Source organism: Aeromonas sp. 25-248, assembly GCF_053005425.1.
In genome coordinates this window covers 58067-111788 of the sequence record NZ_JBRKTB010000009.1, presented here as the reverse complement: position 1 = coordinate 111788, position 53722 = coordinate 58067, and the positions used below count along the sequence as shown (strand labels likewise).

The window sequence follows — 53722 nt, the reverse complement described above, 5'->3', positions numbered from 1 at the left end:
GCATGCCGACCCCATCCTGATGGTGCACGGGGCCATCGAGAACGGCCGCATCTTCTACACCGAATCGGGCAAGGGGCTGGCCTGCTTTCTGGCTCGCCACGGGTATCAGGTCTATGTGGCGGATCTGCGTGGTCGGGGTCTGAGCACTCCGACCATCGCCGAGCGGGCCGGCCACGGTCAGCATGAGCTGATCACCGAGGATCTGCCCGCTCTGCAGCGCTGGGTATCGGCCCGCCATGCCGGTGCCCGGGTGCACTGGATGGCCCACTCCTGGGGCGGCGTCATCATGGCCTCGACCCTGGTGCGCTTCCCCGAGCTGGCGGAGCAGGTTGCCAGCCTAGTGTTCTTCGGCACCAAGCGGGGGGTCTCGGTGCAGAACCCGGAGCGCTGGTTGAAGGTGGATCTGATCTGGAACCGGCTCGCCCCCTGGCTGGCGCGCCGCCGGGGGTTTCTGGCTGCCCGCCGGTTGAAGATAGGGGCCGATGATGAGCCCCTGCGCTACTTGCAGGAGACCATCCCCTGGGTCAAGTGCGGGCCCTGGTTGGACCCCTTTGACGGCTTCGCCTATGACGAGGCGGCGAGCCGGGTCAACTGGCCCCCGCTCTGGATGATCTCCGCCAAGGCGGACAAGGTACTTGGCCACCCCGTCGACGTGCGCCGCTTCAGCGACGAGATGGGCTCGGCCGCCCGCCACACCCGCCTTGGGCGGGACAACGGCAACCGACTCGATTACGACCACATCAACATGTTGACGGCCCCCCAGGCACAGGAGGATCACTTCCCCGACATCCTTGCCTGGCTGCGCAACCCCCAGGCTTCCTGATAGACAAAAAACGGGCACTTGCGTGCCCGTTTTTTGTTGTCTTCCTGCCCTGCTGGCTAGCGGGACCCGGATGGTATGCCAAGGCGGAACAGGGTCGCCTCGGTGGTATCGGTCAGTTCACCCACGCCCACGACACTCCAGAGCTCCTCTTCCAGCTTCTTGGCCTTGTGAATGGCGAACTTGGCGATGTAGTCCAGTTCACCCGCGATGAAGCTGGTGTCCGGGCGGCCGGTGCGCGAAATACCCACCAGTACCGAATAGAACTCGCCCTGTTGCCGGGCCAGCTCGATGAAGCGGCGCTTTTGATCCGGTGAGCTGAAGCTGCTGGCCAGGTGGCTGCGAAACAGGGGGGTTCCCCCCTGGGAGTGGAGGGCGGCGATGTAGACCTCCTCCTCTTCCGGCTTGTCTTCCCGCTCGATGGCGCGCAGGGGATTGAGCAGCAGGGCCTTGAGCAGTGCCCCCTGGAACAGGGGATACAGGTTCAACTGCTGATCCTGCTCGGCACAGATGCGCAGCAGACGGGAAAGGCTGCGTGGCTGTGGCGAGAGGCCGGCCGCGGCCAGTTTCGGGGCGGCCTTGAGCTTGTTCACATAGACGGGGGTGTTGAACAGGTGGTGGGTGTAGAGGTTGCGCAGCGCCCTGGCCATGCCGCGATAGCGATTGAACTCCCGGGTGGTCTTGAGCTTGTTCTGGTTGCTTTCGATAAGCAGGCTGAAGAACTGGTGGCCGGTATGGCGCTCAGCCGTCCCCTCGATGCACAGATGCAGCACGGTTCTGCTCAGGTTGAGGCTGACCAGCCGATAGGGCAGGCGTTGCAGGTCCATGTTCCTGGCGAGCTCCTGCAAACGGGGCAGAGCCACAGTGATGATGTCTCCCTTCTCCCCGTCGAACGGCTCCTCCAGCTCGATTTGCATGCCGTGGGCCGAGATGTCTCGGGTCCAGCCGACCCAGGTTCGCTCCTTGTGATGCAAGACGATGGCCGTCTTGTGCATGTAGCGCGCCTCCTTGCGCAGTTGCACATAGTGCAGCGTCTCTATCTCGAAGGGGGCGGCATGGATGTCATGGCCAAAGCGCTGCAAGGCGTTGGCGTTGAGCGGATCCTGACCCGTCTCTCGCTGGAACTCGTCGCGCTGGTTGTCCAGGTTTATCTCCTGCAGCATGCCTACGTATCCGAGCTGGGCCAGGCGCTCGCGCAGCAGCCTGTCCTGCAACGGGCTCGCCCCGCCCTGGGGGTTGTCGAGGTCGGCCTCCCGCAGGGTGCAGGCTTCCATGCTGAACTTGTATACCCGCCAGCTGGGGCGGCGGGCGCCGATCTGGAAGAAGAGCGCGGTCAGTCCGCTCTGTTCCAGCTCCTCCCGGGTCGCGGAGAAGAAGTAGAGGTGGCTGCGTACCGCATGGGTAAAGCTGTAGATCAGCGTCTCGCGCAGCCCCTCTTTGCCTGGAAGCAACGAGGGCATGCGGGCCGCAGTGAAGAGGCTGGCGAGCATGTCGCGGTTCTTGGCGTCGCGCCAGTATTCGAGAATGTGCTGGTTGTTCTCGGTGCGCAGGGCGATCTCGAGGGCGGGGATGCTGCCCTTGCCGAAATAGAGGGGCATGCCGGTCATGCGCGGCAGATAGAACTGCTCATACCCCTTGATGACGGCGGCGGAGAGCAGGTAGTCGACGCTGACGCGATAGCGGCTGCGGTTGCGCTCGATGAAGTCGCGCAGGAACTCGTCAAACACCGGATGCTCGCCGTTCTTGAGCAGCCTGAGCCAGAATTTGTCCTCTTTTCTCTCCTCCCCCAGGATCTGGTAGCTGACCGGGTCACGCAGCAGGGGATGGGGATGATCGCGTTCCAGTCCGGTGAAGAAGACGGCTATCAGGTCGCCTGTCTGGTAGTCGGGCAGATAGGGCACGGATACCCGGATGCCGCCGAGGGAGATGTCGGAGCTCTTGGCGAGGATCTTCTCGCCGTTGGCGAGCTGGAGCACCATGGGGGAGCTGAAGTGCATGCGCTCTTCCTGCCGCCCGTAATGGCTGGCGAAGGGGATGGCGCTGACATCGAACGGACGAAACGGGCTGATGGGCAGCGCCAGATTGTCGCTGCGCCCCTGGTTGAGTTTGTACCAGGCTTGCAGCGCCTCGTAGACCCCCAGGGTGTAGCTGTCCCGGTAGAGGTAGCACTGGGATTGAAACAGCTCGATGGCCTCGGCGGGCATGAAGTGGGTCACCCCGTCGAACTCATGCACCTGACAGAGGGCGCCCAGCTCGTTGCGCATGTCGATGACGCGCCGGCAGGGGGTGCACTTGCGCTTGAGTTCCATCTTCAGCAGGAACCGGCTGTTGGTATTTTCGTTCTGGGTCAGACGGTTGAAGATTTCGTCGAAGTCCTTTTCCCGGAGCAGGGGGACAAGTTGTTCTATCAGATGTAGTGGTTGTTCTGAATCCATGTATTCCTGCCGCGGAAAGTCACTTTTCCGATTCTGGGTTTGATCTGCCGGTCGCAAACAAGTATATCAAGCAGGAATTCATCCTGTCCCCGAGTTATCCATGGCCAAAAACAAAACCGCCTATGTTTGTTCCGAATGTGGAGCCGACTTCACCCGCTGGCAAGGCCAGTGCAGCGAGTGCAAGGAGTGGAACACCATCACCGAGGTGCGACTGGGGGTGACGACACCCGGCAAGAGCGCTCGCTATACCGGTTATGCGGGCGCCGTCGGCAGCCAGGTGCAGACCCTCGCGGAGATCGCTACCACGGAGATCCCCCGTTTCAGCTCGGGCTTCAAGGAGCTGGACCGCGTACTCGGTGGCGGTGTGGTCCCCGGTTCGGCCATTCTCATCGGCGGCAACCCCGGGGCCGGCAAGTCGACCCTGTTGCTGCAGACCATGTGCGGCCTGGCGCAGCGCATGAAGACCCTCTATGTGACCGGTGAGGAGTCACTGCAACAGGTGGCGATGCGGGCCGGTCGGCTGGGTCTGCCCACGGACAAGCTGCGCATGTTGTCCGAGACCAGTGTCGAGCAGATCTGCCTCATCGCCCAGCAGGAGCAACCTCAGATCATGGTCATCGACTCCATCCAGGTGATGCACGTGGCGGATGTGCAGTCTGCGCCGGGGTCCGTCTCCCAGGTGCGGGAGTCGGCGGCGCTGCTGACACGCTATGCCAAGCAGAATCATGTGGCCATCTTCATGGTGGGCCACGTCACCAAGGACGGCACTTTGGCGGGTCCCAAGGTGCTGGAGCACTGCATCGACTGCTCCGTGCTGCTGGATGGCGGGCACGACTCGCGTTTTCGCACCCTGCGCTCCCACAAGAACCGGTTCGGTGCAGTCAACGAACTGGGGGTCTTCGCCATGACCGGGCAGGGAATGAAGGAAGTGAGCAACCCTTCCGCGATTTTCCTCAGCCGCGGGGAGGAGCAGGCTCCGGGCTCCATCGTCATGGTGATCTGGGAAGGCACGCGCCCCCTGCTGGTGGAGTTGCAGGCGCTGGTGGATTACTCCCAGCTCTCCAATCCGCGCCGGGTGGCGGTGGGGATGGATCACAACCGTCTCGCCATGCTGCTGGCGGTGCTGCATCGTCACGGCGGGTTGCAGATGGCGGATCAGGATGTGTTCATCAACGTGGTGGGTGGCGTCAAAGTCGAGGAGACCAGCGCGGATCTGGCGCTGCTGCTGGCCATGGTGTCGAGCTTCCGGGATCAGGCCCTGCCCAAGGATCTGGTAGTCTTTGGTGAGGTGGGGCTCTCCGGCGAGATACGGCCCGTGCCCTCGGGTCAGGAGCGACTGCAGGAGGCGGCCAAGCACGGTTTCCGCCGAGCCATCGTCCCGCATGCCAATGCGCCCAAACATCCCATCGAGGGGATGGAGGTGGTGCCGGTGAAGAAACTCTCCGATGCCCTCGAGGCCCTGTAACCAACCATGAAAAAGGAGCGTATGAACGCTCCTTTGTTTTTCTGACCGCCCGCTCAGGATTCGGGGGGGACGTGGTCTCGGTGCTCTTGCAGCAACTGCTCCAGCTCGCGATGGAGCAGTTGCTCCTCTCCGATGTTCAGCTCGATCATCCGCTTGAGGTGAGTGGCGCTGTCGATGTCGATGTGGTGGCAGTAAAACCCCAGCTTCTTGCTGGCTTCGTGGGTCAGCTCGACTTGCATCTTGATCTCGATGTCGCTGCCCCCGAGCACGAAGCAGATTTCGTACTCCTTGTCCTCGCTGGCGACCCAAGCCTCGGGTCTGAGCAGCAGGGCTCCCTGCAGGGAGACATCGACCAGCTGGGTGCGCCACTGGTGTTCACCCTGGGTGAGCTTGGCGGCGGTCAAATAGAAAATCCGAGTAAAGTGGCGGCGCTCGGCCATGGTCGTCTCCGGTCTGCGTGCGAGCAAGATGCTCATTCTTCATGTTGCAGAGTGTAATCCAGCTGGCACGCCAGGATATTGAACTGGCTCCGATATTGAATATCAGACCTGCTGATGGCTGAGGGATTCCACCACCTGCAGCGCCTTGACCAGCCGATCCTCCTGTTTGAACCTGTCCTCCAGCACGGGGCCGAGTTGGTTCAGATCCTCGTCCAGTTGCAGCAACTGGGCTTCGTCGGCGTTGCTGTACTTGTCGTTGAACTCCAGCGCGAATTCGGTACAGGCACGGATATGGGGGTAGATGCGCTTGGCCAGCTCCAGTTTGTCGCCGCTGGCTTGCTCAAAGGCGGTGACGACGTGGTTGTAGATCTCGAAATGGCCTGCGCTGACGTAGTCGACCAGTTGTTCGCAAAAACGTTGCAGTTCTACATGGCCTGGGAGGGTGCGTTGCTTGCACTTGGCGGGCATGAGGCCTGCCAGTCGCATGTACTCGACCAGCAACGCCTGTCTGGCATCCAGCCAGTCATCTATTGCTCTATGCTTGCCTGCCAGTGCGCGCTTGGTTTTTTCCAGTTCAGTTAACATAGTCCCTCCATGGGCATGGCATGCGGCACTCGCGTCGCACGCCTCCGGTCATTCTCATCGACTGACGACACTCCTATAACTAGGGAAAATCCAGTTGACCGTCAATAGGAGTGTAGGGATATTGTTACATCAGGCGGGGATTTGCATGCCTCTCCCCACCGGTACTTCGCATCCTGTCGCCCATCCAGGGGACAAGGGGGCGATATATGTGACTATTTCCGCAGATCTTGATGAAAACCCCAGCATTCAAGCCAATCCGGCTGATAAAGCCTTTGCCTGAGTGTTTTTTTTTGAATAGAGTGGCCCGGTGCTAAATGCCCGATCATAAAGGAAATGTTATGAACAAAGCTCAACTTGTCGATGCAATTGCCGCCAAAGCAGACCTGAGCAAAGCTCAGGCCAAAGTCGCTCTGGAAGAGATCATCAATGGTATTACCCAGAGCCTGAAAGAGGGCGATGCCGTTCAGTTGGTGGGTTTTGGTACCTTCAAGGTCAACCATCGCGCGGGCCGTACCGGTCGCAACCCGCAAACCGGTAAAGAGATCCAGATTGCAGCTGCCAATGTGCCGTCCTTCGTGGCTGGCAAGGCGCTGAAAGACGCCGTCAAATAAGGTCGTCTTGTAATCAAATGAAACCCGGCTTGTGCCGGGTTTTTTCTTGCCATCTTCGTCAAAATTTGTTTCAGATACACTCAGGATATGGCATGCGCTGTAGCGAGGTGGATATGGAACAGAAAAATGCCATTCGGCAGGTAGCCGTCCCCTGGGCTCCCTCTCGTCAACTCCCTCCCGGCCTGGTCGTGGCCGAACTGCATCAGGATATCTGGAGCGACACCCTGACCGTCATGCTGGGGCGTGCTCGCAGCATCGATCTGCCTCCGTTGCCCCTGTGCCGGGTGAGTTTTCGCCACATCTTCGCGGTGCGGGTGATGGAGGACTGCGATCTGGCGGAGGGGCGTGACAGCCACGTCATCGAGGAGCAGATCCAGCTCATCACCCCGTCCCGTTTCGCCAGCTGGTTCCATCAGGAATCTGATGGACTGCACCTGGATGAAGATTTGCAGCACTACCGCATCTCGACCTGGGATTACTGCGCCGATGTGCTGACCTCTTCTCCCCCTGAACTCCAGTTCATGGTTCAGGAGGAGTAAGCTAGACTGTCGGGTCACCTCCGTGGTGACAAAAAAGCCGGCGCAGGGGCGCCGGCTTTTTCTTGTTCGGGAGAGGTGGCGTTCAGCCCAGGAGTTGGTCCCGGTGCAGCCCCAGCACGATCAGCAGCCCGATGAAATAGAAGGCGCTGAGCTTGATGCCGAGAATGGTGAGCAGGCCGGCGCACAGACGCACCAGGGCCTTGTGCAGCCAGGATCCGGTGAAGCGGTACATGATCACTCCACCGCGTCGGCCGGCGCGAACTCCGGCACCTTGGCCATGGCGTCCAGCACCACTTGAATGTCGGCCCCCGGCTTGCAGGCATTCTCGCTCAGATGGCGACGCCAGGCGCGCGCACCCTGCATGTTCTGGAACAACCCCAGCATGTGGCGGGTCATGTGGGAGAGGTAGTTGCCCTTGGCCAGCTCTTGTTCGATGTAGGGCAGCATCATCCGCACCACCTCGTGGCGGCTTGGCACGGCATGGTTCTCACCGAACACCAGATTGTCCACCTGGGCCAGAATGTAGGGATTCTGGTAGGCTTCGCGGCCCATCATGACCCCGTCGAGGTGCTGCAGATGTTCAAGAGTCTGCTCCAGACTGGTCACCCCGCCGTTGATGGCAATGGTCAGATCCGGGTAATCCTGCTTGACCCGGTAGACGCGAGGATAATCGAGGGGCGGGATCTCGCGGTTCTCTTTCGGGCTCAAGCCGCTCAGCCAGGCCTTGCGGGCATGGACGATGAAGGTATTGCAACCGGCGTCCCTTACCTGCTCGATGAAGGCCTGCAAGAACTCGTAGGAGTCTTGATCGTCGATGCCGATACGGGTCTTCACGGTGACCGGAATGTCGACCACGTCGCGCATCGCCTTGACGCAATCGGCCACCAGTGCGGGTTCACCCATGAGGCAGGCACCGAAGCGGCCGTTTTGCACCCGATCGGAGGGGCAGCCGACGTTGAGGTTGATCTCGTCATAGCCGCGCTCCTCGGCGAGCCTGGCGCAGCGGGCCAGGTCTGCCGGGTTGCTGCCACCCAGTTGCAGGGCGAGAGGGTGCTCCTGCTCGCTGTAGCCCAGATAGTCGCCCTTGCCATGGATGATGGCGCCCGTGGTCACCATCTCGGTATAGAGCAGGGTCTGGCGGGTCATCAGACGGTGGAAATAACGGCAATGCCGATCGGTCCAGTCCAGCATGGGGGCGATGGAAAAGCGCTGCGCCTGCATAAAAATCATCCGGGTTGGCCAAACAAGGGGCGGGATTCTATCACAACGTGAGACAGCCCCAGAAAATGAATTTTGTCGCCGCGCACTGGGGGCCCTGTGATAGTATCCGGCTAATTGACAGGGTATCTGCGTGAACATGAATCAAGACCAACTTCTACAACGAGCGGAACGCCTCTGCGAGCAGCGCGGGATCCGTTTCACCCCGACACGGCGCCAGGTGCTCCGGCTGCTTGCCGCCCACGGCAATGCCATCAGTGCCTATGATTTGCTGGCCCAGTTGCAGCAGACCGAGGCTCATGCCAAACCACCTACCGTCTATCGGGCGCTCGACTTCCTGCTCGAACAGGGCTTTGCCCACAAGGTGGAGTCGCTCAACGCCTTCATCTTCTGCTGCCACTTCGACCATGCCCACCCGATGCAACTGCTGATCTGCGATCGTTGCGGTGAGGTAGTGGAGCTGCACGATCCCGCCATCGACGGCGCCTTTTCCGAGCAGGCTCATCAGCATGGTTTTACTATTACCAACAAGACCATAGAAGCCCATGGTCAATGTGCCCGCTGTTCCGCTACCGTAGGAAGTCAAGATGAAGGCTGATTTTGTAAACCCGTTCCTGCTCTCCCTGCTCAACGTGCTCTCCACCATGGCACAGCTGGAACTCAAACCGGGCGCGCCCAAGCGCAAGACGGACGAGCTGGCTCGGGGAGATGTCTCCGGCCTGATTGGCATGGTGGGTCCGCAGACCCGGGGTTCCCTTTCCATCAGCTTCGAGAAGGGGCTGGCACTGGAGATCATGCGCCGCATGCTGGGGGAGGCGCCGGCCACCATCAACGAGGAAGTGACCGACATGGTGGGCGAGATCACCAACATGGTGACGGGCGGCGCCAAACGCATGCTGGGGGAGAAGGGCTATGAGTTCGACATGGCGACCCCGGTCATCGTCTCCGGTCCCAATCACACCATCACTCACCGGGCCGACGGCGCCAAGATCATGATGCCGTTCGAATCGGAGTATGGCCGTGCCACCATCGAGATCTGCTTCGAGTAATAGCCATGTGGAAGATGCTGAAATGGAGTGTCATCGGTGGGGTGGTGCTGCTTATCCTGTCGGATATCGAGATCAGCACCTCTCTCTACAAGTACGAAGACAACCGCGTGGAGATCAACTTCCCGCGCTGGCAGGCTGACCAGCCCTGGGGCACCCTGCGCTGGCATGCGGGCCGGTTTGAGCATCACTGGTACGGTCTTGCAGGCAAACCCAAGCCAGCAACCGTACTCTGACGAGCGCTCTCCACAACGGATGGATCAGATTGCACCAACAAAAAAGAGGCCAGCGAATGCTGGCCTCTTTATTTGGTCAAGATCTGTTATCAGGCCGCTTCTGCAGCCAGCTTGCCATTGCCACGCACCATGACACCGAGGCCACAGGCCAGCAGGGTCGGCAGCAACCAGGCCAGGCCCTTGTCAAACAGCGGCAGGAAGGCGAACGCATCCATCTTCATGCCGGCGGCGCCCAGGCCGTCCAGGCAGCCGAACAGGAAGGCGACCAGCAGCACGGAGCGGAACACCAGGCGGGGGCGACCGAAGTAACCCTTCAGGAAGGTGACCAGCACCAGCGCCACGGCAACCGGGTAGATGGCGACCAGCACCGGAATGGAGAGGCTGATGAGCTGGCTCAGGCCCACGTTGGCCACGACGCCGCAGATGACACCCAGCAGCACGACCAGCTTCTTGTAGCTCATGCCGGTCAGGTTGTGGAAGAAGTCGGAGCAGGCGGAGATGAGGCCGACGGCCGTGGTGAAGCAGGCCAGGGTGATGATGGCAGCCAGGATGAACTGACCCGGTTGGCCGAACAGGCTCAGCACGTAGGCGTTGACGATGGCACCGCCGTTGCTCACGTCGGTGGCGACGCCGGCAGCGGTGTTACCCAGCTGGAACAGGGAGACATAGACCACGGAGAGACCGATGGCGGAGATGATGCCAGCGATGGCCAGGTACTTGAACTGGCTCTGGTAGTCATGGATGCCTTTCTGGCGCAGCAGGTCGACGATCAGGGCGCCGAACATCAGGGACGCAAGGGTGTCCATGGTGTTGTAGCCTTCCAGAATGCCCTTCACGAAGGGGGTGCTCTGGTAGTCACCGGATGCGGCAGGCATGCTTCCTTGCGGTGCGACGAAGACACCGATGGCCAGGGTCAGCAGCAGCAGCATCAGCAGCGGGGTCAGGTACTTGCCGATGGCATCCATCAGCTTGCCCTGGTTCAGGGAGACCAGGATGGCCACGCCGAAGAACAGTACTGTGTAGGCAGCCAGACCGGATGGTCCCATGTCGCCAAGGAAGGGCTTGAGGCCCATCTCGTAGGCCACCAGGCCGGTACGGGGGGCGGCGAAGGCCGGGCCGATGATGATGTAGATGGCGACGGCCAGTGCGGTGGCCACGCCGACCGGCAGCAGCTTGGTCATGCCGGCCCAGCCGTTGCCAGCCTTGGCGACGGCGATGATGGTGATGAGGGGCAGGCCCACGGCGGTGACCAGGAAGCCCAGCATGGCCAGGGAGAGGTGCTCACCCGCCATGAAGCCGGCCAGGGGCGGGAAGATGATGTTGCCTGCGCCCAGATAGAACGCAAAGGTCATGAAGCCCAATCCGAGTACATCGGACAATGTGAGTGATTTCGTCAAGTTCAACCTCGTCTGTCTTGTAAACTATTGCTTGTTATAGTTTTTTATTTGTCAGTGACCGGCACTTTCCGGGGGTAAAAAAAAGAGCCCCGCTGGTTTTTTCATCGCGACCAGTGGTTTGAACTGGTCTTGAGCGGGCGCTCATTTAGCAGTCAGCATAATGATGTGAAAAAATAGTTCAAGGCAAAATTTACATCTTCAAATAGAAGGGGCTGGTTAGTTGGATATATCTGTCGGAATAGCCTCCCGTGGCAGAATGGATCACAATTTCACCCCTCTCACACTTGTTTAATCCTCTGCCAAGCAGCAATAAAACACGATTTGCCTCTTTCCCCTCTCTGGTAGTAACAGCCAGATAACAACGCTCATACAGATCATAACTCGACGAAATGCATAAAATTTCATCCGCCATCGCCGTGGGCAGCACCAGGGCCAGTTGCCCGGTACGGCTCAGCAGGCGATCGCTGGCGGCCAGCAATCCCCTGGGGGCGAGCCCCCCGGTATGACGGGCCAGAGCCCTGGCCGGATCGCGGAGTGTCTGGCCTGCCGGGAAATAGGGCGGGTTGGAGACGATGAGATCGTAAGGGGGGGCGAGGTGATCCTGAATGGCGCTCTCTATGATGGTGACCCGCTCACGCCAGGGGGAGGCCGCCACATTCTCCTGGGCCTGCATGGCTGCATCCTTATCCAGCTCCACCCCGTCTATGTGGCAGCCGTTCGTGCTGCGCTGGGCCAGCATCAGGGCGATGAGGCCGCTGCCGGTGCCGATGTCCAGCACCCGGCGGGCGTTGTCGACCGGCGCCCAGGCTCCCAGCAAAATGCCGTCCGTACCGACCTTCATGGCGCAGCGGTCGTGATCGATGTGAAATTGCTTGAACGTGAAACCGTTGTTGCGCCCCATTCGGCCCTCCTCCTGTGCCTGCCCGCGGAAAATGGCCGGCGATTATAGCGGCTAAGCCACAGTCACCATAGGAGCCGACGGCATAATCGCCTATAATCTGCCGCTTCCTTAATGACCGAGTATTGCCATGAGCCAGTCCTTTGATGATTTCGACCTGAATCCAGCCCTCAGTCGGGCCTTGGCCGAGATGGGATTCACCCGCCCCACCACCATCCAGCAGATGGTGCTGGAGCCAGCCCTGGACGGCCGCGATATTCTGGCTTCTGCGCCGACCGGAACCGGCAAGACCGCCGCCTTCCTGCTGCCCGCGATGCAGCACCTGCTGGACTTCCCGCGTCGCAAGCCGGGTCCGTGCCGCATGCTGATCCTGACTCCGACCCGCGAGCTCGCGCTGCAGGTGAGTGCTCACGCCAAGGCCCTGGCGGTACACACCCATCTCAGCATCGAGACCATCATCGGTGGCGTCAGCCATGAAGAGCAGCTACCTGCCCTGACCAAGACCACCGACATCGTGGTGGCCACCCCGGGCCGTCTGCTCGAGTACATCGAGAAAGAGGAGTTCGAGAGCCACGACATCGAGGTGCTGGTGCTGGATGAAGCGGACCGGATGCTGGACATGGGCTTCATCAAGGACGTGAACCGCATCGTGGAAGAGGCGCGCTACCGCAAACACACCATGCTCTTCTCCGCCACTCTGGAAGGGGCCGGCCTCGAGAAGTTTGCGAGCGAGATCCTCAAAGACCCGGTTGAGCTGCACGCCGAGCCGCCCCGCAGCGAGCGCCGCCCCATCACCCAGTGGATCCACCTAGCCGATGATGCCGCCCACAAGCTGGCTCTGCTGGTGCACATCCTGAAAAACCCGGAGACCCAGAAGGCCATCATCTTCGTCAAGACCCGTGAGCGACTGGCGGAGCTTTCCGGCCAGTTGCAGGCGGCAGGCGTGCCCTGCGCCTGGATCCGTGGCGAGATGGAGCAGGCCAAGCGCATCGAGTCTATCCGCAAGTTCCATGAAGGGGAGGTGCCCTTCCTCATCGCCACCGACGTGGCCGCCCGCGGCATCGATCTGCCGAACGTCAGCCATGTCATCAACTACGACATGCCCTACGGCGCGGATGTCTATGTGCACCGCATCGGTCGTACCGGCCGTGCCGGCAACCGTGGCTGCGCCATCAGCCTGGTGGAAGCCCACGACATGGCCATGGTCGCCAAGATCGAACGCTACACCGAGGAGCGCCTCAAGCGCCGGGTGATCGATGAGCTGCGCCCCAGACACAAGGAAGCGCGGGTGCCGGTGAAGAAGAAAAAGCCGAAGGATGCCAAGAAGTCGGCAAAGAAGAAAAAGAAGTAATGCCCCCGAGCACAGTTGAAACGGCCATCCCAGGATGGCCGTTTTGCTGTCTGCTGCCTGGGGAGTGGCCTGAGAGAGGCGCAGAAAAAAGCCGACGCAAGGACGTCGGCCAACAAAAAGTGCTTACAACAGAGGATTCACAGAGTCAGACCCGAGGATCTCCGACTTGGTTCCCTTGAATGTGTAATTAATTTTCAGCGCGCTTGAACATCAGGGTATTGGCGTCGGACTCTTCCGGTACAAAGTAGTAACCGTCGGCATCGAAACCGGTCAGCTGTTCCACCCGGGTGAGCCGATGCTTGATGATGTGGCGTGCCATCATGCCGCGGGCCTTCTTGGCGTAGAAGCTGATGATCTTGAACTGGCCGTTCTTCTCGTCCTTGAACACCGGTGTGATGATGCGCCCCTGCAGGGCTTTCGGGCGCACCGACTTGAAATACTCGTCGGAGGCGAGGTTGATCAGCACGTCGTCCCCCTGGGCCGCCAGCGCCTTGTTCAGGTGCTCCGTGATGATGTCGCCCCAGAACTGGTAGAGGTCCTTGCCGCGCGGGTTCTCAAGCCTAATCCCCATCTCCAGGCGGTAGGGCATCATGAGGTCAAGCGGCCGCAGTACGCCATAAAGGCCGGAGAGCATGCGCAGGTGGGCCTGGGCGAAGTCGAGGTCGGCCTCGCTGAAATCTTCTACGGCCAGACCGGTGTAGACGTCCCCCTTGAAGGCCAGCAGCGCCTGGCGGGCGTTGGCCGGCGTGAAGTCAGGCTGCCACTCGGCAAAGCGGACGGCGTTGAGGCCGGCGAGCTTGTCGCTGATCTTCATCAGGCTGGCGATCTGGTCCGGGCTCAGTTGACGAGCCCGGGTGATCAGTGCTGCGGAGTGGTCCAGCAGTTCGGGTTGGGTGAAACGGGAGGTCACCAGGGGTGACTCGTAATCCAGCGTCTTGGCCGGGGAAACCACAATCAGCATAACTGTCCTTTACTAGCGATGACGCACGCCCCTCATTCATCCAGGGTCACGTTGTCGAGAGTGCCTGCGCCCAGCTGCTCGCGACCCGACAGCTTGATGAGCAGTCGCAGGTCGTTGGCGGAGTCGGCATGGGCAAGGGCCTCACTGTAGCCAATTTGGCCGGCGCAGAACAGGGTGAACAGCGCCTGATCGAAGGTCTGCATGCCGAGCTCGCCGGATTTGGTCATCACCTCCTTGAGTCTGTGCATCTCTCCCTTGCGGATGATGTCGGTGACGAGCGGGGTGTTGAGCAGGATCTCGAAGGCGGCGACCCGGCGCTGCCCATGAGCGGAGGGGAGCAGCTGCTGGGCGACGATGGCGCGCAGGTTGAAGGAGAGATCGAACAGGAACTGGCGGTGCTTCTCCTGGGGGACCAGATGCAGGATGCGATCCAGCGCCTGGTTGGCATTGTTGGCGTGCAAGGTGGCGAGGCAGAGGTGCCCCGTCTCGGCGAACTGGATGGCGAACTCCATGGTCTCCTGGGAGCGGATTTCACCGATGAGGATGACATCCGGGGCCTGGCGCAGGGAGTTTTTGAGGGCGACATCGAAGGATGCGGTGTCGATCCCCACCTCCCGCTGGGTCACCAGACAGCGATCGTGCTGATGGACGAACTCCACCGGATCCTCCACCGTCAGGATGTGGCCGTCACCGTGCTGGTTGCGAAAGCCTATCATGGCCGCCTGGGTGGTGGACTTGCCGGCGCCAGTGGCGCCGACGAAAAGCACCAGCCCGCGTTTGGCCATGGCGACCTCCTGCAGGATGGGAGGCAGCACCAGCTCGTCAAAGGTGGGGATGCGGGTCTCGATGCGGCGCAGCACCATGCCCGGCATATCCTGTTGCCAGAAGGCGCTGACCCGAAAGCGCCCCAGCGAGCCTCGCTGGATGGCGTAGTTGGCCTCGCGGGTGTGCAGGAAGCGCTCGAAGTGGGTCTCGTCCAGGCTCTCCCTGATCAGTGCCAGCGCTGTCGCCTTGTCGAGGGGGGCTGGTCCGAGCGACACCAGACACCCGTTGACCTTGAGGGTCGGGGGGGCATCGACCGTGATGAAGAGATCCGAGCCCTTTTGTTCAACCAGTGCGGCGAGCAGAACATCCATGTTCATGGCGACTCCTTGGGTGTGCGAGCTTAAATGGTATTGGGATCGACCGCCTTGGCCTTGGCATCGAGGGAGGCGACGACCCCCCGGTTGACCAGCTGCTTGAGGCTCTGGTCCATGGTCTGCATGCCGTGGGTCATCCCGGTCTGGATGACGGAATAGAGCTGGGCCACCTTGTCTTCCCGGATGAGGTTTCGCACCGCCGGGATCCCCAGCATGATCTCGTGGGCCGCCACCCGGCCGCCACCGATACGCTTGAGCAGGGTCTGGGAGATGACCGCCCGCAGGGATTCGGAGAGCATGGAGCGCACCATGTCCTTCTCCGAGCCGGGGAAGACGTCGATGATACGGTCGATGGTCTTGGCGGCCGAGGAGGTGTGCAGGGTGCCAAACACCAGGTGACCGGTTTCAGCGGCGGTCATGGCGAGACGGATGGTTTCGAGGTCCCGCATTTCACCTACCAGGATGATATCCGGGTCTTCCCGCAGGGCCGAGCGCAGGGCGTTGCTGAAGCTCTTGGTGTCGCGGTGTACTTCCCGCTGGTTCACCAAGCAGCGCTTGTTCTCGTGCACGAATTCGATGGGGTCCTCGATGGTGAGGATGTGGTGGTGGAAGTTGTCATTGATGTAATCGACCATGGCGGCCAGGGTGGTGGATTTGCCCGAGCCGGTGGGCCCAGTCACCAGCACCAGGCCGCGAGGGTACTCCGCTATCTTGCGAAATATCTCCGGCGCCCCCAGATCGTCCAGGGTCAGAACGGTGCTCGGGATGGTACGAAACACGGCGCCCGAGCCGCGCGCCTGCTGGAAGGCGTTGACCCGAAAGCGTGCCATGCCGGGTACTTCGAAGGAGAAGTCCACCTCGAAGTTCTCCTCCAGCTCCTTGCGCTGGTGGTCATTCATGATGTCGTAAATGAGGGCATGGACTTCCCGGTGATCCAGGGCGGGCAAATTGATCTTGCGAACCTCCCCATCAACCCTGATCATCGGGGGGACCCCGGCCGAGAGGTGTAGATCCGAGGCCTTATGCTTTACACTGAATGCCAATAACTCTGTGATATCCATAGATTTGTTATTCTCCCATCACAAGATTACGAACGAAATATGAGCCAGATTGCCCAGCACCTGCTTCAGGTAAAGGAACGTATTGTAGAGGCTGCCCGGCGTGTTGGCCGCAGCCCAGATCACATCCAGTTGCTTGCTGTCAGCAAAACCAAGCCGCTGGGGGACATTCAGGCTGCCTATGCCGCCGGTCAGCGGCGCTTTGGCGAATCCTACGCCCAGGAGGCCGCGCTCAAGATTGATGCCTTGCGCGAGCAGAACGCCTGTACAGACATAGAGTGGCACTTTATCGGCCCGCTGCAATCGAACAAGTCCAAGCTGGTGGCGGAGCGGTTCGACTGGGTTCAAAGTGTCGATCGCGACAAGCTCATCGAACGCCTCAACAACCAGAGACCGAGTGGGCTCGCGCCGCTAAATATCTGTCTGCAAATCAATATTAGCGGAGAGAGCAGCAAATCCGGTACGTCGGAGCAAGAGATTTTCCGCCTGGCCTCCCTGGTGGCCCAAAGCGAGCGGCTGCGGTTGCGCGGCCTGATGGCCATCCCCGAGCATACCCGCGACGAGGGAGTGCTGGCGGCCCAGATGGCGCGCATGCAGGCTCTGTTCACCGAGCTTGCGCAACAATACCCGAGCGTCGACACCCTTTCGATGGGAATGACCGAGGATCTTGAGCCTGCCATTGCCCATGGCAGCACCATGGTGCGGGTCGGGACCGCCATCTTCGGGGCCCGTGACTATTCATGAGCAAGAGCCGGGGCGAGAAACACCCCGGTCGTACTTTTTTCAGGTAAACAGGCGCGTGTGATGCTGTCAGCCCGCACAGGCTGGGTCGGCATCCGCTGCGATGTCAGTAACAGGAGTGTTTGATGCAGCAGAGAACCCTCGCCTTCATCGGGGCAGGCAACATGAGCCGCAGTATCATTGCCGGCCTCATCCAGGCGGGTTACCCGGCAGAGCGTATCATCGCCGCCAATCCCAGCCGCCCCAAGCTGGACGAACTGGCCAGCCAGTTCGGCATCCGTATCACCCAGGACAACGCCGAGGCGGCCCGGGAGGCCGAGGTGATCGTGCTGGCGGTCAAGCCCCAGCTGATGGCGGGCATGCTGACGGCGCTGGTGGCCGAGCTTGGCTCGCTGGATGGCAAGTTGCTCATCTCCATCGCCGCCGGCATTCGCGTCGCACGCTTGCAGGAGATGGCGGGCGGTCACGATCGCATCATTCGCACCATGCCCAACACCCCCTCCTTGCTGGGGCTGGGGATGACCGGGCTCTATGCACCGCCCGCCATCGGGCAGGCCGATCGTGCTGTGGCCGAACAGATGATGCAATCCGTGGGCAAGACCCTCTGGGTGGAGCAGGAGGCCGGCATCAACGGCGTCATTGCGGCGGCGGGCAGTGCCCCGGCCTACTTCTTCCTGTTCATGCAGGCGATTGCCGAGGAGGCCGAGGCCATGGGCTTTACGCCGGAGCAGGCTCGCCTGCTGGTGCAGCAAACCGCCCTGGGGGCGGCCGCCATGGTGGAGCAGAATCCCGAGCTGTCGCTGCAGACCCTGCGCGAGCAGGTGACCAGCAAGGGCGGGACCACGGCCGAGGCCGTCAAGACATTCCAGGAGCAGGGGCTGATGCCGCTGACCGCAAGAGCCATGCAGGCGGCCGTTACCCGGGCCGGCGAAATGGAAACCCTTTTCTGAATCCCTTTTAGCAAGGAGCCCGGATGAACACGGCTTACTTTTTGATTAACACTGTCTTTGATCTCTACCTCATGGTGGTGCTGCTGCGGGTCTGGCTGCAGTGGGCGCGGGCCGACTTCTACAACCCCATGAGCCAGATGGTGGTCAAGCTGACCAACCCACTGGTGGTGCCCCTGCGCCGCGTCATCCCGGGTTTTGGCGGGCTGGACATGGCCTCTGTGCTGCTGGCGCTGCTGATCGCCGTTGGCAAATTGGTCCTGCTCAAGAGCATGAATGTGCTGCAGGCGGACTGGCTCACTCTCTGTCTGTTTGCGACGCTCACCGTGCTGAAGAAGGCGGGTTCCATGATCTTCTGGATCCTGCTTATCCGCGCCATCCTGAGCTGGGTCAGCCAGGGTCGCAACCCCATTGAATACGTGATGCACCAGCTCACTGAACCCTTCCTGGCCCCCATTCGCCGCATCCTGCCTGCACTGGGCGGGCTGGATCTCTCCGTGCTGGTCGCTTTCATCGCGCTGCAGGCCATCAACTACCTGATGGGGGATCTGTTCGGCCAGTTGTGGTGGATGATCTGATGCCCGCCGTCCTGCTGGAAGGGGACGAGCTGGTGTTGCATCTGATGATCCAGCCCAAGGCGAGCCGGGATCAGATCATCGGATTGCACGGTGACGAGTTGAAAGTGGCCATCACGGCACCGCCGGTGGATGGTCAGGCCAACAGTCACCTGATCAAGTACCTGGCCAAGCAGTGCAAGGTGGCCAAGGGGCAGGTTCGCATCCTGCGGGGGGAGCTGGGTCGGCACAAGACGGTCGCCATCGACGCGCCAAAGCAGATCCCCGCCGAGATTGCCGCTCTGCTCGATAATCAGGGTTGATACGAGAGGGATGACATCATGAAAACAGCCTGGATGAGTTGCCTGCTGGCACTCCTGATGACGCTGCCGCTGCGGGCTGAGCAGATGCAGGAGCTGGGCCCCTGGAAAGTGCACTACAGCGCGTTCAACTCCAGCTTCCTCACCCCCGAGGTAGCCAGGACCTATGGCCTGGAGCGCAGCCGCTATAACGGCATCGTCAATATCGCGGTGCAGAACAAGCAGGGGGTGGCACAGGCGGTGGGGATCAGCGGCGAAGCCCGCAATCTGACAGGCACCCTTCGCACCCTGAATTTTCAGGAGGTGAAAGAGGGGAATGCCATCTATTACCTGGCAGTGCTGCCCTATCGCAATGAGGACACCTACCAGTTCACCCTGAAGATCATGGGGGAGGGGCAGCAGCAGACGCTGACCTTCCAGCAGACCTTCTACGTCGACTAGATCGCAGGGTGAATGCAGATGCCCTGCCCCTACGGGGGCGGGGCATTTTTTTGCCCGGTGAACCTGTGCTCGACGTCAGTGGCTGGCCAGGGGATAGGTAAACAGGGCCAGGTGGGCGAAGTTGAACAGGAAGTGGAGCAGGATGGCGACACTGAGGCGCCCGCTCAGCTGGAACGCCAGGCCATAGCAGGCCCCCGCCAGCGCGGCGAACAACACCAGCAACGGGCCACCGGCAAGATGGGCTGCGCCGAACAGCAGGCTGGCGACCAGGAGACCTGCCCAGGGCGTGCTTCGGCTTGCCACCCCTTGCTGGATGCATCCCCGGAACAGCGCTTCTTCCGCCACACAGGTGAACAGCAGGTTGTTGAATGCGAACAGCCACCACCAGTGGGGCAGTCCCGCTTCGGGTTTGAGGGCGCCCAGTTGCCAGGCGGTGATGAGCAGGGCCGCGAGCGGCAGGATGAGCAGGGCCAGCGGCCGCCAGCGCATCGTTCCACCCGGGCCGAGCAGGCCGGGGATGGCCAGCAGCAGGGCGAAGAAAATGAGCGGCTTGTCCAGATTGAGGTAGAGGGTGAAGGGCACGCTGGCCGGGCCCGCCTGTACCTTGTCGAGCACCCTGAGATTGTCAAAGCCGGGCACCAGATGCAGCGTCAGGGCGAGGGACCACAGCAGGATCAGCGTCAGTGCGACGCCACGCCAGGGTGGGGGCAGGGTGGGGGTACGCCAGGCCAGCAGCAGACCGGCGAGGCTGACAAGAGCGGCGAGGGGCGCGAGTCGCTCAAGCCAGAGGGCGGTGAGCAGGGCTAGTCCCAACAGAAGCATGCCGGGCCTGGTTCGGCGGGCGAGGCAGCAGAGTACGGCGAGCCCCAGGACGAGCCAGATGAGGATATCGGGGAGTGGTAACATCGAGTCTCCTTGTATGAATGAAGGGCGCACCTTAACGATCCCCATGGTCTGGTTCAAGGAAAAGGGACTGGCCGGCAGAAGACGCGCAATGAAAAGCCGGAGCTGGGCTCCGGCTTGGGCGGCGGCAAGATGTCACCGAGAGAGGCGATGGCCTTCCCGTATCAGCGACCTGACTCGGCGATGACCCGGGCGATGATGTCGGCGCGTTTGCTGGCTTCCAGCTCGCCCAGGGCGATGAGACCGGCCTTGAAGATGACGTTCTTCGGCAGACTGACGTCATCCAGGGTGGTGATGGCCTCGACGTGCATGCCGTTCAGGCGGCTGGCATCGCGCGGGCTCAGGTTGACCTGGGTGTTCAGCACCTGCTTGCCCTTCTTCTTGGGCTGGGCGGGTTTCTTCGGTTGATCCAGCTCGTCTTCCGGCAGTTCGTCATCAAAATCGTAAATGGACATAGTCAATCCTGTTGGGTTGCAAGGGGCATGCTCGCCCGAATGGGGGTAATCAGCCCATATCCTCGTTGCGGATAAAGGCGCGCCAGGAGCCGAGTACCTGGGCAAAATCTTCCAGCCCGCACATGGCCAGCTGTTCATCATCGTAGTAGGCGAGATCGTCGAGATCCTCATCCTGCTCGATATTGAGGACATTGGCCTTCACCTCGGCTTCCTCGTGGGTCAGCAGCAGGGAGTAGTCGCCCCCCAGCAGCCGGTATTCGGTGCGGGCCCGGCTGGAGAGCTGGTCGATGATGGCGAACAGCTCGTCGAGCTTCTCCTCGTCCTTGCCCACCTCGTCGATCAACCACTGGCCGATGGCTTCATGGCCCATGGAGAACCGGGCGCGATAGCCACCGAACGGGTCGCGGCGAAATTCATAATCCATAGCGGAGTCCATATCGGAGGGTGAAACCACCACGGCGCAAAGCGGCATGATGCCGGATCCTTGATCCATGGTGGGGCACTGATAGCGTAAAGTGGCCTATTCTAGCGATCCCCCCCGCGCTTGTCTTGATGATGTGGGATCTTTAACGGGTGATCCCGGTGATGGTGCACGCCGGGGGCCCTGTCAACGAATGGTATGGAGAGGCAATGCAGCTCAACGACGCGCTCGCGCATCAGATAGTCAGCCGGGCGATGAAGATCCTCTCGTTCTCGGTCAACGTCATGGATGAGCGGGGACTCATCATTGCGTCCGGCAATCCGGAGCGGCTGCACCAGCGCCACGAGGGGGCCGTGCTGGCCCTGACCGAGAACCGGGTGGTGGAGATAAGCGAGGCCACCGCCCGGGAGCTCAAGGGGGTGAGGCCCGGCATCAACCTGCCCATCGCCTATCAGGGGGAGCTGCTCGGCGTCATCGGCATCTCGGGGGATCCGGACATCGTGCGTGCTTACGCCGAGCTGGTGCGCATGACCGCCGAGCTCATCCTGGAACAGGCGGCGCTCACCGAGCAGTTGCAGTGGGACAAGCGCCACAAGGAGGAGCTGGTGTTGCAGCTCATTCGCGGCGAAGGGCGGGCCGATCAACTGCAACAGGTGGCCCGCTTCCTCGAGCTGGATCTCGCCCAGCCCCGGGTGGTGGCCGTGCTGGCGCTGGAGGAGGCCGAGCCCGCCCAGGTGAGGGAGCTGGTTCACCTGCTGGAAAACCCGGAGCGGGACAACCTGGTGGCCATCAACGGCCTGGACGAGATAGTGGTGCTCAAACCCGCCCAGCTCAGCGACGGCGTCTGGCAGTCGGCGCAGGAGCGCAGCCGGATCCGGCAGCTGCTCTCCCGTATTCCCCATTTCAAGGTTCGCATCGGGGTGGGTGATTACTTCGCCGGCATCCCCGGGCTGGCGCTCTCCTACCAGACGGCGCGAGACACCTTGCGCCGTGGCATGCGCCAGTCGCCCCGCAAGCAGGTCTATTTCTTCGAGGATTACCGGCTTTCAGTGCTGCTCGGCACCCTGGCGGACTCCTGGCAGGCGGATCAGCTGCGGGCTCCGCTGCAAAAGCTGGCGCAGGAGGACACAAAGGGAACGCTGCAAAAGACGCTGCGCCAATATTTCTTGCAGGATTGTGATCTGCATCCCTGTGCCGAAGCCCTGTTCATTCACCCCAACACCCTGCGTTATCGACTGACCCGGATAGAGCAGATAACCGGCTTGAATTTCAACAGGTTAGATGACAAGTTTCTGCTCTATCTCGGGCTCAGTCTCGATAGCTGATTTGTCTTTTCCAACAAAAACACAAGGCCGGCAAATGCTTTTTTTTGGTTTTATGGCCAAAGCATTCCAGGCGGGGATCCCCATAATGGCGCCACTCATTACAACAACAAGGTGCCCGTCATGATCCCAGTCTCCGCGCTCGGCGCGCTCGCCGCGCTTTCCATCGCCATCTTCCTCATCCTGAAGAAGGTGCCGCCCGCTTACGGCATGATTGTCGGTGCCCTGGCCGGTGGCCTGATCGGTGGCGCCGACCTGACCCAGACCGTCGCCCTGATGATCGGCGGCGCCCAGGGGATCACCACGGCGGTGATGCGGATCCTGGCGGCGGGTGTGCTGGCCGGGGTGCTCATCGAATCTGGCGCCGCCACCACCATCGCCGAGACCATCGTCAAGAAACTCGGCGAAACCCGCGCTCTGCTGGCCCTGGCGCTGGCCACCCTGATCCTGACAGCGGTCGGCGTCTTCGTGGACGTGGCCGTCATCACGGTCGCCCCCATTGCGCTGGCCATCGCCCGCCGTGCCGATCTCTCCAAGGCGGCCATCCTGCTGGCGATGATAGGCGGTGGCAAGGCGGGCAACGTCATGTCTCCCAACCCCAACGCCATCGCGGCAGCCGATGCCTTCCACCTGCCTCTCACCTCGGTGATGGCGGCGGGCATCATTCCCGGCCTGTTCGGTCTGGTGATGGCCTACTGGCTCGCCAAGCGCCTCAACAACCGGGGCAGCAAGGTGGCCGCCGACGAGGTGGTGAGCTTTGACGGTGCCAAGTTGCCCGGCTTTGCCGCCGCCATCAGTGCGCCCCTGGTCGCCATCCTGCTGCTGGCCCTGCGTCCCATCGCCGGCATCGTGGTGGACCCGCTCATTGCGCTGCCTCTCGGCGGCCTGGTGGGGGCCCTGATGATGGGCAAGTTCACCAAGGTGAACCAGTTTGCCGTCTCGGGCCTGGCCCGCATGGCGCCGGTGGCCATCATGCTGCTGGGGACGGGTACCCTGGCGGGCATCATCGCCAACTCCGGCCTGAAAGATGTGCTCATCAGCGGCCTGACCGCCTCCGGTCTGCCCTCCTATCTGCTGGCCCCCATCTCCGGTGCCCTGATGTCGCTGGCGACCGCCTCGACCACGGCCGGGACCGTGGTGGCCTCCAACGTGTTCAGCGCCACTCTGATTGAACTGGGGATCAGCAGCCTGGCTGGGGCCGCCATGATCCACGCCGGCGCCACCGTGTTTGACCACATGCCCCACGGCTCCTTCTTCCATGCCACCGGCGGCAGCGTCCACATGGGCGTCGGCGAGCGACTCAAGCTCATCCCCTACGAAACCGCGGTCGGTCTGACCATCGCCGTTGTCTCCACCCTGATGTTTGGCGTGTTTGGCCTCGCCTAAGGAACTGATATGAAAATTGTGATCGCCCCCGATTCATTCAAGGAGAGCCTGAGCGCCATGGCGGTGGCCGATGCCATCGAGGCCGGTTTCAAGCAGGTGCTGCCGGATGCCACCTACGTCAAGCTGCCCATGGCCGATGGCGGCGAGGGGACGGTGCAATCTCTGGTGGATGCCACCGGTGGTCGCATCCTGCCGGTCGAGGTGACCGCCCCCCTCGGCAACAGGGTGCAGGGCTTCGTGGGCCTGCTGGGGGATGGCAAGCGCGCCGTCATCGAGATGGCGGCGGCCTCCGGCCTCCATCTGGTGGCGCCCGAGCTGCGCAATCCGCGGCTCACCTCCAGTGTCGGCACCGGAGAGCTGATCCTGGCTGCGCTGGAGATGGGGGTGGACCACCTCATCCTCGGCATCGGCGGCAGCGCCACCAATGACGGCGGTGCCGGTATGATCCAGGCACTCGGCGGCAAGCTCCTGAAAGCAGATGGTACCCCCATTGCGCCGGGCGGTGCCGGTCTTGCCGAGCTGGCCACCATCGACCTGAGCGGGCTGGATCCCCGTCTGACCGGACTCACCATCGAGGTGGCCTGCGACGTGGACAATCCGCTGTGCGGCCCGAAAGGAGCGTCCGCCGTGTTCGGTCCGCAGAAGGGGGCAACTCCCGAGATGGTGGCCGAGCTGGATGCCAATCTGGCCCGTTACGCGGACTGCATCGAGCAGGCGCTTGGCAAGCAGGTGAAGGAGATCCCGGGAACGGGGGCCGCAGGCGGCATGGGGGCAGCCCTGGTGGGGCTGCTCGGCGCCGAGCTCAAACCCGGCATCCGGATCGTCATCGAGGCGCTGAATCTGGCCGAGGCGGTAGCCGATGCGGATCTGGTCATCACCGGCGAGGGTCGCATCGACAGCCAGACCATCCATGGCAAGACGCCCATCGGGGTAGCTCGCTGTGCCAAGCAGTTCGGCAAGCCGGTGATCGGCATCGCTGGATGCCTCACCGATGACTGCGGCGTGGTGCACGAGCATGGGCTGGATGCGGTGTTCGCCGTGGTCAATCGGGCCATGTCCCTGCCGGAGGCGCTGGCCACCGCCACCACCAACCTGCAGCTCACGGCTCGCAACGTGGCGGCTCTCTACCTGCTGCGCAAATGACCCTCTCTCCTGGCCGATGCGGTGCATCGGCCTGACCCTGCCCCGTGCAGCAGAGTGAGCGGCCCGGCGTGGCACCTCTGACGCACTTGCCGATCCTTGGGTCGGCTTTTTTTATTATCCTGCTGTCTTTCATATGGTTTTTGTATTCTGACAAGGGGCTTTGCGGCATAGTGATCTCCCGACAGTGAGGGAGCCACGAGAAACAAGGCCCGCCTGAGGGAGGGCTTCCCATTCCGGGGGGCAATATGCGAGGTGCGAGCCATGATCCTGCTGACCCTGGGGGTGGTGTTGTTCACCCTGACTCATCTTTACCCCTGTTTTGCGGCACAGCACCGCGCCCGTCTGCGGGCTCGGCTGGGGGAGAACCGCTACAAGGGGCTCTTCTCGCTGCTGGTGTTCGTCGCCATCGGCTGCATCCTCGCAGGCTGGCGCAGTGCCAGCCCCATGCCTCTCTATTTTCTGCCTGTCTGGGGCCCCACCCTGGTGATGGGGATCATGCCGATCGCCCTTGTCCTGCTGTGTGCGGGGCAGGGGGCGAACCATTTCCGCCGTTGGCTGGTGCATCCCCAGCTGCTCGGGGTGCTGCTCTGGTCGGGGGCCCATCTGGCGGTGAACAGCGAGGCGCGTTCTCTGGTGCTGTTTGGCGGGATCGGTCTCTGGGCTCTCATCAGCATCGTCTGGATTTCGATGCGGGAGTGGGGTCGTCACCCCCGTGCCGCCGCCACCTGGCAGGGGACGGGGATCAGTCTGGGGGCGGGGCTGGCCCTCACGGCTCTGCTTATCTTCTGGGGACACGGCTGGCTGACCGGGATCCCCCTGCACTGATCCCTGAACCAGATTCCGGGGTCTTGCGTATGATGGACAAAACAATGGGAGTCACGTCGATGAAATGGTTCACCCTGCTGCTGATGCTCGGCTCGGGCGCGGTCTCCGCCGCCTGCCCCGATTACTTCAACGTGGAGATGCGGGAGCTCAACAGCACCCAGCGCCACAACCTCTGCCAGTTGACCGAGGGCAAGGTGGTGCTGGTGGTCAACACCGCCTCCTACTGCGGTTACAGCGGTCAGTTCCGGGATCTGGAAGCCCTCTATCAGGGTTACAAGGAGAAGGGACTGATGGTGCTGGGCTTCCCCTCCAACGATTTCTGGCAGGAGGCGGGCAACGAAAACAAAACCGCCGAGGTGTGCCGCCGGGACTACGGGGTGACCTTCCCCATGTTCAACCGGGTGGCGGTGCGGGGTTCGGATGCAGTGCCGCTGTTCAAGGGGCTGGCCGCGGCTGCCGACGGTGATGCGCCCAACTGGAACTTCCACAAGTACCTGGTCGGGCGGGACGGCAAGCTGATTGCGAGCTATGGCGCCAACCAGAATCCGTCGGATGATCCTCTCAAACAGCAGATCATCGATGCCCTGGGGCACTGACTCTACCCCATGGCGGGCCACTCTGAAATAATGCGGCCCCGCCATCCACTCCGGTGACACCGTGCTGCAACGTCTTCCCCAAATGGTGATCTTCGATGCCCTGGTTCGTGAACAGGGCATCTCGGCGGCTGCGCGCCGCCTCGGGGTCTCCAAATCCCACATCAGCAAGCAACTCGCCCTGCTGGAAACCGCGCTCGGCGCCCAGCTGGTACAGCGCACTACCCGCCGTTTCGGGCTCACCGAACTGGGTCTGGAGTATGCCCGCCACTGCCGCGCTCTGGTGGCGGTGGCGCTGGAGGCGGAGTCCATGGTGGCGGAGCGCCGTGGCAAGGTGAGCGGCGTGCTCCATCTGGGGGTTGGTCAATCCTTCGGGCGATTGCACGTGATCCCGCGCCTCAAGGCGTTTCAGGCACGTTATCCGGATCTGGAGCTGGAGGTGTCCCTGTTCGATCACCGCACCAATCTGGTGGATGAGGGGCTGGATCTCTGGATCACCACCTACGAGGACAAACCCGAGTCCCTGGTAGGGCAGCGACTCGCAGACATCGGTTTCGTGCTGGTGGCCTCGCCGGATTATCTGCTGAGTCACGGCACGCCACTGCACCCCAGGGATCTGGCCCATCACAATTGCATCACCTACCAGAGCCGGGAGCGGCGCTACCACGAGTGGTCATTTCGCCAGGGCAAGGAGCGCCAGACGGTGCAGGTGGCGGGCAACTATCGGGTGGATCTGGCGGAAGCGGTGCGGGACGCCGCCCTGGCCGGGCTCGGCATCGCCTATGTGGCCAACTACCTGCTGGACAAGGAGCTGCAATCTGGTCAGCTCATCCCTCTGCTGCCCCAGTGGCAACCGAACCAGAAGATGGCGGTGCACGCCGTCTATGCCAGGCGAGAGCATCTGGATCCCAAGATCCGGCTGTTCATCGACTTCCTCAAGGAGAGCTTCGGACCCGGGCCCTACTGGGCGCAGCGACTCGCACCCTGGCTCGGGGGGAAATTGTCCGGCACCGAGGAATAATCGTTTCCATACAAGAACACTGGCGTGAGTGCGGTTTCAAAGTTGTGTCAAATCAGTCAGTTGGCGCAACCGATATCGTGCAAACGTTTTTGCTAACAGGGTTGTAACCCGGCGGGGTTGCGGCGGTGAGGGGAGGGGAGCAGAATCCGCGCCCATCTTCAGCCTCACTGGATGGAATCCCCATGATTGCCCTGCTTGGTATCCTGAGCATCCTGGCCCTGGCCGCACTCTGCTCTGATAATCGTCGTCGTATCCCGTTGCGAACAGTGGGCTTTGCCCTCTGCCTGCAAGTGCTCTTCGCCGCCCTGGTGCTCTGGCTGCCCGCCGGTCAACAGGTCTTGAACGGTGTCAGCGAGAGCGTCAGCAGCGTCATCGGCTACGGCCAGGAGGGGATTGCCTTCCTGTTCGGGGATCTGGCCAAGTTCAAACTCGGTTTCATCTTCGCCTTCAACGTGTTGCCGGTGATCATCTTCTTCTCCGCGCTGATCGCCATCCTCTATCACATCGGCCTGATGCCCAAAGTGATCGCCCTGCTCGGCGGCGGCCTGCAGAAATTGCTGGGCACCGGCCGCGCCGAGAGCCTCTCTGCCACCGCCAACATCTTCGTCGGCATGGTGGAAGCGCCGCTGGTGGTCAAACCCTATCTCTCCAGGATGTCCGATTCCCAGTTCTTTGCGGTGATGAGCTGCGGGCTGGCCTCGGTAGCCGGCGGCACCCTGGTGGGCTACGCCAGCATCGGGGTCGAGCTGAAATACCTGATTGCGGCGGCCTTCATGTCCGCCCCTGCCGGGCTTGCCATGGCCAAGATCCTGGTGCCGCCCGCCGCGCAAGAGGAAGATCACCACGAAGACGTGGAGATCCCCCGCGCCACCAACGTCATTGAAGCGGCCGCCGATGGCGCCATGGCGGGTCTCAACATCGCCGTCGCCGTGGGGGCGACCCTGCTGGCCTTCGTCGGCGTGATCGCCCTGCTCAACGGCCTGCTGGGCTGGGCCGGCGACCTGGTGGGGCTGGAGCTGAGCTTCCAGATCATCCTGGGCTGGCTGTTTGCCCCCGTCTCCTGGCTCATCGGCGTCCCCTGGGATCAGGCCCAGGCGGCCGGTGCCCTGATCGGCACCAAGATCGTCATCAACGAGTTCGTCGCCTTCATCGCCCTGGTGCAGGATCAGACCTTGAACGAGTCGAGCAAGGCCATCGTCACCTTCGCCCTGTGCGGTTTCGCCAACATCTCTTCCATGGCGATCCTCATCGGCGGCCTGGGGGCCATGGTGCCGGAGCGCAAGTCCTTCATCGCCCGCTACGGCATGCGCGCCATCCTGGCGGGGGTGCTGGCAAACCTGATGAGCGCCTCCCTGGCAGGCTTGTTCCTCGCCCTCTGATAGACCCTGGAAGTCAGCACCTTCCGGTCATTGCCCGCTTCGGCGGGCTTTTTTGCACCCGCTTGCAGGCAAAAAAAGCGCCTCTGGGGAGGCGCGGGGAAAAGACAGATTGGAAGCGTCACATGGGTGCCACCTGAATGAGGGATGAGCCGTCCCATCCAAGTGTGAAGCCATGATGCCTGATACTCTCTGAAGCGCTTCTGAGGCGATTCTTCATACTGTGTTCATTTTCAAAATGCTGCGGCAATGTGATTTTTAAATGATTGATGCTGAAATAAAATAAATAATCGGTGATTTATTTTGTTGTACAGCTCAAAGGAAAGATGAATCGGGGCGGTGGGCACGCTCCTGCCATGGGGCGGATCCGGCGGCAGATTATCCCGGTGCAGGCTCAACACATCACGCAACCATACTGCCAGATGGCAAGCAACCAGCATGTGATGGAGATGCTGTCCGTCATGGGCAGTGCAACGCCGCCTGCGGTCTGCTGTTGGGCCCAGCAACTCGTATGTGATGAAGATGCCGCTCGTCAGAGGATCCGCGCGAGTGGCCTGCGGTCTGTGGTGCCTGCACCCGCAACCCGCATTTGACAGGAGGCGCGCCCTTTCATGGGGTCAGCGCGAAGTGGCCTGCGGTCTCCTGCTCCAGTGCCAGCAACCAGCGCTTGATGGGGATACCTCCCCCGTAGCCGGTCAGTTCACCGCTGCGCCCTATGACCCTGTGGCAGGGCACTATGATGCTGAGGGGATTGCGGCCGTTGGCGGCGCCCACCGCCCGCACCGCCCTGGGGTTGCCGATGGCCTCTGCAATCTGGAGGTAGCTGACGGTCTCGCCGTAGGGGATATCGCACAGTGCCTGCCACACGGCCTGCTGGAATGGTGTGCCCGTGGCGGCCAGGGGGAGATCGAAGCGCCGCAGGCGGCCGGCAAAGTAGGCGGCAAACTGCTCGACAAAGGGGGCCAGGGCGGCATCATCCCGCTGCCACTCCGCTTGCGGCAGGACGGGGCGCTCCCCTTGCATGAATTCCACGTGGCGCAGCCCGGCCCCATCGATGGCGATGAGCAAGGGCCCCTTGGCGCATTCACAAAAGCTGTACTGCATTCTCTTGTCCTCGGGCTTGTGGCAGGTCACTCCAGCACGGGCTTGCCGCGGGTGGATTTGATCTCTCCCTTGCGTTTCTTGGCATCGACCCGCTTGCGCTGGGAGCTGCGGGTCGGCTTGGTGGCGTGGCGGGTCTTGGGACGCCAGGCGGCTTTTTTCAGCAGCTCGGTCAGGCGGCTCATGGCCTCCTTGCGATTCATGTCCTGGCTGCGATGGGTCTCGACCCTGATCTGGATGAAGCCGTCGTGAACCCGGCTGTCGCTGAGCCGCTCCAGTCCCTCCTTGTAGAGCGGCGGCAGGCTGGGGGAGTCGCGATAATCGAAGCGCAGCCAGACGGCGGAGTCGGTCTTGTTGACGTGCTGGCCGCCATTGCCCTGGGCCCGCATGGTCTGGAATTGCAATTCATGCCAGGGGATGATCACGCTGTTGGAGATGACTAACATGGGGTGATGCTCTCATTTGGTGCATCAAGGGAGTCTGGTGCAGCTTGGTGCCTCATTATGGGGCGAGATGCGCTTCCTTGGTGATCCTGAGCCTTTCCGGCTCAGAGTGTCATATCTATCTATATGAAAATAAACGATAAAAATACTTGGCACAAGAATTGATGACCCATTCGTGACATACCATGGATTGGGAGCAACCAGATGAAGCTGATTACTGCGATTATCAAACCTTTCAAGTTGGACGACGTGCGCGAGGCCATCGCCAACCTGGGGGTGGAAGGCCTGACCGTCTCCGAAGTGAAGGGTTTTGGTCGCCAGAAGGGGCACACCGAATTATACCGGGGGGCCGAGTACCAGGTCGACTTTCTGCCGAAGGTGAAGCTGGAGATCGCTACCGCAGACGAGAACGTCGAAGGGGTGATCGAGGCCATCTGCAAGGCGGCCTATACCGGCAAGATCGGTGACGGCAAGATTTTCGTCTATGACCTGCTGCAAGCGGTGCGTATTCGTACTGGTGAGAGCGACGACGAGGCGCTCTGAGTACGCCCCTTTGCCCGGCCGGGTCGGGCAAAGGTCCGAGCAGGTTCTGCCGACAGTGTGAATGGGTGGTCGTCGAAAGACCGGATGGGATTCCATCCGGTCTTTTTGTTTGGCCGCTGATTAAATAGATCGTTCCAACCCAGCAAACCGCCTTGATCCTCTCCTCCCGATTCATGCAGAATGCAAACGAAAATGGTTATCACTCTTTACGCAGACAAGGAACGGATGATGAAAATGAAGATGTTGGCACTGGCTTTCTCCACGCTTGTCGCCCAGTCGGCGTTCGCCGCCCAGGAGGTAAACGTCTATTCGAACCGTCAGGATGAGCTGATCAAGCCCATCATCCAGCAGTTCGAGAAGGAGACCGGGATCAAGGTCAATGTGGTGTTTGCCAAAGAGGGGCTGAACGAGCGTCTGGAACGGGAAGGCAAGCTCTCTCCGGCCGATCTGATGCTGACCGTGGACATCAGCCGTCTGACCGAGCTGGTGGACAAGGACCTGGTGCAGCCGGTGGACAGCAAGACGCTGCAGGAGAACATCCCCGCCATCTATCGCGATCCGGACAACCGCTGGTTCGCCCTGACCACCCGGGTGCGTGCCATCTACTCCAGCAAGGAGCGTCTTGGCAAGCTCGACACCATCCGCTACGAAGATCTGGTCAAGCCTGAATTCAAAGGAAAAATTTGTACCCGTAGCGGCAAGCACGAGTACAATGTGGCGCTGGTTTCGTCCATGATTGCCCATCACGGCATGGCGGACACCAAGACCTGGCTGGAAGGGGTCAAGGCCAACCTGGCGCGCAAGCCCCAGGGCAACGACCGTGATCAGGTCAAGGCGATCAAGGACGGCATCTGTGATGTCTCCCTGGGCAACAGCTACTACCTGGGTGCCATGTTGAAGGACCCGGCGCAGAAGTCCTGGGCCGACGCGGTGGAAATCAACTTCCCGAACCAGGGTGATCGCGGTGCCCACGTCAACGTGAGCGGCGTGGCCATGACCAAGTACGCCAAGAACAAGGAAGCCGCCCAGAAGCTGATGGAGTTCCTCTCCGGGGATACCGCCCAGCACATGTATGCGGACGTGAATGCCGAGTACCCGGTCAAGGCCGGGGTCGAGCCTTCTGCCATGGTCAAATCCTGGGGCACGTTCAAGTCTGACCCCATGCCGGTCAGCGACTACGCCAAGCACCGCAAGGACGCCTTGCAACTGCTGGATGAAGTGAAATTCGACTTGTAATCAGATGGGGCCAACGGCCCCATCAACTTCTGTGGACTCATGAAACATTTTGGATGGATTGCCGGCAGCTGGGCCACCGCCCTGCTGCTGGGTTTGCCGGTACTCGCCCTGGTCTTCTCCGCCTTCTCGGCTGATGGGGAACTGTTTGCCCACCTCGCCGATACCGTACTGCCCGACTATCTGCGAAACACGTCCGGTCTGGTGCTGGGGGTGGTCTGCCTCAGCCTGCTGTTCGGAGTGCCCACCGCCTGGCTGGTGGCCATGTGCGAGGTGCCGGGGCGCCGCGCCCTGCAATGGGCGCTGATGCTGCCCATGGCGATGCCCTCCTATATCGTTGCCTACGTCTATACCGACCTGCTCGACTACTCGGGCCCGCTGCAGGCGGGGCTGCGTGCCCTGTTTGGCTGGCAGGGACCGGCCGACTACTGGTTCCCGGCCATTCGCTCCCTCGGTGGCGCCGCCTGGGTGCTGGCGCTGGTGCTCTTCCCCTATGTCTATCTGCTGGCGCGGGCCTCCTTCCTGGAGCAGTCGGTCAGCCTCATTCACTCCAGCCGCCTGCTCGGCTGCACCCCCTGGCAGAGCTTTCGCCGCCTGAGTCTCCCCCTGGCCCGCCCGGCCATCATGGTGGGGGCATCTCTGGTCGCGATGGAAACGCTGGCGGACTTTGCCACCGTCCACTTCTTTGCCATCAACACCCTGACCACCGCCATCTACGACACCTGGCTCGGCTACGGCAGCCTGGCGACCGCCGCCAAGCTCTCCTGTCTGATGCTGCTGGCGGTGGTGCTGCTCATCGCGCTGGAGCGCCGCTCCCGCCAGCGCCAGCAGGTGTTCCAGAAGTCCATGGGCTTCGAGCAGCCCCTGCGTTACCCCCTCGGGGGCCTGAGGGGCGTGCTGGCCGGGCTCTGGTGCTGGGGCCTGGTGCTGGCGGGGTTCGCCCTGCCGTTCGTCATCCTGCTCGATTACGGGGTGCGTTACTTCGCGCTGTCGTGGACGCCCGAATTCGTGCGCTTTGCGGGCAACAGCCTCGCCATCTCGGCCCTGACAGCCCTGCTGGCCATGGCCATTGCCCTGCTGCTCGGCTTCTTCCGTCGCCTCGATGGGGGGACTCGCAGCCTGCTGCCCCTGCGCTTCGCCGCCATGGGCTATGCCATGCCGGGGACCGTGCTGGCCATCGGCGTGCTGGTGCCGCTCACGGCCCTGGATTTTGGCATCAACGATCTGGCCGAGTGGCTCGGGATGCCGGGCCCCGGTCTGCTCCTGACCGGCACCCTCACCGCCATCGTGTTCGGCTATCTGGTGCGCTTCGTGGCCATCGCCATCGGGTCGGTGGAGAGCAGCATGAGCAAGATCTCCCCCAGCCTCGACATGGCTGCCCGCTCTCTGGGGCAGGGGGCGGGCGGCATGCTGCGTCGCATTCACCTGCCGCTGGTACGCCGCGGCCTCTTTGCCGGCGCCATGCTGGTGTTCATCGAATCCATGAAGGAGCTGCCCGCCGCCCTGCTGCTGCGGCCGTTCAACTTCGAAACCCTGGCGACCCACGTCTATCAGTTCGTCTCGGACGAGATGCTGGAGCGGGGGGCGCTCGGTGCCATCGTCATCGTGCTGGTGGGGCTGATTCCCCTGCTGTGGATCAACCGTACCCTGGATGGTCCAGGCCATTGAGCGGCCCCGTCCGGCATCACTACGCGAGAGGAAAAGAACCTTGTCCTGCCTGAATATCGAGAAGGTCAGCTGTCACTACAATGGCCGCCCCGTGCTGGAGCAGCTCTCCCTGCAGGTGGCCGACAACGAGATCGTCTGTCTGCTGGGGGCCAGCGGCTGTGGCAAGACCACGCTGCTCAAGGCGGTGGCCGGTCTGCTGCCCCTGGCCCAGGGGGAGATCCGGCTGGGAGAGACCCTGCTCGATGCCCCCGGCGTGAGTGTGCCGCCGGAGGCCCGCCATATCGGCATGATCTTCCAGGATTACGCTCTCTTTCCTCACCTGACGGTGGCCGAGAACGTCGGCTTCGGCCTGACCGGGCAGGATCGCGGCAGCCGCCAGCAGCAGGTGCAAGAGGCGCTGGCGCTGGTCAACCTGCAGGGGCTGGGGGAGCGCTATCCCCACCAGCTCTCCGGCGGCCAGCAGCAGCGGGTGGCCATCGCCCGCGCCCTGGTGTGCAAGCCGCGCCTGATGCTGCTGGACGAGCCCTTCTCCAACATCGACACCCAGGTGCGAATGAAACTGATCCTCGAGATCCGCGCGCTGCTCAAACAGCAGGGCATTGGTGCCATCTTCGTCAGCCACAGCAAGGAAGAGGCCTTCGCCTTCGCCGACCGGCTGGCCCTGTTTCGCGCCGGTCGCATCGAGCAGGTGGGGGAGCCGGAGCAGCTCTATCGCCGCCCCGGGAACCGCTTCGTGGCGGAGTTTCTCGGCGGGGTCAATTATCTGGCGGCCGAGGTGGTGGACAGCCACTGCGTGCAGACCCTCCTTGGAACCATCTGCGGTCAGGAGCCCCATGGCCGCGCGGTGGGGGAGCGGTTGCAGCTCATGCTCAGACCTCAGCAACTGGCGCTGACGGCGGCGGATGACGGTGAGCTCCGGGTGCGTGAGCAACAGTTCCTGGGCCATCACTGCCGGGTACTGGTGGAGTGTGGCGGCCAGCAACTGGAAGCCAGCATCGGTGAGCCCCTGGAAGGGGAGCGCGCGCGGGTGACCGTGGCGCCTCATGCCCTGGTGTTGTTTGACCCCTTGCCCTGAGTGCGTGGTATTGTCGTGAAATCAATGAACTGGAAGCGCGCTGGTTTATAATCGCGCCACGCCCATAGCCAACGCACTTGGAGAGAGACATGAAAGCCCAAGCCGGGATCTGCGCAGAGCCGAATCTGCACGCCCTCTATCTGATGTTCAATCGCACCGGTGACGCCGCTGCCCTGACCTCCCGCCTGGCCAGCCTGCCAGCACTCTGGGAGGCGGTGAGCGCCGACTTCCCCGATGCGGCTTTCAGCGGTCTGGTCGCCGTCGGGGCCGACGCCTGGGATGATCTCTATCCTGCCGCCCGGCCGCCCCAGTTCCGCGGTTTCATGGCGCAATCCGCCAACGGTCAGGAGGCCCCCAATACCCCGTTCGATCTCTTCGTACAATTGCGTGCCGATCGGGTGGACGTGCTGCATCATGCCGGTCATCGCGTCATGGCCCTGCTGGCCGGGCTTGTTGAATTGGTCGAGGAAGTCCGCGGTTTTCGCAACCAGGATTGCCGGGATCTGACCGGTTTCGTCGACGGCACCGAGAACCCGCAGGATGAGCACCGCGCCGAGGTGGCGTTGCTGGACGGCGGCGAGTTCGCCGGTGGCTCCTACATCCACGTGCAGCGCTGGGTCCACGCCATGAGCGACTGGGAGAAGCTGGCCCTGAAGGAGCAGGAAGACATCATAGGCCGCACCAAGGTCGACAACATCGAATACGAGTCCGCCGACAAGCCGCTCACCTCCCACATCAAGCGGGTCAACCTCAAGACCCCGAAGGGGGAGTCCATGGAGATCCTGCGCCAGAGCATGCCTTGGGGCACCATGAGCGAGCAGGGGCTCTACTTCATCTCCTGCTGCCGCACGCCGCTGCACTTCAACGCCATGCTGGCCAGCATGTACAAAGGGGAAGGCAGCCACTTCGACCACCTGCTGCGCTTCACTCGGGCGGTGACCGGCGCGGCCTTCTTCGCCCCTTCCGTCGATTTTCTGGTGGCCGAGGGCAAATAAGCCCGGCCTGCCGACCGTTCAAAACAAAAAATCCCGGCCAAGGCCGGGATTTTTGTGCGGATCGCCCAAGGCGACCGGATCAGGGCGTCTGCTCGAACAGCTCGAGGGCGGAGAGGTAGAGCTCCTCGATGTCGGTATCGCTGGTCGGGGTGATGAAGATGGTGTCATCACCGGCGATGGTGCCGAGGATCCCTTCGGCCTTGCCGAGGGAGTCAAGCAGGCGGGCGATCAGCTGAGCTGCGCCGGGGCTGGTGTGGATCACCACCAGAGCGCCGTTGTGGTCGACATCCAGCACCAGGTTCTTGAGGGGGCTGGAGGTGGTGGGCACGCCCAGTTCCACCGGCAGACAGTAGACCATCTCCATCTTGGCATTGCGGGTGCGAACGGCGCCGAAGCGGCTCAGCATGCGCGAGACCTTGGATTGGTTGATGTTCTCGAAGCCCATCTCTTGCAGGGCAGTCACTATCTCTGCCTGGGAGCCGAAACGCTCCTCTTTCAGCAAGGCTTTAAAGGCCTTGGCCAGTTTTTCTTGCTTGTCGTTATGTTTCATCTTGGACTCACGAATGAGGGGAGTGACCGCCTGTCACGCTCAGGCGGCAGATACGAACAGCGCTGTTATTTTGCATTCATATGCCTGTTTTGGCAAGGAAGCGGCGCTTGTTCTGCATATTGATTCAAATATAGCTTGCATCAACTTATGCTGGCGCTAGAATCAGGACGAAATTTTGAAAACTTATTCAATTGGGCTGTATGGGTATCGAATTAATCGGCATCGAAAAATCCTGGCACAAGGTGCCGGTACTGCAGCAGGTGAGCTTTCGGACTGCTCCCGGCGAGACCTTGGTATTGCTGGGCCCGAGCGGGGCAGGCAAGAGCTCTCTGCTGCGCATGATGAACTTGCTGGACACGCCGGATGCCGGTGTGTTGCGCATCGCAGACAGTGAATTTTCTTTCCCGTCCAGCCTCTCTACTGCCGAATTCAACCGTCAGGCACAGGCGCTGCGCCGCAAGGTGGGCATGGTGTTCCAGCAGTACAATCTGTGGCCGCACCTCACCGTGATGGAGAATCTGATTGAAGCGCCCGTCAAGGTGCTCGGCATGAGCCGCGAGGCGGCCATCGAGAAAGGGGCCTATCTGCTGGCCCAGCTGCAACTGGCCGACAAACGGGACGCCTGGCCCGCACGGCTTTCCGGTGGCCAGCAGCAGCGGGTCGCCATTGCCCGGACCCTGATGATGGATCCCCAGGTGCTGCTGTTTGACGAACCGACGGCTGCCCTGGATCCCGAAATTACCAAAGAGGTGGCGGAGATCATCCGCACCCTGAGCCAGACCGGCATCACCCAGGTGGTGGTGACCCACGAGGTGGAGTTCGCCCGCAAGGTGGCCAGTCAGGTGATCTATCTGGAGAAGGGGCGGATCATCGAATCCGGCACCGCCGCCATCTTCCAGTCCCCGCAAACCAGCCGGTTTGCCGAATTCTTGATGCATTGATATTGAGTCGATAAGGAAGCTGTCATGAAAAAGAGTCTGTTGCTGATCGCCGCCATGGGTCTGCTGAGCACTTCTGTGCTGGCCAAAGAGATCAAGTTCGCCACCGAGGCAACCTATGCGCCGTTCGAATACCTGGATGACAAGAACGAGTTCCAGGGGTTTGACATCGATCTGGCCCGCGCGGTCTGCGAGCAGGCCAAGCTGGAGTGCAGCTTCCACAACCAGGCCTTCGACAGCCTGATCCCCAGCCTCAAGTTCCGTCGCTATGACGCCGTCATCGCCGCCATGGACGTGACGCCGGAGCGGGCCGCCCAGGTCGACTTCTCCGATATCTATTACGAGAACTCCGCGGTGTTCGTCGCCAAGAAAGAGACCTTCAAGGGGCCGGACGATCTGGTGGACAAGACAGTCGGCGTGCAGAACGGCACCTCTCACCAGTCCTATCTGGTGGACAACTGGGTGAGCAAGGGTCTGCTGACCGTGCCCTACGCCAGCTACCAGAGCGCCTTCCTCGACATGATGAATGGCCGCACTGACGGCGTGTTTGCCGATACGGCGGTGGCCGCAGACTGGCTCAAGCAGCACAAGGAATACGCCGTGGTCGGTACCCCGGTGACCGACGCCAAGTACTTCGGTACCGGTTTTGGCATCGCGGTGGCTAAGGGCAACCAGGAACTGCTGACCCAGCTGAACAAGGGGCTGGCCGAGATCAAGGCCAACGGCACCTATCAGAAGATCTATGACAAGTACTTCGCGCAGTAAGCCATGTTGAGTCTGTTGTTGGATGCAGCCTGGATGACCCTCGAGCTGGCCCTGGCATCCCTGGTCGGTGGCATGGTGCTGGCACTGGCATTCAGTGCGGCTGAGTTGAGCAAGCAGCGTGCGTTGGTGTGGCCCGTGGCCACCCTGACCACCTTGATCCGTGGTCTGCCCGAGTTGCTGGTGGTGCTCTTCATCTACTTCGGCTCGACCCAGGTGCTGTTCCTCATCACCGGGGAGTATGTGGAGTTCAGCCCGTTCGCCTGCGGTGTGCTGGCGCTCTCCCTGCTGTTTGCGAGCTACGCCACCCAGACCCTGCGTGCCGCCCTCAATGCGGTGCCCCCTGGGCAGCGGCTGGCGGCGCAGGCGCTCGGCCTGGGCAAGGGGCACACCTTCTTTCGCATCGTGCTGCCCCAGGCCTGGCGTCACGCCCTGCCCGGGCTCGGCAACCAGTGGCTGGTGTTGCTCAAAGACACCGCCCTGGTCTCCCTCATCGGGGTGAACGAGATGATGCGTCAGGCACAGATGGCGTCGGCCAGCACCTATCAACCCTTCACCTGGTACGCCGCTGCCGCCCTCATCTATCTGGCCATCAGTCTGGTGAGTGAATTCGGATTGAAGCAGGCGTCCCGCTATACCCGCCGTTACGGAGGCTGACCATGCAGGATTACCTGATGACCCTGCTGGGAGGGCTGGCGATCACCCTGCAGCTCACCGCGTTCAGCTTGTTGCTGGGCGTGCTGATGGCGGCCGGCATGACCTGGGTGCTGGAGCGTCGCATTCCGGTGGCGACCCAGCTGGTGCAGCTCTGGGTACTGGTCTTTACCGGTACGCCGCTGCTCATCCAGATCTTTCTCATTTACTACGGGCCTGGCCAGTTTGAATGGCTCAAGGCGGGGCCGCTCTGGCCGCTGCTCAAGCAACCCTGGTTCTGCGCCGTGCTGGCGCTCGGTTTCAATACAGCAGCCTACTCCACGCGGCTGTTCAAGGGGGCGCTCGACGCCATCCCCGCCGGTGAGGTGGAGGCCTGCCGTGCGCTCGGCTTCTCCGCCGGACAGACCCTGTGGATGAAGACCCGCCATGCCGCCCGTCGGCTGGTCCCCGCCTATTCCAACGAGGTGATCCTGGTGCTCAAGGGGAGTTCGCTTGCCAGTACCATCACCATCATGGACATCATGGGGCTGGCCCAGCGTCTCAACGCCCAGACCTATGACACCCTGGCGGTGTTCACCGTGGCCGGAGCGCTCTATCTGACCATGAATGGATTGTTAACAATTGGTTTCCGCTGGTGTGAGCGTCGGGCACTGGCTTTCCAGTCCTGAAGCAGTCACATTTACCTCTTAATGGTGAGGGAAGCACAGGAAATCTGTGTCTTTCCTCCCATTTATCGCATATTCCTCTCCGCTTTCATCGCCGCTTGTTCCCTGGCTCACAGAACCCGTGATTACAACTGTTATCAGATTGTTTTTTAGGAGGGGATCCTTTAAGGTGAGGCGCACAATAAGAATCAGCGTTAACCCAACTAGAAACAACCTTAAACCTACGCTTAGACATGGAGTTGATCATGAAAGTTGCCGTTCTGGGTGCCGCCGGTGGCATCGGCCAAGCCCTCGCTCTGCTGTTGAAAAACCGCCTGCCTGCCGGTTCCGAACTGAGCCTGTATGACATTGCCCCGGTCACTCCGGGCGTGGCGGCGGACCTGAGCCACATCCCGACTGACGTGAAAGTAAAAGGTTTCTGCGGTGAAGATCCGAGCCCGGCTCTGGTCGGCGCCGATGTCGTGCTGATCTCTGCCGGCGTGGCGCGCAAGCCCGGCATGGACCGTTCCGACCTGTTCAACATCAACGCCGGGATCGTCAAGAACCTGGTGGAAAAGTGCGCCGCTTCCTGCCCGAAAGCACTGATCGGCATCATCACCAACCCGGTCAATACCACGGTCGCCATCGCCGCCGAAGTGCTGAAGAAAGCCGGTGTCTATGACAAGCGTCGCCTGTTCGGCGTGACCACCCTGGATGTGATCCGTGGCGAGACCTTCGTGGCCGAAGCCAAGGGCCTGAACGTTGACAAGGTACGTGTCAACGTTATCGGCGGTCACAGTGGCGTGACCATTCTGCCGCTGCTCTCCCAGGTTGAAGGCGCCAGCTTCACCGCTGAGGAAGTGGCTGCCATGACCAAGCGCATTCAGAATGCCGGTACCGAAGTGGTGGAAGCCAAGGCCGGTGGCGGTTCCGCCACTCTCTCCATGGGTCAGGCAGCCTGCCGTTTCGGTCTGTCGCTCATCAAGGGTCTGCAAGGGGAAGCCAACGTCATCGAGTGTGCCTATGTGGAAGGCAACGGTGAGCACGCCACCTTCTTCGCGCAGCCGGTGCTGCTCGGCAAGAACGGTGTCGAAACCGTGCTGGACTACGGCAAGCTGAGCGCCTTCGAGCAGGAAGCGATGGACAGCATGCTGGCCACCCTGAAGGCTGACATCCAGCTGGGCGTCGACTTCGTCAAGTAAGTCTGTACGTCGATCGCAAGGGGAGCCCAGGCTCCCCTTTGTCATTTTCGGGGTTGGGTGTAGCGGGCTAAGGAGATGGCCCTGGCTGCCGATAACAGAAGGCAGCAGGAGATCCCTATGATGAAACCAAGAACCCTCATCGCCATTATCGGTGTGTGCAGCTTCCCCTTGCAGGGGGCGGAGTCCACCTCGGCCGCCGCGCCCACCCAGGCGGTGGCGGTTGCAGCCGCGCCGCCATCTGCGGCGTCTGCACCCTTGTCACCGGCCTCATCATCGGCCCAGCCAGCCCTGACGTCAGCCTCTTCTGTCGCCACGTCATCCCTCCCTGTGTCAGCTGCGCCAGCCCAGGCGCCATCCGCATCCGCACCTGTACCGTCCGCACCGGCAGCTGCGCCGCTGCCCAGGGCGACGACACAGGCATCCGCTGCTGCGGGAGAGTTGCAGGCCGTGCCGCTCTATCGCCAGGACGAACTGCTCAACTGGATAGAGCAGGGGCGCCATCTGGCCCGGGTGAAGCAGGACAGGTGCCAGCTCACCCAGGATATCGAGGCGCGGGCCTCGGTGATGAAGCTCCCTGCCTATCAGTTCCTCTGGGGGGACATGCTGGCCTGGGGGGTTTGCACCAAGCCGGACGCCCAGATCGGAGTGCAGTACATGTGGGAGGCCGCCAACCAGGGGCTGGCGCCGGCGCTGGAACAGCTTGGCCGCTATTACTGGAAGGGGATCCTGGTTCAGAAGGATCTGGTGAGGGCCGAGATCCTGATGCGGGAAGCCGCGAGCCTCGGCTTCTTGCGGGCACAGATGGAGTGGGTGGAGATGTTGCTGCAGGGCATGGGGAGTCCCCTGGATTACGAGGAGGCGTATCACTGGCTGCACGGCGCCGTCATCGGCGACAAGGCCATGCACCAGAAGGCGGCGAGCCTGCTCAGCCGGCTCGGCAACCGGATGCCCGCCAATGCCATCGCCCGTGCCAAGGCGATGCACTGAGTTCTGGTAGCCCGCTTTGATATTACAAGGCCCACGAAGCTGTGCTTGTGGGCCTTGTGCATTTTCCCGGTCAGGGGAGGGATCAGAGGCCCTGATGGGGGCCGAAGACCTCGTAATGCATCCGCCCTGCAGGCACGCCCACATTCTCCAGCTGAGCTTTGACTGCTTTCATGAACGGGACAGGGCCGCAGAAATAGTAGTGGGCGTCGGCCGGAATGAGGTCGGTGACCTGCTCCAGCGCCAGAGTGCCGCTGAAGTCGTAATCCTCTCCTTTGACATCCTGCTCCCTCGGCTCCCGATACCAGATCCGGCTCTCCAGTTTCCCGTGTTGCCTGCTCTTTGCCCGGATCTCGTCCCTGAACGCGTGGTGGGCGCCGTGTTCGCAGGCGTGAAGCCAGCGAATATCCATATCCGGGCCCTCGGCCAGCAAGTGGTTGAGCATGCTCAGCATGGGGGTGAGGCCGACCCCGGCGGAGATCAGCACCACGGGCGTGTCTGTCACCTCTTGCAGGAAGAAGTCGCCGGCCGGCGGCATGATGTCGACCGTGTCACCGATGTGAAGATGATCATGCAACAGGTTGGAGGCCTGCCCCCTGGGTTCGCGCTTGACGCTGATGCGGTAGTCGCGGCCATTGGGGGCGTCCGAGAGGGAGTACTGGCGGATCTCCTGATGCTCGAGGGCGGGATGAACCAGCTTGATACTGAGATATTGCCCCGGTTTGAAACGCAACACGGGGTTGCCATCGAGGGGTGCCAGGGCGAAAGAGGTGATGAGTTCACTCTCTTGACGCTTCTCCTTGATGATGAAAGGGCGGGTTCCTTGCCAACCACCGTCCTGGCTTGCCTTCTCCCGATAGAGCTCGCTCTCCCGGCCGATAAAGATGTCGGCCAGCACACCGTACGCCTTGCCCCAGGCGGCAAGGACCTCCTCCGTGACAGCGTTGCCACCCATTTCTTTGAGCGTGGCCAAGAGATGACTACCCACAATGTGATATTGTTCCGGCTGGATCAGGAAACCCGTGTGTTTGTGGGCGATGCGTTCAACGGCTCCGGCCAGGGCCCCCAGATTGTCGATGTTCCTGGCATAGGCCGCCACCGCACTGAACAGTGCCAAGGGCTGTCCCCCGCTACGCTGGTGAGCCAGGTTGAAGAGATCTTTCAACTCGGGATTGTGGCTGAACATGCGCTGATAAAAGTGCCGTGTGAGGTCAGGGCCCGCCGATTCGAGCAAAGGAATGGTGCTCTTGATGACGGCGATGGTGGCTTGGTCTAACATAGGAGGTCCTTTCTAATTGAACATCTGGAATGTCACTTATTAAGTTGCATCCTAAATGTTTAATTGATCTGGATCAATCATCAATTCTTCGCGCTAGGCGCTACAGGCACTATGAGACTAACGAGCTATACCGATTTTGGATTGAGAGCCCTGCTCTATCTGGCCACCCTGCCGGAGGGGGAACTGTCGAGCGTGGCCAAGGTATCCGCCTTGTACGACGTATCCCGCAACCACATGGTGAAGGTGGTGAACCAGTTGGTAAAACTGGGCTATCTGCAGTCACAACGCGGCAAGAATGGTGGTATCCGCATGGCGCGCTCCCCCGACGAGATCAATATCGGGCAAGTGATCCGGGCGTTGGAAGGCAATCTGGACGGGATCGACTGCAGCTCCCCGGTCTGCCATATCGTCTCCGTCTGTCTGCTCAAGAGTGCTTTGAAGGAGGCGATGAACGCCTTCCTCGCGGTGATGGATGGCTATACGCTGCAGGATTTGCTGGCAAACCGTGACGAGTTGCAGCAGGTGTTCGGTGAGCTCATCCCCACTCTGGTGCTGGAGCCGGATGACGAGAGCGAGTGAAACAAAAAGGCTGCCATTGGCAGCCTTTTTTCAATCCTCGTACCCTGAATCGTCCCGGTACAGGTGCGGCATGATCCTCGCCATCTTCACCATGTTGTTCTCCACTTCGAGAATCTCGATAGGGTAGCCCGCCAGCCTGACACTGATGTTGGGTTGGGGGATCTCCTCAAGGTACTCCAGGATGGCGCCATTGAGGGTCCGTGGGCCGTCCATGGGCAGGTGCCAGTCCATCTCCTTGTTCAGCTCGCGGATGCTGGCGGAGCCTTCAACCAGGAAGGAGCCGTCCGGTTGGGGATGGATCTCGTCACTCGGGGTCGGTGTCATGGAGGTGGTGAAGTCACCGACAATCTCTTCCAGGATATCGTCCAGGGTGATCAGCCCCTGAATATCGCCATATTCGTCGACGATAAGGCCAATTCGCTCCTTGTTGCGCTGGAACTTGGCCAACTGCACGTTGAGGGGGGTCCCCTGGGGGATGAAATAGATGGGGTCGACTTCCCGCAGCAGGCTGGACTTGCTGAACTGATCCCGGGCGACCAGTCTCAGGGCATCCCGTGAGTGCAGGAAGCCGACGACGTCATCGATGTTGTCGCGATAGAGCAGGATCTTGGTGTGGGCGCAGTGGGCCAGCTGGCGCAGTATGATCTTCCAGTCGTCATTGATGTCGATGGCGGAGATCTCGCTGCGCGGGACCATGATGTTCTCCACCGTCATCTTGTCGAGATCCAGGATGCTTATCAGCATCTCCTGGTGGTGCTTGGGAATGAGATTGCCCGCCTCGTTGACGATGGTGCGCAGCTCTTCGGAATTGAGGGAGTCATCCTTGTTGTGCTCGAGACGCAAGAGTTTCAGCAGCAGGTTCGTGATGCTGTTGATGAGCCAGACAAGGGGGGCGAACGGCACCATCAACCCCTTGAGGATCCAGGAGGCAGGGTAGGCTATCCGCTCGGGGAACATGGCCGCCAGTGTCTTGGGGGTGACTTCCCCGAATACCAGCACCACCAGGGTCAGCCCGAAGGTGGCAATGGCGACGCCGAGATCCCCGAACAGCCGGATGCAGACGATGGTCGCGATGGCGGAGGCCAGGATGTTGACCAGATTGTTGCCGATGAGAATGAGGCCAAGCAGGCGATCCGGCCTGGCCAGCAGCTTCTCGACCCGGCGGGCAGCTTTGTGCTTGGTCTGGGCCAGATGGCGCAGCTTGTAGCGGTTGAGCGACATCAGACCGGTTTCGGAACTGGAGAAGAAGGCTGACAAAAGGATCAAGATAACGAGAACAATCAGCAATGTACTCGTTGAGATACTGTCCAAGAAGGGCTCCTGTAAGGATGGTTGGGGAATGTTCGTATGTCAGCTAAGCAGCACTTCCTTGACGAAGCGGCTGCCAAAATAGGCCAGTGTCAGGATGAAGCTGCCGATGAGGCTCAGCATGATGACCTTGCGGCCGCGCCAGCCACGGGTATGGTGGCCCCAGAGCAGCAGAGCGTAGACGCACCAGGCCAGGATAGAGAGGATGGCCTTGTGGGACTTGCCCTGGGCAAACATGTCTTCCAGGAAGAACAGGCCGGATGCGATGGAGAGGGTCAGCAGCAGCAGACCTGCGGAAATGAGCTGAAACAGGCGCTTCTCCACTGTCATCAGCGGTGGCATGGCTGGCAGGTGGCTGATCTTTCTGGATTTCAGTTGCCTGTCCAGGCAGGCAAGCTGGAGGGCAAACAAGCAGGCGATCATCAGTACCGAATAGGCCATCAGCGCGAGGCCTATGTGCAGCAGTAACTGGGGGTGCGCTTCCAGATGGGTGATGTAGCGCCCGGGAATGAGCGCGCTGGCTGCCAGCAGCAGGGCTGAAAAACTGTAGACGACGGGCAGCAGGATCCAGCCGTTGAAGCGTCGGGTGACGCAGGTCATGAAGCAACTGATGATAAGGCTGACCAGGGACGCCACGTTCAACATGCTGAGATTCTGGCCGGAATGGGTGGCCAGCACTTCGCTGCCCACCGCCATGCCATGGGCGGTCAGGGCCAGGCTGACACAGGCGAACAGCGATACTTGCCCGACGGGCTTGGCGCTGAGCAGCAGGTGCAGTGAAGCGATGATGGCCAGCAGGTAAAACGCCAGGGCCAGAACAGAGATCACGATCATAACCAGGTCGTTGTCAAACAAGCTTTATGGATAAGAGGGGCAGTATACCTTGCACAAGATATGCTCGCCAGTTGTGCCAGAGGCTAACTGCCCACATATAAGTAGGCGTTGATGGTCACCGTGCGGCGAATAATCGTCCTCCGGCGTTGACTGGGGTATACTGCCCTCCATTGTTGACCTGCCCGCTCGATGGCAGGCCGCCGCGGCAAGCGGCGAGTAATCGTCCCTAGAGTGCTGACCGGGGTATAATGCCCTCAGTGTCACGCCAAGAACCGGAAAGCGTCATGTTTGAGAATTTGACTGAACGACTCTCGCGCACCCTGCGCAACGTCAGCGGCCGCGGCCGTCTGACCGAAGAGAACATCAAGGATACCCTGCGCGAAGTCCGCATGGCGTTGCTCGAGGCGGACGTCGCCCTGCCGGTGGTGCGCGATTTCGTGGCGCGCGTTAAGGAACGTGCCGTGGGCCAGGAAGTGGCCAAATCCCTGAGCCCGGGCCAGGCCTTCATCAAGATCGTCCATGGCGAACTGGTCACCGTGATGGGGGAGGCCAACGAACAGCTCAACCTGGCTGCCCAGCCGCCGGCCATTATCCTGATGGCAGGTCTTCAGGGGGCCGGTAAGACCACTACGGTCGGCAAACTAGCCAAACTGCTCAAGGAGCGCAGCAAGAAAAAGGTGCTGGTGGTCAGTGCGGACGTCTACCGTCCGGCGGCGATCAAGCAGCTTGAGACCCTTGCGGGCGACATCGGTGTCGACTTCTTCCCGAGTGATGCCAGCCAGAAACCGATCGCCATTGCCACTGCCGCCATCGATCAGGCGCGCAAGAAGTTCTATGACGTGGTGATCGTCGATACTGCCGGTCGTCTGCACGTCGATGGCGAAATGATGGCGGAGATCCAGGATCTGCACGCCACCATCAAGCCGGTCGAAACCCTGTTCGTGGTGGATGCCATGACAGGCCAGGATGCTGCCAATACCGCCAAGGCCTTCAACGAAGCGCTGCCGCTCACCGGTGTGATCCTTACCAAGGCAGACGGTGATGCCCGCGGTGGTGCCGCCCTGTCGGTTCGCCATATCACCGGCAAGCCGGTCAAGTTCATAGGTATGGGTGAGAAGACTGACGCGCTGGAGCCGTTCCATCCGGATCGTCTCGCCTCCCGCATCCTCGGCATGGGGGATGTGCTCTCTCTCATCGAAGAGGTGGAGCGCAACGTCGATAAAGAGAAGGCGGCCAAGCTGGCCAGCAAGGTCAAGAGCGGCAAGGGCTTCGACCTGGAAGACTTCCGTGAGCAGCTGGCCCAGATGCGCAACATGGGTGGCATGATGGGGATGCTCGACAAGCTGCCCGGCATGTCCGGCCTGCCGGACAACATCAAGGATCAGATGGATGACAAGCTCACCGTGCGGATGGAGGCCATCATCAGCTCCATGACGCCGAAAGAGCGTGCCCATCCCGATCTCATCAAGGGCTCCCGCAAGCGCCGTATCGCGGCGGGCTCCGGCATGCAGGTCCAGGATGTGAACAAGCTGCTCAAGCAGTTCACCGAGATGCAGCGCATGATGAAGAAGATGTCCGGCAAGGGCGGCATGCGCAAGATGATGGGCCAGATGAAGAACATGCTGCCCCCCGGATTCGGTGGTGGCGGTCGCGGTCCGTTCTGATTTTCCTGCTGGTCAGGCAGAAAGGCTCACCCTGGTGAGCCTTTTTCATGCCAATCCCTGCGCAAAAAATAGCTGGCTTGGTTGCAATTATTACGAATCCAAGTAGAATTACGCGGCTTATTTTAAGCTAGGGTCTGCGTATTTGCAGGCCTTGTTCATTAGATGTTTATGAGGACGATATGGTAACCATTCGTTTACAACGTGGTGGCGCGAAAAAGCGTCCGTTCTACCAGGTAGTAGTTGCTGACAGCCGTAACGCCCGTGACGGTCGTTTCATCGAGCGCGTCGGTTTCTTCAACCCGGTTGCTGCTGGTAACGCTGAAAAGCTGAACCTGGACCTGGCTCGTATCGAGCATTGGGTTGCTACTGGTGCCGCTGTTTCTGACCGCGTTGCCAAGCTGATCAAAGACGCTGCCAAAGCTGCTTAATCAGCCAAACGGTAGGGAGTTAAGGTGGAAAAACCTGTAGTTCTGGGCACCCTGGGGACCGTTTACGGGATCAAGGGCTGGCTTAAAGTGAACTCCTTCACCGATGTTGCCGAAGCGATTTTCGATTACAACCCCTGGCTGATCAATCAGAACGGGGCGTGGCGTGAAATCCGGGTGTCATCCTGGAAGCGTCACAACAAGGGTCTGATCTGCAAACTCGATGGTATCGATGTGCGTGAGGATGCCCTGGCATTGACCAACGTCGAGATTGGCGTCCCCGCCGATCTGTTGCCTGCGTTGCCCGAAGGGGAGTTCTACTGGCGTGACCTCATTGGTTGCACCGTGGTAACCACCAAGGGATACGACCTGGGCAAGGTGACCGAATTGATGGAAACCGGCTCCAACGATGTGTTGGTGGTTGAGGCCAATGTAAAAGATGCCTTTGGTGCAAAGGAGCGGCTGATACCGTTCCTGGAAGAGCAGGTGATCAAGAATATTGATCTGACTGCTCGAACAATCGAAGTTGATTGGGATCCTGGTTTCTAGTTTCCCGCGCTAACACGGGTGCCGGAGGTTTCTTATGTGGATTGGGGTCATTAGCCTCTTCCCGGAAATGTTCCGAGCCATTACCGAGCACGGGGTAACGGGTCGGGCCGTCAAGAGTGGCCTGCTGCAGATTGAGTGCTGGAACCCTCGGGACTTCACCCACGACAAACACCGTACGGTCGATGATCGTCCTTATGGTGGTGGGCCCGGCATGTTGATGATGGTTCAGCCGCTGCGTGATGCCATTCATGCAGCCAAGCAAGCGGCGGGAGACGGGGCGAAAGTCATCTATCTCTCTCCTCAGGGACGCAAGCTGACTCAAGCGGGCGTAACCGAGTTGGCGACGAATCAGAAACTGATTCTGGTCGCCGGTCGATACGAAGGTATCGATGAGCGCGTGATACAAACCGAAGTCGACGAAGAGTGGTCTATCGGAGATTACGTGTTAAGTGGTGGCGAGTTGCCTGCCATGACCCTGATCGATGCGGTTTCGCGTCTGGTCCCGGGGGTCTTGGGTGATCAGGCCAGTGCCGAGCAGGACTCCTTCACGGATGGGCTGCTGGATCATCCCCACTATACTCGGCCGGAGGTGTTGGATGGGCTGACGGTGCCCGAGGCGCTGACAAGCGGCAATCACGAAGTGATTCGGCGCTGGCGACTCAAGCAATCGCTCGGACGAACCTGGCAGAGAAGGCCGGAACTTATTAACAACCTAGCTCTGACTGACGAGCAAGAATCACTTCTTGCCGAGTATGTCCGCGAAGTGCGTGACAGCGTTAAGTAGAGTTTTCAGTTTATCCTAGGTAAGGAAAGACAATGAGCAAGATTATTCAGCAGCTTGAACAAGAGCAACTGCGTACCGACATCCCGGCTTTTGCCCAGGGCGACACCGTACGTGTTCAAGTTCGTGTTAAAGAAGGTGGTAAAGAGCGTCTGCAGGCTTTCGAAGGCATCGTGATTGCCAAGCGTAACCGCGGTCTGCACTCTGCTTTCACCGTTCGCAAGATCTCCAACGGCGAAGGTGTTGAGCGTGTATTCCAGACTCACTCTCCGCTGATCCACAGTGTAGAACTGAAGCGTCGTGGTGATGTTCGCCGCGCCAAACTGTACTACCTGCGCAACCTGTCCGGCAAAGCTGCTCGTATCAAAGAGAAGCTCAACTAATTCGATTCGAATTGGTGTCGGTATGTCGGCGAAAAGCTCGACAGGTAGTGAAAAGGCTCGCCAATGGCGAGCCTTTTTTGTATCCGTGTGCGGGGTATTGGCTCAACCGGGCTGGCTGACCCGCACCACCGAGTTGTCACGCCCGAAGGGGCCAGGCACATAGTCGTCCGCCTCCCAGTCGTTGTCATAAAGGGTTTCACCATCGGGTTGCACTAGCTGATAGCAATACTCGAAATGGCTGGGGCCATCGGTCGGCAGGTTGAGTGTCGCCTTGAACTCCCCGTTTTTCATCCTCTTCAGTTCAATGGGCTGCCACTGGCTGAATTCACCCAGCAGCAAGACCTGCTCGGCATCACCGGCGGCCTCCTTTTCGACGGCAAAGGTCACCTTGACCTCGGGACGGGATTTGAGGAATTGCTTGTTGATCGGCATATGGACTCCTTGTCACTGGCTGCGAAGAAAGTAGCACTGGTTATTTTTATATCACTTTATGACAAGGATGTTGATAAGCAGGATCAAAGGGGGAGGGCAAAATGGCGCTGCAGGAGTTGATGGGTGAACTCGATCTTGAGGTAGAAGCCCCGTGGTAGCGTCATGATGGGTTGGCCATTGCGGCCGATGGCGCGGGTCAGCGCCTTGCTGTTGGCCGCCTTGGGGCGTAGCTGCAATACCTGGCCGTGGCGGGCGCTGATCTGCTCCACTTCTCCCAGCACTATCATGTCCATCAGCTCTTCCCAGTCCTGGCGCAGCAGTCCTTCTTCCTCTTCATTCGGGCTCCACAGCAGCGGCATGCCGACGCGACGGTCGCCGACAGGGATGTCGCGGCTGCCTTCCACCGGGATCCAGAGCACCCGCGACAGCTTGTTGCGCACGTTCGACTCCTCCCAGCGCTGGCCGCTGACCCCGATGAGGGGGGCCACGCAGACAAAGGTGGTTTCCAGCGGGCGCCCTTGAGGATCGACGGGGATCGTCTTGAGCTCGATACCGAGATCCGGAAAATCCTGCTCGGGACGGCTACCTGCACTGGCCCCCAGCTGCCACTCGATCAACTGCCCTGTCCAGCCCTTGTCACGTCTGAGATCCCGCGGTACGGGGATGCCCGCCGTTGCGGCAAGCTGGGCCAGAGTGAAGCCCGCCATGGCGTAGGCTCGACTGAGCAGCTCTTGTTCTGACTGGGGATTGGCGGGCATGAGGGCTCCTCTGGAGATAATAGACATCGCAATACGGATCCTTGCATGGTATCGCTGATTTTATAACCGATCCTCGCCCGACTATACACAGGGAGACATGGGTGACAGAGTTCAACATATCTAAATGATTTTAAAGGGTTTTACTTTATTTATCCAGTATGTTGGCCCGCCGGATCCCCGCATAAACGAGTTGTCCAAGGGTTTGTGCGAGCTGTTGCACACAGTTATCCACAGAAATCTTGGATAACTGGCGTAAAGTGGTGAAAGGAAGCGTGGCACCAGAAATAAATGTGAGAATACGCCGATTTTCAGCGCCATTTCGGTGCAGATAATGCGCCATGTCTGTGGATAAATCCGTCTTGGTGGATCTTTGAGCAGTCGAACTTGTTCACAATTGACAGGCTGGATCCTCTTAGGCAAAAGACATGGATCTTGATCCAGCAATTAAACTATAACCTTATGTATTTAAATGTATATTTTGTTTTTAAGTGAATCGGGTATGATATGCTTCCGTGCAATGCCACAGTATAAAACTACTGTATATACCTGCTTGATCACAGGTTTATGCACAGTCTGGGTGGGCAACTTGCCTAGCATGAACCTTCAATTTGTTTATAACTTTGCTTGAAATGCCAAGTTATTCATGAATGGAAGATGACAGTCCCTGTTTGCCGCCACGGGGTGAATGTGGAACAATCTCGTTATAGATTCAGCCTTTATAAGGTGATCACGTGATAGATGGTGACGGATTTCGTCCCAATGTCGGCATCGTGATCTGTAACCGTGACGGACAAGTATTGTGGGCTAAGCGCTATGGGCAGCACTCCTGGCAGTTTCCGCAGGGGGGGGTTGATGATGGTGAATCGCCGGAACAGGCCATGTATCGTGAGCTGTATGAGGAGATAGGCCTCAAGCAGGACGATGTGACCATACTGGCGACCAGTCGCAACTGGCTGAAGTATCGCTTACCCAAACGACTCGTCCGCTGGGACAGTTCACCGGTCTGTATTGGCCAGAAGCAGAAATGGTTTTTGTTGCAGCTCGATCCTGGCAAAGAGTCCAGGATCCAGTTTGGCTGTCATGGTCACCCGGAATTTGATGATTGGCGTTGGGTCAGCTTCTGGTACCCGGTTCGTCAGGTCGTCTCCTTCAAGCGGGAGGTTTACCGCCGGGTGATGAAGGAGTTTGCCCCGCTGGCCATGCCAGTCCCCGTGGTGCAGGCTAACCGAAAAGATGGGCGGCGCAACCGCTCGCGTTAAGGAGCACAACTAGTTGCTGACGGAACTCAGACGCATCGTGGAAAGCATGGCCGAGGCCAACACCCTCGAACAGGCCTTGCAAGCATTGGTGAGCCAGACCCGGCTCGCCATGACGGTGGACTGCTGCTCCGTCTATGTGGCCGAGCCGGACATGCGCCGCTATCGACTGGCTGCGACCGATGGTCTGGCCGAATCGGCCGTGGGCAAGGCCACCCTGCCGTTCGAGCAGGGTATCGTCGGTCTGGTGGGTCAGCGTGAAGAGCTGATCAACCTGGCCGATGCCCCCTCCCATCCCAGTTTCAAGTTCCTGCCCGATGTGGCGGAAGAGGCGTTTCGCTCCTTCCTCGGCGCTCCCATCATGCATCAGCGTCAGGTAGTGGGGATTCTGGTCGTGCAGCAGAAGGAGAGCCGCCTCTTCGATGAGGGGGAAGAGTCCTTCATGGTCACCTTGGCAGCTCAGCTGGCTGCCCGCATCGCCCAGGCCCAGGCCAAGGGGTGGCTGCAGAAGACCGACTGGAGCAAGCCGCTGCGCGGTATTGCCGGGGCGAGTGGCATCGCCATCGCCAAGGCCTGGGTGTGGCGTCCGCGCAAGGCGCTCAATACCATCACGCCGCGCAAGGACGAGGATCATGCCAAGCAGCTTGCCCGTCTCGAGCTGGCGGTGGAGGAAGTGCGCCATGATCTGGAGAGCTTGGCACTGCGCTTTCGCGAGAGCTACAGCCAGGACTCGGTCGCCATCTTCGACATCTATCTGCACCTGCTTAACGATCCCGGCTACATCAAGCCCATCCGCAACAAGGTCAGCAAGGAACACTGGACGGCGATCTCGGCGGTCAAACTCATCAGCGATCGGCTGATAGAGCAGTTCAAGGGGATGAAGGATCCCTATCTGCGGGAGCGCTCCACCGATGTGAAAGACATCGCCCAGCGGCTCATCAGCCGGCTGGTGCAGGACGAACCCGAGCAGCTCACCATCGGCGAACCCGTGGTGCTGGTCGCCGATGAAGTGACGGCCACCATCCTTGCGGAGATCCCGAGGGAATTTCTGAGCGGTGTGGTGTCGCTCAAGGGCGGGACCAACTCCCATGCCGCCATCCTGGCCCGTGCCATGGGGGTGGCGGCCATCATGGGGGTGGATCTGCCCCTCGGTGACATCGGCGGGCGCACTCTGGTCATCGATGGCTACAGCGGCGATCTCTTCATCGAACCCAACCAGGTGATCCTGACCGAGTACCGGCAACTGCTGAGTGAGGAGCGGGCACTCGACACCCTGGTGCGTAGCGTCGACAACCAGCCCTCCGAGACTGCCGACGGCACCAAGGTCTCTCTGCTGCTCAACGCAGGGCTGAGTGCGGATACCGAGATCTCCCTCAATCATCTGGCGGACGGGGTCGGGCTCTATCGCACCGAGATCCCCTTCATGCTGCAGGACAGCTTCCCTTCGGAGTGGGAGCAGACTGCCCGCTATCGCGGGATCCTGGAAACCTATCGGGATCGCCCGGTTTGCATGCGGACTCTGGACGTGGGGGGGGACAAGCAACTGCCCTATTTTCCCATCGTGGAGGAAAATCCCTTCCTTGGTTGGCGGGGGATCCGGCTCACCCTGGATCACCCCGAACTCTTCCTGGTTCAGCTCAAGGCAATGTTGCGGGCCAGCGAAGGGCTGGACAATCTGGCCATCATGCTGCCGATGATCAGCAGCGTCAGTGAAATCAAGGCCTCCCGTCGTCTGCTGGATCAGGCGTGGCGCGAGGTGTCGGAAGAAGCGGCCAGCCGCGATGCGGTGATCCGCTACCCCAGTCTCGGGGTGATGATAGAAGTCCCCTCCGCGCTGTACATCCTGCCGGAGATGGCGCCGCTCATCGACTTCTGGTCGGTAGGCAGCAACGACCTGACTCAGTACCTGCTGGCGGTGGATCGCAACAATGCCCGTGTCGCCAGCATCTACGATGCCTTCCATCCCGCGGTGATCCGCGCTTTGCAACTGTTGGTCGATGCCTCTCAGCGCTATCACAAGCCGGTCTCTGTTTGT

Annotated in this window: 60 protein-coding genes (2 of these 60 cut by a window edge); 39 read left to right on the top strand and 21 right to left on the bottom strand. The window is 60.9% G+C overall.

Features of this window, described 5'->3' with window-relative positions; translation table 11 throughout:
• Positions 1–823: the 3' portion of an alpha/beta hydrolase family protein gene (locus ACVDHI_RS14095; RefSeq protein ID WP_045523166.1), read on the top strand. The gene continues 83 nt to the left of window position 1, outside the view; the window shows 823 of its 906 coding nt (coding positions 84–906); its start codon lies beyond the left edge, outside the window; it ends in the stop codon at positions 821–823.
• Positions 824–879: 56 nt separating this feature from the next.
• Here the strand turns inward: ACVDHI_RS14095 and ACVDHI_RS14090 are convergent, their stop codons facing one another.
• Positions 880–3255 carry a PilZ domain-containing protein gene (locus ACVDHI_RS14090; protein ID WP_447212184.1) on the bottom strand — a complete coding sequence of 792 codons (2376 nt, stop codon included), beginning with the start codon at positions 3253–3255 and terminating at the stop codon, positions 880–882.
• Between the two features lie 100 nt (positions 3256–3355).
• Here ACVDHI_RS14090 and radA point away from each other — a divergent pair, with 100 nt between their 5' ends.
• Positions 3356–4720 carry a DNA repair protein RadA gene (gene radA / locus ACVDHI_RS14085; RefSeq protein WP_010673036.1) on the top strand — a complete coding sequence of 455 codons (1365 nt, stop codon included), beginning with the start codon at positions 3356–3358 and terminating at the stop codon, positions 4718–4720.
• A 53-nt stretch (positions 4721–4773) separates the two neighbouring features.
• Here the strand turns inward: radA and ACVDHI_RS14080 are convergent, their stop codons facing one another.
• Together ACVDHI_RS14080 and ACVDHI_RS14075 are read right to left on the bottom strand one after the other, a co-directional pair.
• Positions 4774–5160 (bottom strand): PilZ domain-containing protein, encoded by a 387-nt coding sequence (locus ACVDHI_RS14080; protein WP_039040014.1) that lies wholly within the window; start codon positions 5158–5160, stop codon positions 4774–4776.
• A 102-nt stretch (positions 5161–5262) separates the two neighbouring features.
• Positions 5263–5745 (bottom strand): Rsd/AlgQ family anti-sigma factor, encoded by a 483-nt coding sequence (locus ACVDHI_RS14075; RefSeq protein ID WP_029313757.1) that lies wholly within the window; start codon positions 5743–5745, stop codon positions 5263–5265.
• 338 nt (positions 5746–6083) lie between these two features.
• Between ACVDHI_RS14075 and hupA the strand changes: the two genes are divergently transcribed.
• Together hupA and ACVDHI_RS14065 are read left to right on the top strand one after the other, a co-directional pair.
• Positions 6084–6356 (top strand): nucleoid-associated protein HU-alpha, encoded by a 273-nt coding sequence (hupA, locus tag ACVDHI_RS14070; protein WP_005305063.1) that lies wholly within the window; start codon positions 6084–6086, stop codon positions 6354–6356.
• Positions 6357–6469: 113 nt separating this feature from the next.
• Positions 6470–6895, top strand: coding sequence for a hypothetical protein (locus ACVDHI_RS14065; RefSeq protein ID WP_029313758.1), 426 nt, complete (start codon positions 6470–6472; stop codon positions 6893–6895).
• Between the two features lie 82 nt (positions 6896–6977).
• On the opposite strand, the gene ACVDHI_RS14060 is transcribed toward ACVDHI_RS14065, so the two are convergent.
• Positions 6978–7127: a hypothetical protein gene (locus ACVDHI_RS14060; protein WP_010673040.1), complete on the bottom strand. Its 150-nt coding sequence runs from the start codon at positions 7125–7127 to the stop codon at positions 6978–6980.
• Positions 7128–7129: 2 nt separating this feature from the next.
• Complete coding sequence (dusA, locus tag ACVDHI_RS14055; protein WP_447212183.1) at positions 7130–8116, bottom strand: tRNA dihydrouridine(20/20a) synthase DusA; 987 nt, start codon at positions 8114–8116, stop codon at positions 7130–7132.
• A gap of 136 nt (positions 8117–8252) precedes the next feature.
• On the opposite strand from dusA, the gene zur reads away from it, so the two are divergent.
• From zur to ACVDHI_RS14040, 3 genes are read left to right on the top strand one after another with little or no spacing between them, the layout of a single operon-like run.
• Entirely contained in the window at positions 8253–8711 is a 459-nt protein-coding gene (zur, locus tag ACVDHI_RS14050; RefSeq protein ID WP_010673042.1) for a zinc uptake transcriptional repressor Zur, read from the top strand.
• On the top strand, positions 8701–9162 hold the full coding sequence (locus ACVDHI_RS14045) for a chemotaxis protein CheX (protein WP_010673043.1): 462 nt from the start codon (positions 8701–8703) through the stop codon (positions 9160–9162). Before zur ends, ACVDHI_RS14045 begins: the two co-directional genes overlap by 11 nt.
• 5 nt (positions 9163–9167) lie before the next feature.
• Positions 9168–9395, top strand: coding sequence for a hypothetical protein (locus tag ACVDHI_RS14040; RefSeq protein ID WP_039039956.1), 228 nt, complete (start codon positions 9168–9170; stop codon positions 9393–9395).
• Positions 9396–9484: 89 nt separating this feature from the next.
• Here the strand turns inward: ACVDHI_RS14040 and brnQ are convergent, their stop codons facing one another.
• Positions 9485–10792: a branched-chain amino acid transport system II carrier protein gene (gene brnQ, locus ACVDHI_RS14035; protein WP_041211055.1), complete on the bottom strand. Its 1308-nt coding sequence runs from the start codon at positions 10790–10792 to the stop codon at positions 9485–9487.
• A 190-nt stretch (positions 10793–10982) separates the two neighbouring features.
• A complete protein-coding gene (locus tag ACVDHI_RS14030; protein WP_102983745.1) occupies positions 10983–11693 on the bottom strand; it encodes a tRNA1(Val) (adenine(37)-N6)-methyltransferase in 711 nt (236 codons plus the stop codon).
• Between the two features lie 127 nt (positions 11694–11820).
• Between ACVDHI_RS14030 and srmB the strand changes: the two genes are divergently transcribed.
• The gene (srmB, locus tag ACVDHI_RS14025) at positions 11821–13041 is read left to right on the top strand and encodes an ATP-dependent RNA helicase SrmB (RefSeq protein ID WP_041210934.1); all 1221 of its coding nucleotides are present in this window, start codon (positions 11821–11823) and stop codon (positions 13039–13041) included.
• 187 nt (positions 13042–13228) lie between these two features.
• Here the strand turns inward: srmB and yaaA are convergent, their stop codons facing one another.
• Genes yaaA through tapT form a run of 3 tightly spaced genes read right to left on the bottom strand, consistent with a single transcriptional unit; the run spans position 13229 to position 16202 of the window.
• A complete protein-coding gene (yaaA, locus tag ACVDHI_RS14020; protein ID WP_447212182.1) occupies positions 13229–14002 on the bottom strand; it encodes a peroxide stress protein YaaA in 774 nt (257 codons plus the stop codon).
• Positions 14003–14034: 32 nt separating this feature from the next.
• Positions 14035–15144, bottom strand: coding sequence for a PilT/PilU family type 4a pilus ATPase (locus ACVDHI_RS14015; protein WP_270682132.1), 1110 nt, complete (start codon positions 15142–15144; stop codon positions 14035–14037).
• Between the two features lie 23 nt (positions 15145–15167).
• On the bottom strand, positions 15168–16202 hold the full coding sequence (gene tapT, locus ACVDHI_RS14010; RefSeq protein WP_010673050.1) for a type IVa pilus ATPase TapT: 1035 nt from the start codon (positions 16200–16202) through the stop codon (positions 15168–15170).
• 39 nt (positions 16203–16241) lie between these two features.
• On the opposite strand from tapT, the gene ACVDHI_RS14005 reads away from it, so the two are divergent.
• The 5 genes from ACVDHI_RS14005 (at position 16242) to ACVDHI_RS13985 (ending at position 19202) form a co-directional block, all read left to right on the top strand.
• Positions 16242–16943, top strand: a complete 702-nt coding sequence (locus ACVDHI_RS14005) for a YggS family pyridoxal phosphate-dependent enzyme (RefSeq protein ID WP_042864460.1) — start codon at positions 16242–16244, stop codon at positions 16941–16943.
• Between the two features lie 122 nt (positions 16944–17065).
• Complete coding sequence (gene proC / locus ACVDHI_RS14000; RefSeq protein WP_010673052.1) at positions 17066–17890, top strand: pyrroline-5-carboxylate reductase; 825 nt, start codon at positions 17066–17068, stop codon at positions 17888–17890.
• Positions 17891–17913: 23 nt separating this feature from the next.
• Positions 17914–18465, top strand: coding sequence for a YggT family protein (locus ACVDHI_RS13995; protein ID WP_042014922.1), 552 nt, complete (start codon positions 17914–17916; stop codon positions 18463–18465).
• On the top strand, positions 18465–18764 hold the full coding sequence (gene yggU / locus ACVDHI_RS13990) for a DUF167 family protein YggU (protein WP_010673054.1): 300 nt from the start codon (positions 18465–18467) through the stop codon (positions 18762–18764). Before ACVDHI_RS13995 ends, yggU begins: the two co-directional genes overlap by 1 nt.
• Positions 18765–18782: 18 nt before the next feature.
• Positions 18783–19202, top strand: coding sequence for a DUF4426 domain-containing protein (locus tag ACVDHI_RS13985; RefSeq protein WP_029313762.1), 420 nt, complete (start codon positions 18783–18785; stop codon positions 19200–19202).
• A 75-nt stretch (positions 19203–19277) separates the two neighbouring features.
• On the opposite strand, the gene ACVDHI_RS13980 is transcribed toward ACVDHI_RS13985, so the two are convergent.
• The 3 genes from ACVDHI_RS13980 to ACVDHI_RS13970 all read right to left on the bottom strand — a co-directional run bounded on the left by ACVDHI_RS13980 (position 19278) and on the right by ACVDHI_RS13970 (position 20984).
• The gene (locus ACVDHI_RS13980; RefSeq protein ID WP_041214463.1) at positions 19278–20108 is read right to left on the bottom strand and encodes a CPBP family intramembrane glutamic endopeptidase; all 831 of its coding nucleotides are present in this window, start codon (positions 20106–20108) and stop codon (positions 19278–19280) included.
• Positions 20109–20269: 161 nt separating this feature from the next.
• Positions 20270–20560 (bottom strand): hypothetical protein, encoded by a 291-nt coding sequence (locus ACVDHI_RS13975; protein WP_039039963.1) that lies wholly within the window; start codon positions 20558–20560, stop codon positions 20270–20272.
• A gap of 49 nt (positions 20561–20609) precedes the next feature.
• Positions 20610–20984: a YacL family protein gene (locus tag ACVDHI_RS13970; RefSeq protein ID WP_039039964.1), complete on the bottom strand. Its 375-nt coding sequence runs from the start codon at positions 20982–20984 to the stop codon at positions 20610–20612.
• Between the two features lie 206 nt (positions 20985–21190).
• Here ACVDHI_RS13970 and ACVDHI_RS13965 point away from each other — a divergent pair, with 206 nt between their 5' ends.
• The 7 genes from ACVDHI_RS13965 to ACVDHI_RS13935 all read left to right on the top strand — a co-directional run bounded on the left by ACVDHI_RS13965 (position 21191) and on the right by ACVDHI_RS13935 (position 28650).
• A complete protein-coding gene (locus tag ACVDHI_RS13965; protein ID WP_323920769.1) occupies positions 21191–22306 on the top strand; it encodes a sugar diacid recognition domain-containing protein in 1116 nt (371 codons plus the stop codon).
• Between the two features lie 120 nt (positions 22307–22426).
• Positions 22427–23689, top strand: coding sequence for a GntP family permease (locus ACVDHI_RS13960; protein WP_039039966.1), 1263 nt, complete (start codon positions 22427–22429; stop codon positions 23687–23689).
• A 9-nt stretch (positions 23690–23698) separates the two neighbouring features.
• The gene (locus tag ACVDHI_RS13955) at positions 23699–24832 is read left to right on the top strand and encodes a glycerate kinase (RefSeq protein ID WP_124243859.1); all 1134 of its coding nucleotides are present in this window, start codon (positions 23699–23701) and stop codon (positions 24830–24832) included.
• 261 nt (positions 24833–25093) lie between these two features.
• Positions 25094–25657, top strand: a complete 564-nt coding sequence (locus ACVDHI_RS13950; protein ID WP_201985213.1) for an NnrU family protein — start codon at positions 25094–25096, stop codon at positions 25655–25657.
• Between the two features lie 59 nt (positions 25658–25716).
• Positions 25717–26253: a glutathione peroxidase gene (locus ACVDHI_RS13945; RefSeq protein ID WP_010673063.1), complete on the top strand. Its 537-nt coding sequence runs from the start codon at positions 25717–25719 to the stop codon at positions 26251–26253.
• A gap of 82 nt (positions 26254–26335) precedes the next feature.
• The gene (locus ACVDHI_RS13940; RefSeq protein WP_039039969.1) at positions 26336–27271 is read left to right on the top strand and encodes a LysR family transcriptional regulator; all 936 of its coding nucleotides are present in this window, start codon (positions 26336–26338) and stop codon (positions 27269–27271) included.
• 182 nt (positions 27272–27453) lie between these two features.
• The gene (locus ACVDHI_RS13935; protein WP_041214468.1) at positions 27454–28650 is read left to right on the top strand and encodes a NupC/NupG family nucleoside CNT transporter; all 1197 of its coding nucleotides are present in this window, start codon (positions 27454–27456) and stop codon (positions 28648–28650) included.
• A gap of 606 nt (positions 28651–29256) precedes the next feature.
• Here the strand turns inward: ACVDHI_RS13935 and ACVDHI_RS13930 are convergent.
• On the bottom strand, positions 29257–29751 hold the full coding sequence (locus tag ACVDHI_RS13930; RefSeq protein WP_447212181.1) for a methylated-DNA--[protein]-cysteine S-methyltransferase: 495 nt from the start codon (positions 29749–29751) through the stop codon (positions 29257–29259).
• Between the two features lie 26 nt (positions 29752–29777).
• Positions 29778–30194, bottom strand: a complete 417-nt coding sequence (arfB, locus tag ACVDHI_RS13925) for an alternative ribosome rescue aminoacyl-tRNA hydrolase ArfB (RefSeq protein WP_408828278.1) — start codon at positions 30192–30194, stop codon at positions 29778–29780.
• Positions 30195–30395: 201 nt separating this feature from the next.
• On the opposite strand from arfB, the gene glnK reads away from it, so the two are divergent.
• From glnK to ACVDHI_RS13900, 5 genes are all read left to right on the top strand, one after another.
• A complete protein-coding gene (glnK, locus tag ACVDHI_RS13920) occupies positions 30396–30734 on the top strand; it encodes a P-II family nitrogen regulator (RefSeq protein WP_005332325.1) in 339 nt (112 codons plus the stop codon).
• A gap of 228 nt (positions 30735–30962) precedes the next feature.
• Positions 30963–31970, top strand: a complete 1008-nt coding sequence (locus tag ACVDHI_RS13915) for a Fe(3+) ABC transporter substrate-binding protein (protein WP_202040298.1) — start codon at positions 30963–30965, stop codon at positions 31968–31970.
• Positions 31971–32009: 39 nt separating this feature from the next.
• Positions 32010–33635, top strand: coding sequence for an ABC transporter permease (locus ACVDHI_RS13910; protein WP_447212180.1), 1626 nt, complete (start codon positions 32010–32012; stop codon positions 33633–33635).
• A gap of 40 nt (positions 33636–33675) precedes the next feature.
• Entirely contained in the window at positions 33676–34710 is a 1035-nt protein-coding gene (locus ACVDHI_RS13905; protein ID WP_194859983.1) for an ABC transporter ATP-binding protein, read from the top strand.
• 89 nt (positions 34711–34799) lie between these two features.
• Positions 34800–35705 carry a Dyp-type peroxidase gene (locus ACVDHI_RS13900; protein ID WP_201926750.1) on the top strand — a complete coding sequence of 302 codons (906 nt, stop codon included), beginning with the start codon at positions 34800–34802 and terminating at the stop codon, positions 35703–35705.
• A 79-nt stretch (positions 35706–35784) separates the two neighbouring features.
• Here the strand turns inward: ACVDHI_RS13900 and argR are convergent, their stop codons facing one another.
• Positions 35785–36255 carry a transcriptional regulator ArgR gene (gene argR / locus ACVDHI_RS13895; RefSeq protein ID WP_005308670.1) on the bottom strand — a complete coding sequence of 157 codons (471 nt, stop codon included), beginning with the start codon at positions 36253–36255 and terminating at the stop codon, positions 35785–35787.
• A 200-nt stretch (positions 36256–36455) separates the two neighbouring features.
• Between argR and ACVDHI_RS13890 the strand changes: the two genes are divergently transcribed.
• The 6 genes from ACVDHI_RS13890 to ACVDHI_RS13865 all read left to right on the top strand — a co-directional run bounded on the left by ACVDHI_RS13890 (position 36456) and on the right by ACVDHI_RS13865 (position 41442).
• Positions 36456–37196 carry an ATP-binding cassette domain-containing protein gene (locus tag ACVDHI_RS13890; RefSeq protein WP_041214472.1) on the top strand — a complete coding sequence of 247 codons (741 nt, stop codon included), beginning with the start codon at positions 36456–36458 and terminating at the stop codon, positions 37194–37196.
• 24 nt (positions 37197–37220) lie between these two features.
• Positions 37221–37958 (top strand): arginine ABC transporter substrate-binding protein, encoded by a 738-nt coding sequence (locus tag ACVDHI_RS13885; RefSeq protein WP_010673073.1) that lies wholly within the window; start codon positions 37221–37223, stop codon positions 37956–37958.
• A gap of 3 nt (positions 37959–37961) precedes the next feature.
• Positions 37962–38612 (top strand): arginine ABC transporter permease ArtQ, encoded by a 651-nt coding sequence (gene artQ, locus ACVDHI_RS13880; RefSeq protein WP_447212179.1) that lies wholly within the window; start codon positions 37962–37964, stop codon positions 38610–38612.
• Between the two features lie 2 nt (positions 38613–38614).
• On the top strand, positions 38615–39277 hold the full coding sequence (artM, locus tag ACVDHI_RS13875) for an arginine ABC transporter permease ArtM (RefSeq protein ID WP_010673075.1): 663 nt from the start codon (positions 38615–38617) through the stop codon (positions 39275–39277).
• A gap of 242 nt (positions 39278–39519) precedes the next feature.
• Positions 39520–40455 (top strand): malate dehydrogenase, encoded by a 936-nt coding sequence (gene mdh, locus ACVDHI_RS13870; RefSeq protein ID WP_010673076.1) that lies wholly within the window; start codon positions 39520–39522, stop codon positions 40453–40455.
• A 396-nt stretch (positions 40456–40851) separates the two neighbouring features.
• Positions 40852–41442 (top strand): tetratricopeptide repeat protein, encoded by a 591-nt coding sequence (locus ACVDHI_RS13865; protein ID WP_447212192.1) that lies wholly within the window; start codon positions 40852–40854, stop codon positions 41440–41442.
• An 82-nt stretch (positions 41443–41524) separates the two neighbouring features.
• Here the strand turns inward: ACVDHI_RS13865 and hmpA are convergent, their stop codons facing one another.
• The gene (gene hmpA, locus ACVDHI_RS13860) at positions 41525–42718 is read right to left on the bottom strand and encodes an NO-inducible flavohemoprotein (RefSeq protein WP_447212178.1); all 1194 of its coding nucleotides are present in this window, start codon (positions 42716–42718) and stop codon (positions 41525–41527) included.
• 111 nt (positions 42719–42829) lie between these two features.
• On the opposite strand from hmpA, the gene ACVDHI_RS13855 reads away from it, so the two are divergent.
• The gene (locus ACVDHI_RS13855; protein WP_039039978.1) at positions 42830–43297 is read left to right on the top strand and encodes an Rrf2 family transcriptional regulator; all 468 of its coding nucleotides are present in this window, start codon (positions 42830–42832) and stop codon (positions 43295–43297) included.
• Between the two features lie 30 nt (positions 43298–43327).
• Here the strand turns inward: ACVDHI_RS13855 and ACVDHI_RS13850 are convergent, their stop codons facing one another.
• Together ACVDHI_RS13850 and ACVDHI_RS13845 are read right to left on the bottom strand one after the other, a co-directional pair.
• On the bottom strand, positions 43328–44608 hold the full coding sequence (locus tag ACVDHI_RS13850; RefSeq protein WP_010673081.1) for an HlyC/CorC family transporter: 1281 nt from the start codon (positions 44606–44608) through the stop codon (positions 43328–43330).
• A 39-nt stretch (positions 44609–44647) separates the two neighbouring features.
• Positions 44648–45439 (bottom strand): cytochrome C assembly family protein, encoded by a 792-nt coding sequence (locus ACVDHI_RS13845; protein ID WP_447212177.1) that lies wholly within the window; start codon positions 45437–45439, stop codon positions 44648–44650.
• Positions 45440–45723: 284 nt separating this feature from the next.
• On the opposite strand from ACVDHI_RS13845, the gene ffh reads away from it, so the two are divergent.
• The 5 genes from ffh (at position 45724) to rplS (ending at position 49241) form a co-directional block, all read left to right on the top strand.
• Positions 45724–47103: a signal recognition particle protein gene (ffh, locus tag ACVDHI_RS13840; RefSeq protein ID WP_010673083.1), complete on the top strand. Its 1380-nt coding sequence runs from the start codon at positions 45724–45726 to the stop codon at positions 47101–47103.
• A 179-nt stretch (positions 47104–47282) separates the two neighbouring features.
• The gene (gene rpsP, locus ACVDHI_RS13835) at positions 47283–47531 is read left to right on the top strand and encodes a 30S ribosomal protein S16 (protein WP_010673084.1); all 249 of its coding nucleotides are present in this window, start codon (positions 47283–47285) and stop codon (positions 47529–47531) included.
• Between the two features lie 24 nt (positions 47532–47555).
• The gene (gene rimM / locus ACVDHI_RS13830) at positions 47556–48077 is read left to right on the top strand and encodes a ribosome maturation factor RimM (RefSeq protein ID WP_039039979.1); all 522 of its coding nucleotides are present in this window, start codon (positions 47556–47558) and stop codon (positions 48075–48077) included.
• Positions 48078–48111: 34 nt separating this feature from the next.
• Positions 48112–48861, top strand: coding sequence for a tRNA (guanosine(37)-N1)-methyltransferase TrmD (gene trmD / locus ACVDHI_RS13825; RefSeq protein ID WP_010673086.1), 750 nt, complete (start codon positions 48112–48114; stop codon positions 48859–48861).
• Between the two features lie 32 nt (positions 48862–48893).
• Positions 48894–49241 carry a 50S ribosomal protein L19 gene (gene rplS / locus ACVDHI_RS13820; protein WP_005313505.1) on the top strand — a complete coding sequence of 116 codons (348 nt, stop codon included), beginning with the start codon at positions 48894–48896 and terminating at the stop codon, positions 49239–49241.
• Positions 49242–49343: 102 nt separating this feature from the next.
• Here the strand turns inward: rplS and ACVDHI_RS13815 are convergent, their stop codons facing one another.
• Together ACVDHI_RS13815 and mutH are read right to left on the bottom strand one after the other, a co-directional pair.
• Entirely contained in the window at positions 49344–49673 is a 330-nt protein-coding gene (locus ACVDHI_RS13815; protein WP_010673087.1) for an isoamylase early set domain-containing protein, read from the bottom strand.
• 83 nt (positions 49674–49756) lie between these two features.
• Positions 49757–50431, bottom strand: a complete 675-nt coding sequence (gene mutH / locus ACVDHI_RS13810; RefSeq protein WP_042014896.1) for a DNA mismatch repair endonuclease MutH — start codon at positions 50429–50431, stop codon at positions 49757–49759.
• A 731-nt stretch (positions 50432–51162) separates the two neighbouring features.
• Here mutH and rppH point away from each other — a divergent pair.
• On the top strand, positions 51163–51690 hold the full coding sequence (gene rppH / locus ACVDHI_RS13805) for an RNA pyrophosphohydrolase (RefSeq protein WP_010673089.1): 528 nt from the start codon (positions 51163–51165) through the stop codon (positions 51688–51690).
• A gap of 13 nt (positions 51691–51703) precedes the next feature.
• On the top strand, positions 51704–53722 hold the 5' portion of the coding sequence (gene ptsP / locus ACVDHI_RS13800; protein ID WP_010673090.1) for a phosphoenolpyruvate--protein phosphotransferase. It continues 261 nt past the right edge of the window; only the first 2019 of its 2280 coding nucleotides appear in the window; it begins with the start codon at positions 51704–51706; its stop codon lies beyond the right edge, outside the window.

Excerpts from the sequence above, each read along its gene's own strand:
- artQ (WP_447212179.1), top strand. The coding sequence starts at position 37,962 with ATGTTGAGTCTGTTGTTGGATGCAGCCTGGATGACCCTCGAGCTGGCC.
- ACVDHI_RS13940 (WP_039039969.1), top strand. The coding sequence starts at position 26,336 with ATGGTGATCTTCGATGCCCTGGTTCGTGAACAGGGCATCTCGGCGGCT.
- rplS (WP_005313505.1), top strand. The coding sequence starts at position 48,894 with ATGAGCAAGATTATTCAGCAGCTTGAACAAGAGCAACTGCGTACCGAC.
- ACVDHI_RS14005 (WP_042864460.1), top strand. The coding sequence starts at position 16,242 with ATGAGCCAGATTGCCCAGCACCTGCTTCAGGTAAAGGAACGTATTGTA.
- dusA (WP_447212183.1), bottom strand. The coding sequence starts at position 8,116 with ATGCAGGCGCAGCGCTTTTCCATCGCCCCCATGCTGGACTGGACCGAT.
- mdh (WP_010673076.1), top strand. The coding sequence starts at position 39,520 with ATGAAAGTTGCCGTTCTGGGTGCCGCCGGTGGCATCGGCCAAGCCCTC.
- ACVDHI_RS14015 (WP_270682132.1), bottom strand. The coding sequence starts at position 15,144 with ATGAACATGGATGTTCTGCTCGCCGCACTGGTTGAACAAAAGGGCTCG.
- ACVDHI_RS13955 (WP_124243859.1), top strand. The coding sequence starts at position 23,699 with ATGAAAATTGTGATCGCCCCCGATTCATTCAAGGAGAGCCTGAGCGCC.
- ACVDHI_RS13960 (WP_039039966.1), top strand. The coding sequence starts at position 22,427 with ATGATCCCAGTCTCCGCGCTCGGCGCGCTCGCCGCGCTTTCCATCGCC.
- ACVDHI_RS13975 (WP_039039963.1), bottom strand. The coding sequence starts at position 20,560 with ATGTCCATTTACGATTTTGATGACGAACTGCCGGAAGACGAGCTGGAT.
- ACVDHI_RS14090 (WP_447212184.1), bottom strand. The coding sequence starts at position 3,255 with ATGGATTCAGAACAACCACTACATCTGATAGAACAACTTGTCCCCCTG.
- ACVDHI_RS13980 (WP_041214463.1), bottom strand. The coding sequence starts at position 20,108 with ATGTTACCACTCCCCGATATCCTCATCTGGCTCGTCCTGGGGCTCGCC.
- ffh (WP_010673083.1), top strand. The coding sequence starts at position 45,724 with ATGTTTGAGAATTTGACTGAACGACTCTCGCGCACCCTGCGCAACGTC.
- ACVDHI_RS13845 (WP_447212177.1), bottom strand. The coding sequence starts at position 45,439 with ATGATCGTGATCTCTGTTCTGGCCCTGGCGTTTTACCTGCTGGCCATC.
- proC (WP_010673052.1), top strand. The coding sequence starts at position 17,066 with ATGCAGCAGAGAACCCTCGCCTTCATCGGGGCAGGCAACATGAGCCGC.
- ACVDHI_RS14075 (WP_029313757.1), bottom strand. The coding sequence starts at position 5,745 with ATGTTAACTGAACTGGAAAAAACCAAGCGCGCACTGGCAGGCAAGCAT.
- ACVDHI_RS13995 (WP_042014922.1), top strand. The coding sequence starts at position 17,914 with ATGAACACGGCTTACTTTTTGATTAACACTGTCTTTGATCTCTACCTC.
- tapT (WP_010673050.1), bottom strand. The coding sequence starts at position 16,202 with ATGGATATCACAGAGTTATTGGCATTCAGTGTAAAGCATAAGGCCTCG.
- ACVDHI_RS14040 (WP_039039956.1), top strand. The coding sequence starts at position 9,168 with ATGTGGAAGATGCTGAAATGGAGTGTCATCGGTGGGGTGGTGCTGCTT.
- ACVDHI_RS13855 (WP_039039978.1), top strand. The coding sequence starts at position 42,830 with ATGAGACTAACGAGCTATACCGATTTTGGATTGAGAGCCCTGCTCTAT.
- ACVDHI_RS13915 (WP_202040298.1), top strand. The coding sequence starts at position 30,963 with ATGAAAATGAAGATGTTGGCACTGGCTTTCTCCACGCTTGTCGCCCAG.
- hmpA (WP_447212178.1), bottom strand. The coding sequence starts at position 42,718 with ATGTTAGACCAAGCCACCATCGCCGTCATCAAGAGCACCATTCCTTTG.
- ACVDHI_RS13950 (WP_201985213.1), top strand. The coding sequence starts at position 25,094 with ATGATCCTGCTGACCCTGGGGGTGGTGTTGTTCACCCTGACTCATCTT.
- yaaA (WP_447212182.1), bottom strand. The coding sequence starts at position 14,002 with ATGCTGATTGTGGTTTCCCCGGCCAAGACGCTGGATTACGAGTCACCC.
- ACVDHI_RS13885 (WP_010673073.1), top strand. The coding sequence starts at position 37,221 with ATGAAAAAGAGTCTGTTGCTGATCGCCGCCATGGGTCTGCTGAGCACT.
- hupA (WP_005305063.1), top strand. The coding sequence starts at position 6,084 with ATGAACAAAGCTCAACTTGTCGATGCAATTGCCGCCAAAGCAGACCTG.
- yggU (WP_010673054.1), top strand. The coding sequence starts at position 18,465 with ATGCCCGCCGTCCTGCTGGAAGGGGACGAGCTGGTGTTGCATCTGATG.
- ACVDHI_RS13985 (WP_029313762.1), top strand. The coding sequence starts at position 18,783 with ATGAAAACAGCCTGGATGAGTTGCCTGCTGGCACTCCTGATGACGCTG.
- arfB (WP_408828278.1), bottom strand. The coding sequence starts at position 30,194 with ATGTTAGTCATCTCCAACAGCGTGATCATCCCCTGGCATGAATTGCAA.
- radA (WP_010673036.1), top strand. The coding sequence starts at position 3,356 with ATGGCCAAAAACAAAACCGCCTATGTTTGTTCCGAATGTGGAGCCGAC.
- ACVDHI_RS13815 (WP_010673087.1), bottom strand. The coding sequence starts at position 49,673 with ATGCCGATCAACAAGCAATTCCTCAAATCCCGTCCCGAGGTCAAGGTG.
- ACVDHI_RS13945 (WP_010673063.1), top strand. The coding sequence starts at position 25,717 with ATGAAATGGTTCACCCTGCTGCTGATGCTCGGCTCGGGCGCGGTCTCC.
- artM (WP_010673075.1), top strand. The coding sequence starts at position 38,615 with ATGCAGGATTACCTGATGACCCTGCTGGGAGGGCTGGCGATCACCCTG.
- ACVDHI_RS13930 (WP_447212181.1), bottom strand. The coding sequence starts at position 29,751 with ATGCAGTACAGCTTTTGTGAATGCGCCAAGGGGCCCTTGCTCATCGCC.
- ACVDHI_RS14045 (WP_010673043.1), top strand. The coding sequence starts at position 8,701 with ATGAAGGCTGATTTTGTAAACCCGTTCCTGCTCTCCCTGCTCAACGTG.
- ACVDHI_RS13970 (WP_039039964.1), bottom strand. The coding sequence starts at position 20,984 with ATGGATTATGAATTTCGCCGCGACCCGTTCGGTGGCTATCGCGCCCGG.
- argR (WP_005308670.1), bottom strand. The coding sequence starts at position 36,255 with ATGAAACATAACGACAAGCAAGAAAAACTGGCCAAGGCCTTTAAAGCC.
- ACVDHI_RS13910 (WP_447212180.1), top strand. The coding sequence starts at position 32,010 with ATGAAACATTTTGGATGGATTGCCGGCAGCTGGGCCACCGCCCTGCTG.
- glnK (WP_005332325.1), top strand. The coding sequence starts at position 30,396 with ATGAAGCTGATTACTGCGATTATCAAACCTTTCAAGTTGGACGACGTG.
- ACVDHI_RS14030 (WP_102983745.1), bottom strand. The coding sequence starts at position 11,693 with ATGGGGCGCAACAACGGTTTCACGTTCAAGCAATTTCACATCGATCAC.
- ACVDHI_RS14065 (WP_029313758.1), top strand. The coding sequence starts at position 6,470 with ATGGAACAGAAAAATGCCATTCGGCAGGTAGCCGTCCCCTGGGCTCCC.
- trmD (WP_010673086.1), top strand. The coding sequence starts at position 48,112 with ATGTGGATTGGGGTCATTAGCCTCTTCCCGGAAATGTTCCGAGCCATT.
- mutH (WP_042014896.1), bottom strand. The coding sequence starts at position 50,431 with ATGCCCGCCAATCCCCAGTCAGAACAAGAGCTGCTCAGTCGAGCCTAC.
- ACVDHI_RS13965 (WP_323920769.1), top strand. The coding sequence starts at position 21,191 with ATGCAGCTCAACGACGCGCTCGCGCATCAGATAGTCAGCCGGGCGATG.
- ACVDHI_RS13935 (WP_041214468.1), top strand. The coding sequence starts at position 27,454 with ATGATTGCCCTGCTTGGTATCCTGAGCATCCTGGCCCTGGCCGCACTC.
- ACVDHI_RS14060 (WP_010673040.1), bottom strand. The coding sequence starts at position 7,127 with ATGTACCGCTTCACCGGATCCTGGCTGCACAAGGCCCTGGTGCGTCTG.
- rpsP (WP_010673084.1), top strand. The coding sequence starts at position 47,283 with ATGGTAACCATTCGTTTACAACGTGGTGGCGCGAAAAAGCGTCCGTTC.
- ACVDHI_RS13900 (WP_201926750.1), top strand. The coding sequence starts at position 34,800 with ATGAAAGCCCAAGCCGGGATCTGCGCAGAGCCGAATCTGCACGCCCTC.
- zur (WP_010673042.1), top strand. The coding sequence starts at position 8,253 with ATGAATCAAGACCAACTTCTACAACGAGCGGAACGCCTCTGCGAGCAG.
- srmB (WP_041210934.1), top strand. The coding sequence starts at position 11,821 with ATGAGCCAGTCCTTTGATGATTTCGACCTGAATCCAGCCCTCAGTCGG.
- ACVDHI_RS13890 (WP_041214472.1), top strand. The coding sequence starts at position 36,456 with ATGGGTATCGAATTAATCGGCATCGAAAAATCCTGGCACAAGGTGCCG.
- ACVDHI_RS14080 (WP_039040014.1), bottom strand. The coding sequence starts at position 5,160 with ATGGCCGAGCGCCGCCACTTTACTCGGATTTTCTATTTGACCGCCGCC.